Source organism: uncultured Draconibacterium sp. (assembly GCF_913063105.1).
Classification (GTDB): Bacteria; Bacteroidota; Bacteroidia; order Bacteroidales; family Prolixibacteraceae; genus Draconibacterium.
Genome location: NZ_CAJXYQ010000019.1, coordinates 1 through 57,671, shown reverse-complemented (window position 1 = coordinate 57,671; position 57,671 = coordinate 1). Strand labels below are relative to the sequence as shown.

Genomic DNA, 57,671 nt, shown 5'->3' with positions numbered 1-57,671 from the left:
CATTTTTTATTTGTCTACTCCCCCCTCGTTATATCCGGTAATTCCCCGCTTGTTATGCGAAAACGGCCTTACCCGGTCGGAAAAATACTTCAGACGTTTAATTGTTGAAAAGCCTTTTGGCACCGATTTAAACTCGGCAAAAGAATTAAACCAACAACTCTTAAATTATTTTGAAGAAGAACAGATTTACCGCATCGATCATTACCTGGGAAAAGAAACCGTACAAAACATGTTGGTAACCCGTTTTTCGAATGGTATTTTTGAACCTCTTTGGAACCGCAGGTACATTGAGCGGGTGGAAATAACATCGGCGGAAAGCCTTGGCGTTGAAGGCCGGGGTGGTTATTACGACAATTCAGGGGCTATGCGCGATATGCTGCAAAACCATTTGCTTCAGGTGGCAGGTTTTGTAGCCATGGAACCTCCGGTTGTAGTTGAGGCCAATGCCATAAGAAACGAGATTCTCAAAGTTTTTCAATCCTTGCGAACCATTCGCGAGAATGAGGTTTCGAGGTATGTTATTCGTGGCCAGTACACCGCATCGCATATTAACAATCAAAAAATAAACGGATATCGCGAAGAGCCCGGCGTTGCCAAATTTTCGAGAACAGAAACCTTTGTGGCGCTGAAGTTTTTTATCGACAACTGGCGCTGGGCGGGTGTTCCATTCTATATCAGAACGGGCAAAAAACTGCCTACCCGCGTAACTGAAATCGTTATTCATTTCAGAAAAGTCCCTCACCATTTATTTGGAGATACCGGAACAGGCGGAAACAACCAATTGATAATTCGTATTCAACCTGATGAAGGGATACTTTTAAAATTTGGAATGAAAACACCGGGAGCCGGTTTTAAGGTACAAACCGTAAACATGGATTTCCATTATTCTGATTTGGCCGACAAGAAAGTTCCGGCCGCTTACGAACGCCTTTTACTGGATTGTATGCAGGGCGATGCAACACTTTATGCTCGGGGCGATGCTGTTGAGGCCGCCTGGGAATTTGTTCAGCCAATTATAAATGCCTGGGATACCAATCCGGAAATACCCATTTACGGCTATCCTGCCGGAAGTTGGGGACCTGAAGACACGGACAAGCTTATTGTTAATGGCAATTGGCGCTACCCTTGCAAAAATTTAACAAACGATGGTTTGTATTGTGAACTATAATCTGCATATATTTGTGTACAAGCTATAAACAAATAACTATGGAAACCTTTACTGAAGTAAAAATATTTTCGAAAAAGAAAAATGTTTACAAGGCCATTGCTAAAGAGATTATCAAAATGGTTCATAATTCGAATCAGGAAATTTTTGATATTGCTCTTTCGGGAGGAAACTCGCCAAAAGGTCTTTTTAAAAAAATCAGTAAAAAGTATGCCGACCAAATCCCATGGCAACGTATTCATTTGTGGTGGGGCGACGAACGTTGTGTTCCTCCCAACGATGAACAAAGCAATTACAAAATGACGGTGGATTACCTCATCTCTACTATAAATATCCCGAAAAGCAATATTCACCGTATTAAAGGCGAAAATGAACCGGAAGCAGAAGCATTACGCTACTCGGAGGAGCTGGAAACAACGTTAAACTCCAGGGGAGAAGATCCTGTTTTCGATTTAATTATTCTGGGATTAGGCGACGACGGCCATACTGCCTCCATCTTTCCTGATCAGCTGGAACTTTTTGAGCACGAACAGAGCTGTGCAGTTGCCGTTCATCCCATAACAGGACAAAAACGTATTACCATAACCGGCAATGTATTAAACAATGCCAACCGCGTATTTTTTATGGTTACAGGAGCAAACAAAGCACTACGTGTTGCTGAAATTATGAACGACAACGATGCTGCACAATTGCTACCTGCGTACTATATTTCGCCGGCAAACGGAACGCTTACCTGGTTTTTAGATGAAGAAGCAGCTGCTCAAATTTCCTGATAAACTGCACCTGACAGTTCATTAAAGAACCATTGCTAACGGGCTGGGCTAATCCCAAGAATGCCTTCTCCAAAGCGAATTGTTTCGGCAATTACATTTTCAACACTTCCTGAGGTTAATTCGCAGGCAATAACGTGATCTCCGGCCTCCGGAAATGCCTTTTTTACTTTTTTCGCCGGTAGTGTTCCCAGGGCATCAAACATTTTTTGCATCGCATCAACACTAACTGTTTCGTCCTGGTTCTCTGCATCTTTGTAGTAATAGCCTAAAAATACAGGTGCCGTTACCCGGCTAAAGGTTTCTTTTGTCATGGTGGCTTCTACCAGTTGTTGCAAATAAACCAGGGCTTCTACCCGGTATTTACAGTTCCAGTACTGACAAGCTTCCGATTCCGGGTCATCTTCAGAAATCCGGTATTTTCCTTTCATTACTTTTCTTCCGATTTGCAGGCCCCAGGGTTTTGACAACAAGGCCATCGAACTATTCCGGACTTTAATATTCGGGGAATAAAGAATCAGGGCATCAACGTATTCCGGAAAATCAGCCGCCAATTTCAACCCCAGTGTTCCTCCGGTTGAAGTACTCATTATAATAACTTTTTTACCCAAACTACGGGCAACCATTAATGCTTCTTTTGCCGAGGCATAAAGTTCATCGGGGGTCATATTCAGTAACGGATCTTCAGTTATCAAGCCATGGTCGTGTAAACGTGGCACATACAAATTATACCCAAAATAACTGGCAAAACGTTCATGCGCAGGGTAGCCTTCGTACCACGATGCTGAAAATCCATGCAGGTAAAGCACACAAAAACCGGTACGTTCTTTCAGGCTATCGTTTGCCCATATTATTCTCGATTCATTATCCGGCTTAATTGAAAAAGCTGCTTCTTTTCGTTTCACAAATGTTTCGATATTGGCAATACTTGCCGATAGCGATGGCAAATCTTTATTTAACTCGGGTTTTGGTGGTTTGGGCCCCAGCAAATAAGTAATTATAGCCAAAAGAATCAGTAGCAGAAAAAAGCGTTTAATTCGTTTCATAATAAAAATGTGAGTACACCGAAACTGTAAGTCGTACTTTTTTATCGCAGTCGGCCAATTTGCGGTGTTTATTAATTGAAGGGTAAGATACGGGAGTTCGTTGAAATATTGCAAATCAAAACAGAGATTTTAACAAACAGAATCAAAAATCGATGGTAAGTTGAATGCTCCCCTGCTTGTCTTCTTCGTTTGTAAAATTTGACAAGGTTAACCCTAACAATCGGATGCCTTTTATAAAACCACCTTCAACATTAAGCAGTGCACGGCTTTCATCAATAAATTGTTGTTTGGTAACAAAATAAGGCTCCAGAGTAATACTTCTGGTATGTTGTTCAAAATCGGCGTATTTATATTTTAGGGTTAAGGTTTTGGCTTTAACCGTTGCCCGCTGAGCCCTTCCCCACACTTTTTCGCCAATTTGCACCAACTCGTTTTCCAAATCATCCGTTAGAAATAAATCATGGCTGAAGGTATTCTCTGCTCCAATCGATTTTCGTTCGCGCGAGGGTTGCACCTCGCGATTATCTATGCCCCGGCAAATATCGTAATAATAATTACCGGCTTTGCCAAACATACGGCTTAGTTCCAGCCGTTCAATCAATTTTAAATCGCGGCCATACCACACCCCCATTTCGTTCAGTTTTTTTGCGGTAACTTTTCCAATACCAAAAAATTTTCGAATTTCCAGCCTATCAATAAAATCATTTGCCATAGCCGGAGTTACCACAAACATGCCATTTGGCTTATTGATATCGGAAGCCACTTTTGCCAGAAATTTATTATACGACACCCCCGCCGAAGCAGTTAAACCTGTTTCTTCCAGTATTCGTGTCCGTATTTCTTTTGCAATAAGCGTTGCCGAGGGTAATCCTTTTTTGGCATAAGTAACATCAAGGTAAGCCTCATCTAATGACAGTGGTTCTACCAAATCGGTGTATTCCAAAAAAATACTTCTGATTTGAGTAGAGATTTGTTTGTAGCGCTCGAAACGATGTTTTACAAAAATAAGGTCGGGGCATTTGCGTTTTGCCACTTTCGACGACATGGCAGATCGAACTCCGAATTTACGAGCCTCGTAGCTGGCTGCAGCAACCACACCACGGTCGCTTGTTCCGCCAACAGCCACCGGTTTTCCCCGCAACTCCGGATGGTCAAGCTGCTCAACCGATGCAAAAAAAGCATCCATATCAACATGAATTATTTTCCGGTTTTGCCCTGTAATCATTTTTTTTCGAATGTGCAACTTACGAAAATAACTAAGTTCTGCTATTTTTTATTGTACAACTACCGATAAGCAGCATTACTATGCGCAAGCAAATATTTTCTTAATATATTAGCAAAAAATAGGATTACAGAGCAAAATGGAGACCACAGATATTTTAATAAAAATCAGGAAGATTGTTCGTTCTGTAGATATTGAATCTAAAAAAATTCAGAAGGAACACGGAGTAAGCATACCACAGGTGTTATGTTTGAACTATGTACACGATTCGCCCAACTATCAATCCACGCAAGGGGAAATAAGGAAGTTTTTAAACTTGAATCCCAGCACCGTTAGTGGCATAATTAACCGCCTGGAAAAAAAAGGCTACCTGGCACGGCTCCCAAAATCGGGCGATAAACGTGTAGTAAATATTGCCTTAACCTCCGCAGGCGATAAGCTGCTAAGCTCTATTCCCGCACTTTTGCACGAAGAATTATCGAAAAAGCTACTACAGCTTAACGAAAAAGAGCTGGAGACAGTGGAGGCCGGATTAAATACCCTGGTCAGGATTCTTGATATTGAACAGGTTGAAGCCTCTCCCCTAATCACTATTGATTCAGAGCTGGAAACAAATGACGAAACACAACAAACTTTGTAATTTAAATTGAATTAATGAATTGCGTCTAATATCTGTTCATCTTCGGTTGTTTCACCCTTGGCCAGGTTTATAGCCGTTTCAATTAATGCCAAATGCGAGTATGCCTGCGGAAAATTCCCCAGCAAGCGTTTGGTTTTAAAATCGATATCTTCGCTAAACAATCCAACATGGTTACTATAAGAAAGCAGTTGCTCGAACAAGCCAGTGGCTTTTTTGCGTTTGCCGATGGCGTTTAAGGCATTAATGAGCCAAAACGTACAAATAGTAAACGACGAACTTGGCAAGCCAAAATCATCCTTATTTTTATACCTGTACATAAGGCCATCAACACAAAGCTCCTCTTCTGTTGCCTGTACCGTTTTTACATAACGCTTGTCTTTTGCATCAATAAAACCGTAAGGTTCCATTAATAGCGTTGATGCATCAAGATCGGTAGAGCCATAAAACTGGGTGAAAGCCCCAACTGTTTCATTCCAGGCATTTTCAAATATATCTTGTTGTATGGTGTCGGCCAGCGCTTGCCATTCTTCTTTATATTTTTCCTTATGAATAAAATCGGCAATTTTTATAGCTCGGTCGATAGCTACCCAGCACAAAACTTTTGAGAAAGTAAAATGTTTTTCTTCTGTTCTGATTTCCCAAATTCCTTTGTCGGGTTTTGTCCAGTTATTGGCAACCGTTTTAACAATACTGCGAACAATAGTCCACAAGGCCTCACTGTCTTCAAGCGATATTTTAAACTCGGTTAACTGTTGGTAAATAACATCCATCAGTATTCCATAAATATCGTTTTGTTTTTGCAGATAGGCCGCATTCCCAATACGTACCGGATAAGAATTTTGATACCCCGAAAGATGCTCCAGAGTCTCTTCCTCCAATTTCTTTTCACGGTTTATGCCGTACATAATCTGAATTTTCTCATCCTTGTCGGGAATAATATCGATTATAAAACGCATAAATCTTTTAACGGTATTCAGATGCCCTAAACCCGACATCACTTTTATAACCATTGATGCATCGCGTATCCAGCAAAAACGATAATCCCAGTTGCGCTCCTCGCCAATTGTTTCGGGTAAAGATGTAGTTGCCGCAGCCAACACCGCCCCCGATTTATCATAACTCAACAACTTTAAAACCAGCGCACTTCTTACAATCTGGTTATTGTATTTTATAAACGAAGTTAGTTTGTTGGCCCATTCAAGCCAGTATACTTTCGTTTTCTGAAGTTTAAGGTACTGCCTGTCCAGAGTTTGATTCAATAATTTTTGATCGTAGGATACCAGTAAAAAAGCATTTTCTGTTAATTGAATCTCTTCTTCATTTAAAATGGATTGTTTATCCAGATCAGTATAGAGATACAATGAGTCGTAATCGCCTTCTGTAGTGTAGCATTTTATATACTCCTCATCATCCACTAATCTTGTTTTAAAACGTGCATATTCCACCTTGGGGTTGTACCTGATTTTAAATACCGGTTTCCCGTATTTATATTTTATATACCTAATAATTTCGGGTGGTGTAAAATAACCAAACTCGTTGGTTTTGTAGCGTGGCATAAAATCTATCACTTCAAAACACGAGTCGTGGTTTTTAAATAATGTTGAAACAATATTGGTGGTTCTGATATAGGTTTGGCTGATCTTATAGCTATCGTCAACCAAAAACTCCATGCTCCCCCCCTTTATTTCATCCAGTATTTTTGCAAAAACCGACGATGAATTAAAGTCGGGTAAACAACACCAGTCAATCGAGCCCTTTTCAGATACAAGTGCAGCGCTTTTACAATTTCCAATTATTGCGTAGTTCAAATTATCCATAAGCGCAACCTAGCTAAATTTGAATGAGAATAATAAGAAAGCACGAAATCAGTTTAATTTTTAACTATGATTTTACAAGCTCCGATAAAAACGCTCTTACTTCCTTGTAATTATTCAGGTAATATTTTGCTGCTGAATTTTCGGTACCCACCTTTACCGTGTGTGCGTTTTCGGGTAATTCTTTAAACAAAAATTCATCGGTCCAATCATCGCCCATTGCTAAAATAAACTGAGCCGGTTTTTCATGAATAAAATCGCTGGCTGCCATGCCCTTATTTATACCCGAAACCTTTATTTCAATTACTTTTTTCCCTTCTAAAATTTCTAAATCCTGGTTAATAATCAGATTCGAAATATCATGTACCAAATCAAGTGCCCTTAATACACCCAATTCAATATCGGCTTTTCGGTAATGCCAAACCAACGAATAGGTTTTTTCTTCTATTAAACTACCCGGTGTACGATCAACATAAGATTCCAACACGGGCATAATATTATCTTTCCATTCGTTATGTACCGGTTTTCTTTCCATCCAGCCTTTTCCAACCTCACGCAGCCAGGCGCCATGTTCAGCAATCAAAGTATACTTTCTATTTCCAAACCAGCGATTAAAAGTTTCTCTGTCGCGCCCGCTAACCAATACCAGTGTGGTATTTTTTTGGTCTGCAACCTCATCTAAAAGTTGGTACAGTTCCTCGTCGGGCCCTGCCGATTGCGGATTGGCAAAGAAACGTTGAAGTGTTCCGTCGTAATCTAAAAACAACACTTTTGATTGAGCTTTTGCAAACTCATTAACTATTTTGCTTTTTATAGATGCTGTAATTTTTCGTGCGTGGTGTTCCGATTGTTTTTCGATGGTATTATGCAAGGCTGTCATAAACTCTGAAGCCCACTTGTGAATATCGTAACGTTTAATGCGCTTCTGCATCGTGGTTATGGCCTTTTCGCGCTCGGTTTCCGAAATTGTTAAAGCCTTGTAAATAGCATCTCCAGTATCATGAATATTGTTCGGATTTACCGCAATTGCCTCACCGAGTTCTTTTGATGCGCCGGCCATTTCGCTTAAAATTAATACCCCTTTATGGTTTACTTTTGATGCCAAATACTCCTTGGCTACCAGGTTCATTCCGTCGCGTAATGGAGTAAGCAAGGCCACATCTGCCGAGCTGTAAAGTTCGATCAGGTTTTCGAAAGGAACAGAACGATAAAAATAGATTACGGGATTCCAGTTTAATGTACCAAATTCGCCATTAATGTTGCCAACAAGCACATCTACCTCGTTTTTAAGATTCTGGTATTGTTCTACATCGGTTCGAGATGGTACAGTCAGCATTATCAACGATACTTTTTCTCTGTACTCAGGATGTTTTTCAAGAAAATACCTGAAAGCATTCAGACGCTGCGGAATTCCCTTGGTATAATCCAGACGATCAATAGATAAAATCAACTTTCGGTCGGGCATACTTAATAAAAACCGGTCAATATCCTGGTGTTCTTTTGAGCGTTCCTGAACCGGTTTTGTTTGAATTTCGAGCGCATGCGTTTCAAACTTTTTATAATCAATTCCCATCGGAAACACATCAATAAACACCTGCCGTCCATCAAGTTTTATTTGGTTAAAATCAACATCATACCCCAGCAAACGCTTTACGGAACTAATAAAATGGCGTGCATAATCATAGGTATGGAAACCTATCAGATCGGCACCGAGCAGTCCGTTAACTATTTCCTCGCGCCAGGGTAAAATCCGAATTAATTCATATGAAGGAAAAGGAATATGCAGAAAGAAACCGATGGTTAAATCCGGTCGTTTTTCGCGCAAAATATTGGGCAACAATAATAACTGGTAATCGTGCACCCAAACCACATCATTTTCTTCGGCATTGGCAATAATGGCCTCTGCAAAAAGTTCATTTACTTTACAATATGCCTCCCAAAAAGTTTCGTTAAACTCTGCAAACTCGGTAAAGTAATGAAACAATGGCCAAAGGGTTGCATTGCTAAATCCATCGTAATAATTCGTAATCAAATCTTCGTTTAAAAAAACGGGTAAACATTGTTCTGTTTTTAACAAATTACTTACTTCATCGGCTTCTTTTTTATTTTTAGGCATTACACCCGGCCAGCCAATCCATACACTGTCGCTGCCTTTATGATATGATTTTAATCCTGTTGCCAGGCCACCCGCACTGGGTGTTATCGTCATTCCTTCTTCACTTCTGTCAATCATTACCGGCAAGCGGTTTGATGCTATTATTAATCGACTCATATTTTATTTCTATAGAAATTAATTTCAATTTACAAATATATTATTAATAATCTCAAATTGTATTAGCATTATGTAAATTCAATATTAACAATAGATTTAACACAAAGTTGAATTTGCATGCCCACATTTTTTTATACTTTTGTTCGCATAGAAACTATTAGGCATGAAAATAACATTGTTTACAAAACAAGAATTGGCAGAACCGGCAATTACAAGGCTAGAAGAACACCCATTCAAACAGTCATTAAAGACCAGAAGACTAAAACATTACACCCCTCCCCTGAGCTAAAGCAGGCTGACGTACTTTGTAATTCTACCAAACCACGATTTATATAAAAACGCATTTTTTTTGAGGAATTTAATAAATATGATTTACAACAACAGACAACAGACAATTGCACATCAGATTGAAGACGAAGCACGACTATCAAAATGGAAAGACTGGAGATGGCAGCTTAAACATTCAATTAAGAGCATTGAGAAATTCGAAGAACTTTTAGGCGTTAAGTTTGAAGGGGAAGAACGAAAGCAACTAATAACAACATTTGAAAAGTTTCCATTATCAATTACACCGTATTACCTTTCGTTAATTAATAGAAATGATTTTAAAAACGACCCCGTATTTAAACAATGTTTTGGGGGTATTGAAGAATTGGTAACCTTAAAGTCGGAATTGGAAGATCCCCTATCAGAAGACAGTGACAGCCCGGTGGAAGGCATAACTCATCGCTATCCTGACAGAGTGTTGTTTCATGTAAGCAACATTTGCAGCATGTATTGCCGCCATTGTACGCGTAAACGAAAAGTTGGCGACATCGACTATGTGCCGTCAAAAGAGCAACTAAAAAAAGGGATCGATTATATCGCCAACACCCCACAGGTTAGAGACGTACTCTTATCAGGTGGCGACCCCTTAATGTTGCCCGATGATAAAATCGATTGGCTACTGAGTGAGATTACTAAAATCCCTCATGTTGAAATTGTTCGTTTAGGAACAAGAATGCCTGTAGTTTTGCCCTACCGCATTACCGACAAACTTGTTGACATTTTAAGAAAATATCATCCACTTTGGATAAATACCCATTTTAATCATCCCAACGAAATTACTTCCTCTGCAAAAGAAGCACTTTCAAAACTAGCAAATGGAGGTTTCCCTCTGGGCAACCAGTCGGTTCTTTTAGCCGACGTTAACGATTGTCCTAGAATTATGAAATCACTACTTCATAAATTGGTGCAAAACCGTGTGCGTCCATATTACTTATACCAGTGCGACCTTTCGGAAGGCTTATCACATTTTCGTACTCCAATTGGAAAAGGTATTGAAATTATGGAAAGTTTAATAGGCCATACCAGCGGATTTGCACGACCAACCTATGTTATTGACGCCCCCGGGGGCGGAGGTAAAATTCCGGTAATGCCTAACTATATTATTTCCTGGTCGACAAATAAAGTGGTTTTACGCAACTACGAAGGAGTAATAACAACTTACAAGGAACCAGACAGTTACGAAACAAAAATGTGCGACAGAAACTGCGAAGACTGCAATCTGGATCTAAATCTTAAAGAAGTTGATGAAACAGAAGCAATTGGTATTGAAAAACTATTATCAGACTCTGATGATGCAATTTCTTTAATACCCGAAGACAATGAACGAATGACAAGGAGGGAAGAAGATGCAGGATAAAATTGAAACTATTGGAAACGGAAGCATTATACAACACGGACAATTAAACCAACGCGTTTACCTGATGAAACTGGATAAAAAAGATTGTCCCACTATAATTCAGGAAATAAACGATTTGGCGCGAAAAAACGGATATACAAAAATATTTTGCAAAATACCGGCTTATGCTGCACCCCAATTTCTTTCAAACGGATTTTTACCTGAAGCACAAATACCAGCATTTTTCGGGAATAAAGAATCGGCATTTTTTGTTTCGAAATTTTTGAGTTCCGACCGTTTACTAAACATCGAAACAGACCGGCTCAGCGACCTCAGTAAAATGCTTGAAGAAAGTAACACAGCACCTGCTCCTGATAAAATTGAAGTGCCTAATGTTACAGTACGCAGACTGGACAAAGAAGATTCTCAGCGAATTACGGAGATTTACCGCGAAGTTTTTATAACCTACCCATTTCCGATATACAATCCGGGATTTATTTTAAAATCAATAGAAAACGGCACCCAATATTATGGAGCCGTAACCGAGGGACAACTCGTAGCACTAGCTTCGGCAGAAGTTGACGTGCAGGGCAAAAATGCAGAAATGACTGATTTTGCCACCCTTCCACAACACCGTGGCCGTAAATTATCGGTATTACTGCTGAATTCTATTGAAAAGGAAATGAAAAAACAAGGAATAAAAACGCTTTATACGATTGCCCGACTAAACTCAATTGGCATGAATAAAACATTTCTAAAATTGAACTACTGTTATTCGGGCACCCTAATAAAAAACACACACATTGCCGGAAAAATAGAAAGTATGAACGTTTTGTATAAACACATTTGATATGAATCTTGGAAACCGTTGTCACTTTGCAGAAACTTGTCCACTTTATAAAGGCGAGCAAAAGTTTAATGATGTTCCTTTACCCATTTTCAGGAATGTATTCTGTAACCGGGGCTTAAAAGGTTGGAAAAACTGCAACAGATACAACGAATTAACCCATAACAAAAAATAAAATTGGAGAAGAAAACATTTATGAGAGAACAAGAAACAATTGAAATTAAAAAAATTAAAAATCCATTTGAAAAAGCCATACTACTTTTCCTTAAAAGCAATGGAAAATACATTTATGGCGATATTATTAAAGAATTAAAACTGCCAACAGCAAAGGGGCAGGAATCAATTTACTCCTTAATGCAAAAAGGCTTGATAAAACATGTCGATCAATCGTCGTACCTTAAGCTTAATGTCGATATCAAATAATGGGCTGGATTGATCTGTCAATTTTTTGCATCTACTTAACCGCCATGCTTGGTGTTGGAGTTTATTTTCTTCGAAAAAATAAAAATACGGATGATTATTTTGTTGGCGGAAGAAAACTCAGCAGTATTCACATCGGATTATCGGTGGTTGCCACAGACGTTGGAGGTGGCTTTTCAATTGGTCTCGGAGGCCTGGGATTTACAATGGGGCTATCAGGTAGCTGGCTTCTATTTACCGGTTTGCTTGGTGCCTGGCTGAGTGCCGTTTTACTTATTCCAAAGGTTGCTGGCCTGGCCCGGCGCAAGGGCTTTCTGTCGTTCCCGCAATTTCTGGAGTTTATTTTTGATAAACGGGTCGCCTTAATTGCAGGGCTCATATCAGCTATCGGTTACCTCGGATTTACCAGCTCGCAAATACTTGCAGGCGCAAAGCTGGCAGCATCAACGTTTAATGGACTGAGTTTGAATAATGCCCTTTTAATAATGGGCACAATAGCGGTTGTATACACTGTTTTAGGGGGGTTAAAAGCGGTAATCTATACCGATACCATTCAGTGGATTATACTTATGATTGGCCTAATTTTTATTGGGCTACCCTTTGCCTATTACGAAATTGGTGGCTACAATGCCATTGTAAATACGCTCGAGCCCGACTTTTTATCGCTTCGAGCAATTTCGTGGCAGCAAATCGTTAACTGGATGTTTACCATTATTCCGATTTGGTTTATCGGTATGACGCTTTACCAACGAATATATGCATCAAAGAATACACAAACAGCACAACGCGGGTGGTTTATTGCCGGCTTATTTGAATATCCGCTAATGGCTTTTATTGGGGTAATGCTTGGAATGTTTGCTCGTGTTGCTATGGAAAATCAACTTTTGCCCGGTTACAATGCTACCAATCTTGATGCAGAAATGGGACTACCGGTTTTACTAAAAACAGTTCTGCCTGTTGGATTTTTAGGCATTGTTCTTTCGGCCTATTTTTCGGCCATAATGTCTACCGCCGATAGCTGCCTGATGGCCGCTTCCGGTAACTTACTTACCGATGTTTTTCGTATGCATAACAGAACAAACAGTCTTCGGTTGTCGCAGGTACTTACCCTGATAATTGGCACCATTGCTCTGCTGTTGGCATTAAAAATGACAAGCGTTCTTGAACTCATGCTTCACTCCTATTCTTTTATGGTTTCAGGAATGATTATTCCGGTACTGGCAGCTCTTTTTGCAAAGAGACCAAACAAAATTGCCGCACTATTCTCCATGCTAACGGGAGGCTCTGTTACATTACTGCTCATTCTTTTAAGAGTTCCCCTACCGTTAAACCTCGATGCAAATATATTTGGAATTAGTGCATCTTTGATTATTTATCTGCTTGTTGCTTCGCTTTCCAAAACAAAGCAAATTTCTATTTAAACTGTTTTATTACTAAAACTAGGGGGCTTAATCAACTTAGAATGATTTTCTTTGTTAAAATGGAAACTGTTATTGTCAACAGCAACAAGAATAAATGATTAAAGGTCCCGAATGTTAAATGAGAAATCCATAGTTGTTCTGCCTTTTGTTAACATGAGTGCTGATCCTGAGAATGAATATTTCAGCGATGGAATAACCGAAGAGATAATAAATGCACTTACAAAAGTTAACGGGTTAAAGGTGATTGCCCGAACTTCGTCGTTTGCATTTAAAGGTAAAAATACCGATGTGCGCGAAATAGCTTCGCAACTTGGTGTGGCATCGGTTTTAGAAGGCAGTGTACGGCGGGTGAATAAACGCGTTCGTATTACTGCTCAGTTAATAAATGCTCTTGATGGTATTCATTTCTGGTCGCAAAACTTCGATCGTGAAATTGAAGATATTTTTGCCTTACAAGATGAAATAAGCTTGCTTATAGCCAACCAGATTCGCGACAACTTCGGGCATTTTAACATTCAGGAGTCGCTGGTAAAAAAAGCTACAAAAAATACACAAGCCTATGAACTCTTTTTAAAAGGCCATTTCTTGCAGCTTAAGTGGGACGCCCCCTCCATAGCAGAAGCTACAAAATATTATGAAGCAGCCATACAGCTCGACCCGGAATACGCACGGGCTTATTACGGATTGGTACAAAGTTATGGATTACTGGCAGCATGGGGTTATATGCCTGCAGAAAAGGGCTTTGAACTGGCTATTAAAAATTTCATGATTGCCAGCGACCTGGACAAATCGCTTCCCGAATACGGCCTGTCGTTTATTGGGCGTTCGTTTTGGATGGAGTGGGATTTTAGCGCAAGCTACAAACAACTGGCTAACATGCTGAATCAACATCCGACTTATACCGATGGCCTGGAAGCCATGGCCGAACTGCTGCAATCGCATGGTTATTTTGATGAAGCTGAAGCCTATATTCAAAAAGCCATGACAGTTGATCCGCTTTCAGCAAACCATCTTTACACCTTAGCGCACATCAATTATTACCAAAGCAAGTTCGAAAACGCTTTACAACTGGTAGACAGAGCGCTGGTAATAAATCCTGATTTTTTATTGGCTGCCGAGCTTCGTATTTTATGCCTTATCTGGCTAAACAAAGAAGATGAGTTTGAAGCAGCAATAAGCAACACGCCAAACGCCGATGTAAAAAAACTCTATTTTAACATTCGTAACAAAGGAAAGAAAACCCTGCCGGCAAGTACATTAAAAAAATGGCAAACCGTTGCAGAGGATAAACAACAACTGGTTCCGTATGAACTTTTTGCATTGGCAAATACCGATCATCAACAGGAAGCATTGGAGCTTTTGGGCAAATACGTCGAACAAAAGCGCGGACAAATTATCAATTTCAGACAAGACCCCTCTTTTCACCCCTTACACAAATTTGATGCTTTCCATAAATTACATATTTCAAACTTTAAGCTTGATGACGAAATAGAGGTAACGAGAGAAACTAATAATTCGTATGATGACAATTTTACGGAAGAGAATAAACAGTTAGAAGAGTTAATTCAGATAATAAAAACTCAACAGCCGTTTCTGAACCCACAGCTGAATTTGCGCACACTGGCTGAATCTTTTAATGTTCACCCCAACAAACTCTCTTACCTTATCAACGAAAAAACGGGCATGAATTTTAACGAGTTCATCAACCAGTTTCGATTAGATCATTTCAAAAAACTGGCGCTCGATCCTAAAAATTCACACCTCACCCTTTTAGGCCTGGCCTACGAAAGTGGTTTTAATTCAAAAACGGTATTTAATGCTTACTTTAAAAAGGTAGAAAATCAAACACCCGGCAGTTGGCTAAAAACAGTTAAACAATAACTTCTTTCCCTTTTGTGGTACAAGTCCCGGATTTCATAAGAGTACGGAATCTCACCAAATGGTACGGAATTACAATTTCGGACGAATGACTCTTTTTTGTTTCTCATCTTTGTATCGTCAAACGATAACAACAAAACAGAGAACAATAGTTAATTCATTCAAAACAAAAATTAAACATCATGAAAAAGGAAACAAGAACAACAAAAGAGTCAGTATCGACTAAACCGGTATTTTTGCTAATTACTGCCATTTTATTGCTTACTATTGCCACTACAACAAAAGCCCAAAGCCATGAAAACAAAACGACAACAAGTAAAGAAAAATGGATAAGCCCGGCCAAAACAGCTGTTAATGTTTGTCCGGGAGGCGTGGCATTTGGATTTTATTCGGCTAATGTTGAGCACCTGTTTGGCGAGAACCACGGACTGGTTTTACGCGGCGATTTAGAAACCATCCCCAACACTTATTCTGATGCCAATATTGAATCGAGCGGTAAAGCCGTTATACTTAATTACCGCTACCATTTTGGAGGAGGCTTAAACTCGTGGTATGCCGGAGCTTATACGCGCTACCGCAAAATTAAAGGCGATGGAACCCTGGAATCGGGCGAGTTTGATTTTAAACTCCCGGAATGTACCATCGGCCTTAATGTTGGTAAACGCTGGATTTGGAAAAGCGGGTTTACTCTGAATTTCACATTGGGTTATGGTTATGCCTACGATGAAATAAAAATGGCTAACCCAAGCCAGGAAGCCCTGGATGCCATTGATGTTTTTCGCGACGATTATGCGTTTTCGAATGGCTTTCTTGGAGAGTTTTCTATAGGTTATGCTTTTTAAACTGTAAATTGCTGAATCATGTATTTTTCAATAATAGATAAATGTAAATTCTGCCTGCTCGTAATTTTTATTCTTTGTGGCGTTTTAGTTCAATGTACCAGCGAAAAGAAAAGCATGGATGAACAGCAAAAAAAGATTCAACGGCTATTTGAGAAAGAGCTGGCAAAAGAAAATATACATAATGCTTTTCTTGCCGTTTACTCGCCATCTGCTCCGGTTAATATGGAATTTATTGGCGGTACTTTTACAAACGGCGAGGCTGTTTCGGCAGCAAATCCTTTTTATACCGCAAGCATCGGTAAGACTTTTACCGCAACCGCCATTGCCCTTTTGTGCGAGCAAGGAGCTTTGCAATTCTCCGATAAAATAAGCAATTATTTACATTCGGAGATCGTAGCCAGTTTACATGTTTTTATGGGTAACGACTATTCTGAAACAATTACTATTGCCCAGCTTCTGCAACACACCTCGGGCCTACCCGATTATTTTGAAGGAGAAACAATTGACGGCAGTCCAAATGTATTGGAGCTTGTTTTTTCTGCTCCTGATAAAATGTGGATCCCGAAAGAGGTTCTTGATTTTTCTAAATCGAAAATGCAGCCCCTATTTGCCCCCGGAACGGATTACCATTATACTGACACTGAATATATTTTACTTGGATTAATTGTAGAGCAGGTAAGTAAAATGACATTGCATGATTTTTTTAGAGCAAACTTTTTCGAGCCACTGCAAATGCAGCATACCTACATGCATTTACGTTCAGCACCAATTGAAAAAACGGCACGCATGGCTGAAGTTTATGCATCTAAAACAGACGTTTCTGCCAATATCAGCCTGTCGGCCGATTGGGCAGGTGGTGGTATCGTTTCAACCCCCAACGACCTGATAAAATTTCACCACGCACTTATTTCCGGTAGAATTGTTTCAGCAACAACGCTCAAATCCATGCAAAACTGGGTTCCGGAATCGCGAGGAATGGAATATGGTTTTGGCTTGCGAAAAATAGCCTTCAAAAAATTGTTCCCGACCTTGCCCAATTTAACCATCATTGGGCACTCAGGCATCAACGGATCGTTTATGTTTTATTGCCCCGAGCTGGATACATACATCACAGGTTCATTAAACCAAACTGATGAAGTAAAAGCATCCGTGGTTCTTATGGTAAAAGTACTGTCTGAAATCGAAAAGCTAACAGTAGCTGAAGACAAAAACATTCCGCTTCAAAGCAGTATTAGTCTGAATAAAACGAAAACAAAAAAGCCCTTAAACCAGCATTTTATACTTTTATGAAAACACAATTCTACATCCATACCCTATTAGTTGCAACACTCGTATTTCTGAGTGCCTGCACAAGTGACGAGAACGAGTTACCGGATATCGAAAATTACTCTACGGCCTTCAATTTTTTTGAAGCTGCCAGCTTTAATGGTTCGGTATTGATATCGAAAAACGGAGACGATATTTTTCGCGGGAGTTTCGGACTTGCCAATAAAGAAACAGGTATTTTAAACGATTTAGAAACTAAATTCAGAATAGGTTCGGTAAGTAAAACCCTAACCGGCATGGGTATTATTCAGCTAAAACGCGAAGGTTTGATTACCGATTTCAACCAGCCCTTAAGCGATTTTGACACCAATCTCCCTCAAGCAAATCAAATTACTATCAGTCACTTACTAAGTCACCAGTCGGGTATTCCCGATTACCTACCCCTTGTAGAAAAGGAAGCAAAAAGTGGCGAACAAATTTCGGCGGAAGAAATATATGAAGAGATTAAGCTTTATCTTGCCGAAAATGATTTGGATTTTACCCCAGGCAGCTCGATGGCATATTCTAATTCCAATTTTTTAATTGTTGCGTTACTTATCGAAGAATTGTCGGGAGAAAGCTATGAAAACTATATAAAATCGCGAATTCTGAATCCACTAAACATGATGAATACCGAAATGGGCACTGAAACTATTTTGGGCGCCAACTATGCTCAAGGCTACAACCAAAATGTGAATGTATCGCAGTACCCGATGGCAATTACCCTGGGTGCCGGTTGTTGGACCAGCACAGTTAGCGACCTTGAAAAATGGTGTCAGGCTGTAATGGGAAACGATTGGTTCTCGGCTGATGAAAAAGAACTAATATTTGAAGGACAAGTGCCAAATGAAAGCACCATTTTCGGACTAGCCTGGTTTAAGAGTAAAGTTAACGGAAAAACGTTTTGCTGGCATGGTGGCGATATTGACGGCTTCAGTTCTCTTATCGGTTTTCTTCCTGAACAAAATGGAATTATTATTACCTTGGGTAACAAACAAGATAACACCGGCAAACTTCGTAATCGAATAATTGAAACAATCATCAGCAATGAATTTTAAGATGAACAAAAAGAATATTGCCATTGCCGGAGCAACCGGGTACCTCGGAAAATATTTGGTAGAAGAATTAATCGATCAAAAACTAAATGGTAAAGCACTGGCACGCAGTCCTGAAAAACTGAACGAATATTCTGCTGAAAACCTGGAAAAGATTAAAACAGATTTTACCCGCCCCGAAAGCCTTCAAGGGGTTTTAAAAACTGTTGATACCCTAATTTCAACCGTAGGTATTACCCGCCAAAAAGATGGCCTTAGCTATCTTGATGTGGATTACCAGGCAAACATCAATTTACTTGAGGAAGCCCAAAAAGCAGGAGTCAGAAAATTTATATACGTAGCCGTATTAAACGGGCAAAACATGCGCGAGCTGAGAATTTGCGAAGCGAAAGAGCGTTTTGTGGATCGCTTGAAAATTTCCGGATTAGAATACACGATTATTCGCCCAACAGGTTTTTTCTCGGACATGAAAGACTTTTTGGAAATGGCACAACGCGGAAGCGTATACCTGTTTGGCAAAGGAGACAAAAAAATGAATCCGATACACGGAAAAGACCTGGCAAAAGTGTGTTTTAATGCCGTTAACTCTAACCAAACGGAAGTGCTGGTTGGAGGTCCGGAAGTATTTACTCACCGCCAAATTGCAGAAATGGCTTTGAAAGCTGCAGGCAAAAAACCCAAAATTATTCGCCTGCCCGATTTTCTGAGAAAAGCAATCATTGCACTTGCGCGCACCTTTTTTGCCGAAAAAACATTCGGGCCTGTTGAATTCTTTTTAACCGCAATGGCCTTTGATATGGTAGCTCCAAAATTTGGCACGCATAAACTTATCCACTTCTTTGCTGTTTCAGCAAAGAACACGCATCAACATAAAAACAAAAAAAATGAGCTTACCTGACAAAAACGAAATCTTTCCGCTCCCCCATTACAAGCGCCTTTGCTTTTTGAAAAACATTATTAAAAATCCAAACATTATTGTGGGCGACTACACCTATTACGATGATTTTGAAGACGTCTACAATTTTGAGAAAAACGTAAAATATCATTTTGATTTTGTTGGTGACAAACTGATTATTGGCAAATTTTGCATGATTGCGTCTGATGTTACTTTTATAATGAACGGTGCCAACCACATAAGCGAGGCCATTAGCTCGTTCCCATTTGCAATATTTGGCGGCGATTGGCAAGAGGCCATGAAAAATAAAAGTTATCCGAATAAAGGTGATACCATAATTGGAAACGACGTGTGGCTGGGACACAAGGCGACAATTATGCCGGGTGTTAAAATTGGCCATGGCGCAATTATTGCCTCCAAAGCTGTTGTTACTAAAGATGTGGAACCCTACTCTATTGTTGGTGGAAATCCGGCAAAACTTATACGAAAACGATTTAAACCTAATGAAATTGAAAAGCTTTTAGAATTAAAATGGTGGGACTGGGATATACAGAAAATAACAGAAAACCTACACCTACTTACCGATAAAAACCTTCCTGCAAATGATTAAAAAAATGTAATGAATAAATTTCCCTACATCCTTACGCTTATTTTTAGCTTTCTTGTATTATCCATATCCGCCCAAAACAGGCTTTCTGAATGGGAACACGACCTGGAATTTTTTCATCAGGAATTAGAGAAAAAACATATTGACCTTTATAATAAGGTTAGTAAAAATGAATTTGTAACTGAATTACAACTGATTAAAAACTCTATTCAACTTAAATCAGATATGGAAATAGTGCTTGACCTTATGAAGCTGACACGAAAAATTGGCGACGGGCACACAGCTATTTCATTGCAAAATATTGAAAAACACTATTTCCCTTTTGAGATAAAATGGTTTGAAGGAGATTGGCGAATTGTCAAAGCTACACAACAATACAGTCACCTTTTAGGTAAAAAACTGGTAATGGTTGGTGATAGTCCTATTTCGGTAGCCACCAAAAAAATTAGCCAGGTAGCACAATTTGTAGAAAACGAACAATCAGAAATGGTAAGGACCGCCCAATATTTTAAAATCAGTGAAATTCTTTTTCAACTCGGCCTGATAAAACAAAGCAACAAGGCAACCTTTACTTTTGAAACAGACAATGCCCCGATTTTTAGGGAGGAAATAACTGCTCTACGCCCTGAGAATAATACGGAATACATTGAAATGAACATCGTTGTTCCTCAAATAAAAAAACCGCAAACAGCCGCACTTGATTCGTTCTGGTTTGCTCCCGTAGAAAATACCAATGCGCTTTACATTCATTTTGAGAAATACCCGGGCTTCGAAAATATGCAAGTAATTGGCGAAGAACTGGTGACTTATATCTTTGAACATCAGATACGCCAGCTAATTATTGATATGCGCAACAACGGTGGCGGCGATTTGTACACCGGACTGGTTTTGGCCTATGCCTTAAACCTTGCCGATCCGGTGGATTGGAAAAATGGAGTTTATGTGCTCACCGATGGCGTTACTTTTTCTGCCGCAACAAGCAATGCAGCCTTGTTTAAACAACTGCTTAATGCCAAAATTATTGGTGAAGAAACCGGTTCTAATCCTACAGGTTACCAGGACATGGACACTTTTAAACTGCCAAACTCGAACCTTGTGGTGTGTTACTCCAAGCGATTTTTTAAAATACAGGGCATTGCCAACCAGGGCATACAACCTGATGTAAAGATTCATTACAGTTGGGAAAGCTATTCTAAAGGTACCGACAACATGCTTGAATGGGTTATTTCCACTATTTCGCTAAAATAATCTATGTTAAATTCCTCCACAAACGGTATACAGAAGATTAACATAAGCGGAAAAACCGTTACAACAATCATAAAAACAAGCATTTAACAGAAAAAGTTATCAACACTTTTGAGCAAAAAAAAATCTACCGAAAAATTCCGGTAGATTTCTGCGGAGAGAGAGGGATTCGAACCCCCGGTACCTCGCGGTACAACGGTTTTCAAGACCGCCGCATTCGACCACTCTGCCATCTCTCCAGATGCGGTGCAAAAGTAGATTAATTTTTCAAAGTACAAAACACTTTTCGACAAAAATTTCAGAAATTACTTAAAAAAAAAGGGTGCTAGGGTTTGGTTTTTTAAAACATATTTCTGAATTTAGCTAAAACTTAAAAAAGTTCTCTGAAACGCTTGATTTTACTGAATGTTTGAAGACTTTCAACCCTTACAACAATGAAAAAATTCAAAGTATTCTTTATAAAGTACATAGAACTAAGTTATTTATTTTCAATCACTTAATTAATTATTTAAAATTTTGCCTTATGAACAAAGCACAATTACTTGATGCGATGGCCGAAAAAGCAGGCCTTAGTAAAGCTGATGCTAAAAAAGCTCTTGATGCATTTATCGGTGCCACAACTGACGCTTTAAAAGCTGGCGACCGTGTTGCTCTTATTGGTTTTGGTTCTTTCTCTGTTTCAGAGCGTGGTGCCAGAACTGGTAGAAATCCTCAAACAGGAAAAGAAATTACTATTCCAGCTAAAAATGTTGTTAAATTTAAAGCTGGTGCAGAATTAGCTGACGCTGTATCGTAATCAGACGAATAGGTAAAAAACTGACAAGGGAAGCCAAACGCTTCCCTTTTTCTTTTACAATTAATCATCGCAGAACATTTATGAATACAAAACTTCTTGAATACTTATCGGGCTACCTCACTCCCCAGCGCAACGAGCTTTTTGATAAAGTTATGCAAAACAGGACCAAACACATTACGGTTGTTTTAGAAGATATTTACCAATCGCAAAATGCCAGTGCTGTTATTCGAACCTGCGATTGTTTTGGTATTCAGGATGTACATATTATTGAAGACAGAAATGAATTTGTAGTTAACCGCGAGATTGCCATGGGGGCCTCAAAATGGCTTAGCATGCACAAATACAATATTGAAGCAAATAATACAATTGAGATTATTAAAAGCCTGAAAAAACAAGGCTACCGCATTGTTGCAACAACACCACATACCAACGACCAGGAACTTCAGGACTTTGATGTAGCCAAAGGAAAAACAGCCCTGGTTTTTGGATCTGAACTGCCCGGAATAACCGAAACAATTATGCAGGAGGCGGATGAATTTCTAAAAATTCCGATGTATGGTTTTACCGAAAGTTTCAATATTTCGGTATCTGCTGCTATTATTCTGCATCATCTGACAATGAAAATGCGCAATACCAAAGATTTTAACTGGCAGTTAAGCGATGAAGAAAAAGCTGAACTTAAACTGGAATGGATAAGAAAAACCATTAAAAGAAGCGAGCTGCTGGAAAAACGTTTTTTTGAAGAAAACCAAGAATAATTCCAATTACCCTGCCCTTTGCGATTTCTCCCAGTTTACCGATTGCTGTTTGGTAAAATAGCGCCGCATGCCCAACAATGATGCATAATTAATCATTACAAAATAGTAGGGCACGAAAAGCAACTTTAACCTTACTTTTCGGTTTTCGAAGTACCACCCCAAAACAGCAGCTACATAACAAAAGAGCTGAATATAAAGTGCAAGGGTATAAAAACCGGAACTCTCCCAGCTATTATTGATAGCAACCAACAACAGGTTTACCAAAAACAGTAAAAATAAAGCCGGTGGTGCCAATGCCCAACGCAATACCTTGTGCGAAAAATACTGCCACGATAAAATTCCGTTTTTAATCGGATTTAAAAGTCCTTTTAACCGTGCAATAGTTTGAATACCGCCGGCTGCTATTCTTACCTTTCGTTTAAGCTCTTCCTTTACGTTTAACGAAGCGGTTTCTTTTGCGTAAGCATTGGGTGCATAGGCTATTTTAAACCCTTTTTGGGCTATGCGCAACGAAATCATAAAATCGTCGAGTAAGGTATCGGTTTCCACGTCGTCAAACAGCGCGGTACGAATGGCAAATAATTCTCCAACCGCGCCAACGGCAGAGTTTAACTCCCAGTCTTTTTGCTTTATCCACGATTCCATTTTCCAGTACAAGCCCTCACCTGCCCCGGCAGCTGCTTCCTCATCCTGTTGAATTATTCGCTTTTCTCCGGCAACACAGCCCACATTCTGCATACTAAAACACTTTACAATTTCCCGAATCGACTGTTGCCCCAAAATGGTGTTTGAATCTGAAAAAATTACAATTGGGGCCTTTACAAATTTCATCCCCCTGTTCATTGCATGCATTTTCCCTTTACGCTCAGGCTGATGATAAACCTCCAGATTCCCGAACTTTTTCAACATTTCATGACTGCCATCGTCAGAGCCATCAGTAATCCATAAATACTGAATTTTTTCTTTCGGATAGTCGAGTGAAAATGCATTTTCTACCTTTTGTTTTATGTAATCTTTTTCGTTGTAGGCCGTCACAAATAAGCACACATCCGGTTCATAGTCAGCAGAGGTGCTGTGATCCTTTGCATTAACAAACAGCTTTTTTAAGCGAACCAACACCCATAAAACAAGCGCATACCCTGCATAAGTATAAAACAGAATAAAAAGTAGCAACCAAAACAAAACGTCTAAAATCATGTGCTATACTGTTTGTAGAAATCAATAAGTTTTGCCGTCGTTGCTAAGTTATCAAAATTTTCATGGATAAATTCCATTGCATTTTTACCTATTCCATTAAATAATTCACGGTTCTCGACCAGCTTCTCCACTGCATCCACAAATTCGTTTACATTCTGGGCAATAAGCACATTGGTACCGTTGGTAACATTTATTCCTTCGGCACCTATCGGAGTTGAGATAATGCTTTTCCCCAAAGCCATTCCTTCAATAATCTTTATGCGCATTCCGCTTCCCGAAAACAGGGGAACAAGCATAATTGCTTTTGTATTCATAAATTCGTAGGCATCAGCCACCTCTCCTTCAAAAACAACTCCTTTTACCGATAACTTATCGATAAGCCACCCGGGAGCGTTTCTGCCTGCCACATAAAAACGAAGCCTTGGATATTTTTCATGAATAAGAGGCCAGCAATTTTCTATAAACCATAAAATTCCTTCCTGGTTTGGTGCCCACTCCAGCGAGCCCATGTGAAATAATGAAGGAAATTCCAGCTTAGTATTATTCGGAACCAGTTGCTCGGTATCAATTCCTGTTTGCGATATGTGTTTCTCTTTTTTATTGCCCAAACGATCTAAAATTTGTCCGTCGCGCCCGGTTATCGGTACCAATAAATCGTAGGTATTTAGCAAAGCTGTTTCAAAGCGCTTTATCCTTTTTGAGAGGTTGTTCAGGTAAAATCGTTTCCATCCTCGTTCGAGCTGCGCAGCCCGTTCCCAAATTTCAAACTCGATATTGTGTGCACGATAAACCACCCTGGCATTCGAATACTTTTTTATTAGTGGAATGTACGGACAAACATAAAGTCCTTCAAGTTGAATAATATCGTAAACATTGATTTGCAACAATTCAACCAGTTTTCTACTAAAATTTTTATCAATAAAACGAACAGCATTGTAAGGCTTCCGGGAAAAGACGAAGTTTACCAGGGCATCGAATTTATTTATGCTGGCAGGCACATCAACCAACTCGAAATTTGCCAGTTTTTTAATTGAATCAGGAATTTCGCCAAGGCTCACATTATGCTTTAAGGTATTCATTGCCAAAACAGTAACCTCACACCCATGCTGTTTAAACCCGCGTGTTAGGTTCATACAAGCTATAGCCCCACCGTCCTTGGTTGGAAAAGGAACTTTATTTGTAATCTGCAAAATTCTCATCGGTAATTATTGGTCCGTTTTCTTTTTTGCAAAAAACCTGGCGAGCCCCAGTCTGGCGAACAATTTAGAATAGGTTTCGGCCGACATTATGGCCGAGTCGGTGGCTGCTTTATAGGTTAACCATACGCCAACAGGTAAGAAAATATACGACGAAAACCACATCCCGTTAAACATATTCCAAACGTCTTCGCGCGCAGTTTTTTCGCCACTCATTGATACAATGTAATACAAAATAAATAGAAAAATAGAGACTACAACGGGCATTCCGAGCCCTCCTTTCCGAATGATAGCCCCCAAAGGCGCCCCAATAAAAAAGAAGATTAAAACGGCAATGGACAGGGTAAATTTTCGGTGTCGTTCCATCCGGTATTTATTGAGCATTTTCTTTTTATTGTACAGTTGCCCCTGAAACATATTTACCTGTTGCATGTTGCCCCGTGCCTTATCAAGTGCGGTTTTGGCTATTTCAGCCTGCACCCATTTGTCTATTCCGGCGTAATACTGGTCAAAACTAAAAATCGAATCAGCTTTCGGATCATTTCTCTCGCGCTTTAACGAATCATGTCGAGCAGTTAAATTAAACATCTTTCGGGAGAGTGAAGGGTTTATATTAATCTGCATCATATAATTCCTTACTTTATTGTAATAGTCAAGACTTAAACTATCATCGGCCTGTTTAAGCTGATCGATGGTAAGCATGCGATACTGATTCCGGAAAATGCTTTCGTCGCGTCGGTTAAATTCAAAATCGCGCACTTTAACACGAATAGTTTGTTCTTTAAAACTATTTCGTTGGTACGGATATGTTTCTTTTTTAGCCCTGTTTTGTGCCTTTTGCTCCTGGTATGTTACTCCATCAAACAAATTAAGCACCATGTATTTTTTATCTTCAGTTATTCGCAGTAATCCTGAATCGGCAACGGTTACACTTTCATTTGGTTTATTTTTAGTATGATCATAAATTAGTAAATCATAAAGCATTTTTGTGCTGTTGTCGCGCTTGCCCACCTTAATGCTGTACCCATCCATTTCGTTGGTAAATACCCCTTCCTGCAACACCAATTCCGGACGTTGCTTTTTTACACTGTATAATAGTGTAGAGAATTTGAGGTTTGTTTTAGGCAAAATATTGTTGGAAAAATAAAACGCGGTTCCGGTAATAAGAATGGCAATAATAATCAGGGGGCGCATTATTCTGAATAAAGAAATACCGGAAGCTTTCATGGCCACGAGCTCATAATTCTCGCCAAGAGCTCCGAAGGTCATTATTGAGGCTAAAAGCATTGCCAGCGGGAAGGCCAAAGGCAGCAATGCAAAGGAGGCATAAAACATCATCTCTGCCAACACTTTAAAATCGAGACCTTTCCCCACCAAATCATCCACGTATTTCCATAAGAACTGCATGAGCAGCACAAATACAACGATAAAGAAGGTCATAAAGAATGGCCCCAGAAATGATTTGACAACAAAAATATGTAAACGCTTCATGTAATTTTTCTTCAATCAGGAAACGCTTACAAAACTAAGTTATTTTAGGAATTAGTAAAGTAAAAATGGTTAAGAAACGTTATCAAACTACAACATTCAACCCGTTACAAAAGAAGTTTGCTTATGAACCCAGCACATGTTTTAAATCAGAGACCTGGGTATTCCACAAATCGCGTGTTTCATCCTGTTCATCTTCCTCAGCAAAATCGGTAATAATCAACGATACATCGCCGGTAAGTTCGTCGCGTGTTATTTTAAATTCAAAATAAGTGTCCTCATCATCCAGCCAGGTATACCTCACTAAGCGATTTTCTTTGTGCAAAGTCATCTCGGCTGTTTGTTCCGAGCCATCCCAAATAAAGGTGTATTGTTTTCCCCGAACACGAACATCATCGGCAAACCACTCGGTTAATCCGGATGCCGTACTAAGTCTGTTATAGAGAACTTTAGGGGAACAGTTTATAATAAATTCCAGGTTGATTTTTACTTTACCAGTCATAAGTTTGATTTTCGGCAATATAATTAAACTGTTTGGAACTTACAACTGCTAAAAATCGAAGAAAGAAAGATATTTTCAAAAATTACAGAAATGATTACGTGAAATAAAAATAAATACTATATTTGCACCGCATTTTTGAAAAACAAACGGCGAGGTAGCTCAGCTGGTTAGAGCGCATGATTCATAATCATGAGGTCGGCGGTTCAAGCCCGCCTCTCGCTACTGAAAGAACAAATTAAAAACCTGGTATTGATACAAATACCAGGTTTTTTAGCTTTTAAAGGGTACACATTCCTAATTCTTATAGATCGTACGGATTATCGGGAGATTACTCTTACTAGTGATAGTATTCTTGAAGCAATAAAAAATACATTGATTTATTAGTCACTAATCACATGAATCCCCTGATCATTATTCTTTATTCGAATAACTATGTAACATTGTGCCTCATTAAGCAGCCTTTTTTTAGGTGCTGCTATTTTTAATGCGATTTATTATTTGGGCTGAAAATGAATGGCTACCCCTCCACTATCAATTAGGTTAAAGTTTATCTTTTTCGTGGAGTCAACATTTTCCGTTCTAATATTAACATTCGTACGACTGTTCAAGCCCTCATCATCGTAATATAAGGTAGCCTTATAATCTTTACCAGGCTCCAAAAAAGAACATGAAATTTCAAGCGTCCGACGCTCAGTATTCGTAATGGCCCCCACAAACCACTCTTCATCCGAGCGACGTGCTACTGTAATGTATTTTCCAATTTCTCCGTTTAGTACTTTTGTATCGTCCCAAACTGTTTTAACCTTATCGAAAAAAGCGATTTCTTTTTCTCCTCGATACAACGAAGGCTTATCGTACCAATACAAAAACTGAATTGGGCTGTAATAAACCACTGAAAGCGCTAATTGATGTGCGTGCGTTGTTTTAATGCGGTTGTTGTAATAACAAATGGTATAGTCGCCGGCACCTGCCAAAAAGCGGGTGAAAGGCAAAATAGTGTTGTGTGTGGCATCAGGCATTTCTTCGTTTCCGCGAATTCCTTCCTGTGTCATCAGGTTCGGATAGGTACGACTAAATCCGGTTGGACGATATTCGTCATGAATATCTACCAGAAGCTGGTACTCTGCTGCCTTCTTAATGGCCTTATGCAACCATACCGACCAGCGGTTGGAACCAATCTGAACAAAGCCAAACTTAACTCCTTTTATGCCCCATTTACGACATTGCCCAAATACCTCATCCAGATTATCATACAAGGCCCGCTGATTGATATAAACAAAAACTCCAATTCCTTTTTTTGCAGCATAGTTCACCACCTCCTGTAAATCCAAATCTCGGTTAGGAGAAACGGTGGTAGCATTGCTGGAAATCTTCATTTCCGGACCATACCAACCGGCATCAAGGTGAACATATTGCAGGTTCCTCTCGGCAGCAAAATCAACACATTCTTTTGCATCTAAGGTGGTAAGATTTGAACGAATTACCTTGCCTGGTTTTATCCACGACACATTTTCCAATTTATTAGGAGTGTTCAGGTTTAACACAATGTCGTTATTTTCTAGAAGTTCACCCGGATTTTCAGCTACCATAATCACACGCCAGGGAGTTGAATAAGGTGTAATTACATCTACCTTGTCGTACATTGTGAGATCAATTGTATTGGCTTTTTCTTCACTCAGTTTGAATTTACCACGACTGTAGTCTAACATTTGTGCTTCAAGCAATGCAACAGTCAAGCTATTTTGCAAATTCAGCGTTAATGGACGTTCACACTCATCCGGCCAGTCTTTAAGCGGTAGGTAGCTGTATGGTCCCTGCGCCCAACGTTCATAGTAAGCCATCGTTCCTTGGGGCAGCGTGTAACTGGTCTGCTCTCCGGTAATATGAAGAAACAATCCGTTTGACGTTTCCGGGAAATGATACCTAAAAGCCACTCCCTCGTTATAAACCCTTACAATTAAATCCATTTGGTAACTGCGGCGTTTATCGTAACTGGTTCCGGCATGTCCATGGTGTACGTTCTCCGGCTCATCAAACTTTGAGAAATGAAGAATCATTTCATTGTAATTATTTCGAACCACACAGCGCTCGCCGTAAACAGGTTTCCAGGTTTCGTCAACAGTAGTTGTGTCAAACGATTTAAGGTCCAGGTTTTCGCACCACATGGTACTTGGGTCGTTTTCAATCCCCAATGCCGATTCAAACAGCTGATTCTCTATGAGAACACCCAATTCTGATTCCAATACCACAGGTTCATCCTTAAAGCTTACCGTGTAGTACATTTGCGTTTTTGCTTCAGCGGTGGTTTTTTGATAAAACTGAAAGACCGTTTTTTTATCAGGCGATTTAATTTCGTGACGCGAGTTCTTAACAATGTGTTGCTTTTGGGCAGTTGTACTAAATGTGAAAATAGTAAGTAGTAGTATCAATAAATTTCTCATATTAATCAAGCTTTATTTTTATCAGTTTTAAGTCAGAATTGTATTTGCCCTTTACATGCTTGTTGTTTACAAGAACCACAGAAGCAGAAGACCTGGAATACACCTGAAAATCAATATTTTGTTGCCCTTGAAAATGCAATTCTGGCTGATTGCCAAAATCTTTTACATGCGCTGTGTATTTTGAAAGCGCATGAACCAACACCTGCCCATCACGACGAATATAGCTTCCATGCGTAACAAATAAATCAGCTATATTTTTAACATCACTTCGGTCTGTTCCTTCCTTAAAAGTAAGAGCCATCAGGTAAGCATCCGTATCCCAGCCATTCATGTTAATAATACTGTTGCGATGTTTTAAACGTCCATCGGCCAACAGGTTGAAATAAACTTCAGTAGTTTCATTGTTTTGAGTAATACGTACCCCCAGAAAATCTTTCCCTTCAAACCTTTCCACTAGTGGCAGGTCATCTTTATTTTTATCGTTTTTAAGAACAATTGCGGTTACAAATTTAGTACGAAGCGTTTCTTCGAAATGGCTTACCGACCAATACGGCACTTTGTTTTCAGGATGATGATCTTCCCATCCCCAACGCTCTTCAAGTGTCATTTGTTCCGGGAAGTCATGCGGTAATCCTCCATCAGGAAAAGTTTCAGGAAAAAGTGGTTTTACAATTACTTCTGCATCGCCATCTTTTATTGAAAGATTTTGACCACGACGCTTTGATTCGCCGTTGTAATGAAGTAACCACTCAAATATGCCGGGTTCATAAGCCAACAAATCATCAATTACCAAAATCACATCTCCCACCCATAAAAAACTACGGTAGTTGCGCGAAAGATTTTTGGAATAAGGCCCGGTGGCATTCGCCAATAAGTATTTCAACTTACCGGCATCTAAAAGATTGTGTAACGAACCATGATTGACCGAGCCAAAATAAGGTGCATTTTGCTCTTCTCCTTTTCCATTCCAAAGTACAACATTGTGCGCTTCGCTTTGGCAATAATACTTTGTATAAAGTGGATTTCCATAAGAAGCATTTCCAGAATCGATAATCAGATATTTTCCCTTATGAAAGAGAATATATGAACCGGCATCGGCATGCGCATGATTCCAGGCCAGCCCTGATTTTACAGCTAAAAATGAGGCATTATCATTCCATGAATTACGCATCATAGCCCAGCCCATATCAGGCTGCAGCTGCGAGGTTGCTAATTCTGGAGTTTCAATTTTTTCGGGCAGAACAGGATTTAAAATTAATCCCAGTGCCGATTCGTTTGTCATCATTTCATGATTACCTGCATGATTGGTTTTATGCAGGTACCAATGCACCTTTTCATTTTGGTAGCCCAAATTCCAAAGCAGTTTGGCACAAGCATGTCCGTTGCGCAAATAATAACCGTCGCCAAAATTTACCGACATGGTTAACGAATCAGTGTAATAAGTGGTGTGGATAAAAAAATCAATTAATGTTTCCATTTGTGGCATTTCCGGAAGCTTTTGTTTTGGATGCACATTTTTGTGTGCCAAACGAAACATTAAGTATTGTGAAACGCCAAAATTGGCATAGTTAATGCTTTCCCAAAATCCACCATTCCGATCGAAAGTGGGTATTTTATTTTGAAGCACACTTCCGGCATAATTCAACCACTCTACCGAAGCATTTGAGATGGTTTCTACCCAACTCTGAGCCTCCGGTACTTCGTTACGAACTGCAAGTGCAGCAATCCCACCAATATCTACTACACCACCCCACCAGTTATGCCCCATAGTATCGAAAGTGTGGATATTGGTAGTTGGATTAATCCAATCGCCTAATATTCTGTTAATTCCCAAACGAACAATTCCATCGGCGATTTTTTTTCGTTCATCATCAGTTAGGCAATCATAAATACAATCGAATCCCAGAGCCGCATTAAAAGTTGCATGAGCCGTACGTAATCCGGCATTCCAGGCAGGGTCTCGCTGTAACAACCCCCATTCTTCCCAGGTATCTCTTTGTATTTCACGCAACAAGGTTACTTTAATACGGTTCGCATATTTTTTTTCACCTGTCATGCGGTAAACCAATCCCAATACTCGTGCATCAAACAACGAGTTTCTGTCTTTTTGCATCAACTGACTTGCCTTTTCCAACTGTATATTCCAGGCGTTCCGAACCTCCTCACTCTTCTCTATTTCTCTTTTTAAGCGCTTTACATTATTTTCTGTAACAAGAAAATAATTGCGTTTTTGCGCATAAGCCGTCAAACTAAAGATGGTTATAAATAGTATAAGAGATATCCTTTTCATTCGTCAATAATTATTTGTTTTTATGGTGACTCATGTAACGCGCACGACAGTCATTCTCATGTGTGATAAAAATTTACCATGCTCGTTTCATCATTATCTAATTTTCAATATTTTGCCTAATATATAAACTTTGCTCAACCGGTTTTGCCGTTTGAAATAAGGGAGCAACATTGCTTCCCAATTGCCAGGCTACTACTGTAATTTTTACCGGATACTGGCTGCGTGGAGGAATCGGTGTAAATAGTAAATCCCGGTTTTGAACTTGTGCATGACCTTCTTTCACATAAAAATAAACCGGCAACCCCGAACTCGACTCAGCCTCTAATTTTAGCGAATGAATTCCAGCCTCCTGGTCATCTATTTGATGGAGTTTAATACGTTGTGTTTTCCCCTCTGTTAAACACAGAGGAACCTGAAGATTAAACTGTTGTACGGCGCTTTTATATTTCTCGTTACCCGGATGTTGGGCCAGCAGCCAAATATCGCCTGAACGTTTTGTGTTATTCATTCCTGTTCGTTCAAAACGAATAGCAAATGTGCTGTCGGTTAGCTTTTCAACCGGTCCGCATATTTTTGTAATTGAAGGTGCGTCATCCAATTGCACACCCGATTTCTCCATTCGGGTAGAATCAACAAATACGGCTTTTAAACGAAATGAAAGATCATCGGTACTAACGCCTTTCACTAAATATTGAGCATGGTGCTTTCCGTTAAAAGGTAACCACTCACCATTATACTCGTACCCAACATATTGCATCTTTCTATTTCTTTTGCCTTTGTAATGTGCTTCTGTTGCCTTTGCTGTCTCTTCATCGAAATACCAAAAGGCATCGTGTTTATTTCCTTTGTATTTATTAAACCGAGCAGGCTTTTGCCGTTTCTTCTTATTCACTTGCCATCTCTCGGCAAGCCAACCATCTTCAGGATTAAGTTTCACCAAATACGCAGGTTCATTTAGTGATTGATTTTTTGGCAAACGATATTTGGCAGCTTTTTGCAGAAACAAGCATAAGTAATCCACCACTTCATTCGAAGCATCAAAATGCCCATGCCCAGCGTCGTACAGAAATGAAATACAACTCTGTGGGTACATCATTCGAAATGCCAGTGCCGGATTTAGCCGTGCTTCCCACCATTCATATTCGCCCATTACCATTAAACCGGGTATTCCATCTATGTTGCGTGTGCGCCCCCACTCCAGGTTTTCCCGTCCGTACCCGCATAAGTTTGTACGGGGCGCATCTCCTTTAAAAGAAACAATAGCCAATGTTTTATCCGGATTCCAGGCTGCAAAATTCCATGGAAAAGTCGCCATTGCTGAATGCCCTATGGGAACAAGCGGAACGTGTTTTAATTCGGTGTAGCCGCTTACCACAGCTAACTCGGTCATAACATCATCGAAAGCTTTCTGACAACCTGTTTTTACGTCCCACTGTTGATTGATTCCGGGGGTAATCCAAACAATTGCGAACCCAAGTTCGCTCATCGCTTTGCGAAACTTCGGGTGGTTAAAAATGGTTTCCTCGCACATGTTTTGCTGACTAAAAACCACGGCTTTTACTTGTTCGCAATTTTCAGGAATCCATAAAAACGCTTCAGGGGGTTCATTGGTTTCTTCCGAAATAAATGATTCAATTGGTAAACTCCATTGATAAACTGCGGTATATCCTTTAGCAGCAAACAGAAGCATCAAGGTATAAATTAAAACCATTTTCATTCCCGCTATTCTGGAAATAATCTTTTTTTCAATCTGATACTCCTTTTTATGAGGCAAATCAGTAATGAGGTACATTTAATTATAACTTACTTTTTTTCTGAAATAACATTTTCACTTTAATGAAGTAGTAAATCAAGGTTAAAACAACGCCACAAAGTAAACCAACAATTAAACTAACTAAAGCAGCATCATTTTCTGCAGCATATACGCCAAAAAACAATAAAACAAAAAAAAGGATGACCAACAATAATAAATCAATAATTGCCCCTTGCGTAACGTGAGTTCTTTTCTTTGTGCCGTTCATTACTGTATTAATTTTTCAGTTTCCAATAGACTATATAGCGCTCACGATGCAAGTCGTAAAGCGGAATAAAAGTATAATCTGTTCCCGTAATATCTTTTTCTGTTTTAAAAGTAAGCGGTTTCCCTTCAACGGGCTTTAGCCATTCTTGTAGCGAAACACCTTTTATATCCAACTCATTCAAAACATTTTCAGGAACATTATAATCAAAAGTATAATAATCGTTATGAAGATCGGGATTAGAAAAGGGTGCAGGTTTTTTCATGCCTTCGGTTCCCATTTGGGCTGCCAAAACCAAAGGTCCATAACTAATCGATACGATGTCGGGATTATCAGATGGATTCAATTTTAACTCCATCGGAAATTCGATTTCCACCTTATCGTTGTTCTTCCATTTGCGGCTAATGGCAATATAACTTCCGGGCTCTTGTTTTACTTTAATCTTTTTCCCATTTACCTTAATTCTGGCTCCGGCAGTTGCCCACGAAGGGTAGCGAATTTGAAAACTTAGCCTTTTTGTTTCTTCAGTTTTAACTGTAAGGGTAGTTTTTCCTTCCTTGGGAAAGTGGCTTTGTTGGCTAATTTGAACGCCCTGTTCTTCCCAATTTAATTCGGAAGGAATAAACAGGTTTACAAACAGCTCATCGTTATTGTGGTAATAAATGGCTTCGCCATATTTTGCCTGGTTTTCGAAACCGGTACCCACACAGCACCAAAACGAGCTATCGGCTGTACTGTAAACTTTATGTGCCCCCGGAAACATTGGTAAAAAATAAGATATCATGCCCGACTCGGGATCTTGCTGCCCTAAAATATGATTGTACAAAGCTGTTTCGTAATAATCAGCCAGTTTCGGATCGGTTTCGAGGCAGAATAAATGGCGTGTTAACTTCAACATGTTGTACACATTGCACGACTCGCCGGTATAACCCGTAAGGTAATGCGACTGGTGATTGGGTTTAAAGAACTTCTCTTTGTGGCTGTTGCTGCCCGTGCAGAACGTGTGGTGATCAACCACCGTATGCCAGAAAAAATCAGCAATATCTCTGTATGTTTCCGACTCTCCAAACTCGTAAGCGCGAACAACACCAATGAGTTTTGGTATAAAGGTATTGGCGTGCTTTTTCTCCAGGTTGTCTTCTCCTGATTTTAGAGGATCTAGCACATCCTCGTGATAAAAGAATTCGCCCAACCATTTGTATTTTTCATCGCCCGTAATTTGGTAAAGCGTGTAAAACGAATCATTCACCCCGCCAAATTCATTGCGAATCATCACTTTTCGTTGTTCCGGACTAACAGCTTGCAGTTTATGGTATGCCCAGTTTCCCATTTTTTTAACTATATCCAGCGCTTGTTCATTGTCGCAATACAAATATTGGTCTATCAATCCTGAATAGATTTTATGCAAGGTGTACCAGGGCGCCCAAACCCGCTGACCTGCGATGTTCCGGTTAATCAGGTTTTCAGGATAAGCACTTAAATATCCTTCATCTCCTAATGCTGCCTGTACTTCTGCTAAACCTTCTACCAGACTGTCTGCTTTAAGTTTATATTTTTCGTAACCGGTGCTAGCGTACAACATTGCAAGTCCAGAGAGAATGTGCCCCGTGGTATGTCCGCGCAGTTCGCAATCGAGCGACTCCCAACCTGCTAATTTTTCTACTGAATCATAACCGCCTTCCAGTCCGGCATATACTCCGGCATTGGTTCTAAAACTATGTAGCAAACGATCAACGCCTAATGACATTATCCATGCACTTTCACGTTCCATATTCTCGGTAAAACGCGAGTCGGTAAGTTTTACATCTGCCATATCAAAAGCATAAGCTTTAATAGGTGCGGTTTCTTTAATTGTAAGTTTATCGGCATGTTGACCGGGATAATGTGATTGAGCTGTAAGCATTTCTGCACTGCAGAAGAATACAAACAGCAACACTATATTTTGTAATTTAATCATCGTTATATTTTTTTATTTACTTATTCTAAACCAATCAAAATCGGCATATCCTCCAATACGGTACCCGGGCTCGGAAGTGCAAAAAATACCAATTTTCGCGCTACTCCACAATACACGTGTAGCCTTAAATTCTTTACCAATAGGAAAAAAGTGTTCTCCATCTTCGCTGTAACTATAACTGCATTTGGCTTCGGGTCCTTCAACTACTACACGTAAAAATGCAGTATTGGTTTTAATTCGTTTCTTTTCAACACTTTGTTCCAACTCCTCATTGTTGGCGCCAATATTTTGTATTTGTTCCAGGTAAAATCCTTCTGCATCTTTACGAATAGCCAGATAAGAGTAATCATTCCCGAACATAATTAATCCGGCCTGTTTACCCTGCCATACATCCCATTCAATATTCAGGCTCACTTTTGTTGTTGCAGTAAAATTTTCGGCTGGTAAACGTTGTGACAGGATATTGGGAACATTCCAAAGCGAAACTTTCGCATCTGGTTTTGGCACTGCTAACAACCGAAGAACACCAGTATCGGGCATATTTACACTCCAGCTTACTTTTTCGTTAGCATTCCAACTCCATTGCATGCCGGGTTTTGCAGCATTAAATTCGTCTGACTCTGCTGGGTGAACAAGGGGCCAACTTTTTCCCACATCAGGTTTCCGATTGGTTCGAACAGGTTCGCCACAACCATCGCCATCGTCATCTGTTCCAATTACCGGCCAGTTATCTTTCCAGCTTATCGGATTAAGATGCAGAATACGGCCATATACCCCATTATCCTGAAAATGAACAAACCAAGGCTCGCCCGTTTGAGTTTCAACATAAGCGCCCTGATGCGGTCCATTAATATCTGTTGTTCCCTGTGCCATTACAGTTTTTACTTCATAATGACCAAAAACATTTTTTGAACGTAAAGCCAGTTGCCATCCTTGTTCTACTCCACCTGCCGGTGCAAGGATAAAATAGTATCCTTTCATTTTGTAGAATTTAGGCCCCTCGATGGTGTGGTTATAGTCGTGTCCGGAGTAGATGTTAAACCCATTATCTAAAATTTCTGTTCCATCGGGTGCCATTCGCCAAACTGTAAGTAGGCTGTTTACACCGGCTCTTGATCCGGCCCAGGCCGAAACTAAATAGGCATTTCCATCATCGTCCCAAAGTGGGCTTGGATCAATCATTCCTTTGCCCTCTTTAAGTAGAACAGGCTTTTCCCACTCCGAAAGGGGATTGGAGGTCTTCACCATGTAAATTCCAAAATCAGGATCTCCCCAAAAAATATAAAATTCGTTATTGTGGTATCGAATACAAGGAGCCCAAACTCCTTTGCTGTATTGAGGAGCGTCGAAAATTTTTTCAGGTAAAACCGGCAAGGCATAGTTAACAATCTGCCAGTTTACCAAATCTTTTGAATGTAGAATGGGTAAACCGGGTGAACTGTTAAAACTGGAAACGGTCATATAGAAATCGTCACCTACCCGAACCACATCCGGATCGGAATAATCGGCCTGTAGAATAGGATTGGTATACGTTCCATCGCCGTTATCTGATATGTAAACGGATGATACGTAGCCAGAATGAGTGCTGGAAAGGTCCTTGTTTTTATCTTGTTCCGTTGCAACTTTACAAGAAACGAACAGGCTGACAAACGAAATAACCAGGATTACTTTATTGTGCATAAAATTCTACAGTTTAATTAGTATGTCTCTCTTCTATGGACTGAATTTTATTCCATCCACGTGTTCTCCCACAAAAATACGGGCCATGTCGGAAGTTTTATACCATGGCGGCTTTCCTTCCATTTTATCATGAATAAGCCTACCGTTTATTTTTAGCTTCTCAAAAACCAGGTTCTTAATTTTCTTTTCGTTATTATACCCCGCTATTATTGATAAATTGGCATTTTCCCCATTATATTCAACATTCCGAAATGTAACATTCTCGATACCCAAACCCGGTGCAGTACAATACTTTTCGTTGTAAAATATTCTGAGATTTATGAGCTGGCCTTCGCGAAAATCTTCTACCCGGATATCTTCAAAAAGTACATTTCTAACCAGGTTGTTGTCTCCGGCATTTATGGTCAAACATCCCTGGTAATCAATTTGCATTTCTTTATGATCCAGAATATCAATGTTTCGGTACGTTAAATCTTGAATGGTATCGGGATTTTCGCTATTGCCGTGAATCCCAATCATTATTGGGTGCGCCACATCGGCCCAAAGCGTTGAGTTTTGCATAGTGATATTTTTACAGCCACCGGCAAAACCTTTTCTGGTGGCATAAACGGTTGTGCAGTCATCTGAGTTTCTACAGAAAACCCTATCATACAGCACATTGTTACTGGCAAACACATTCATGCCATCGCCCCAACCGTAATAACTTATACTTTTTACATTTCGAATGGTAACAGAATCAGAACCACCAATGGCGCATTGGGTACAAAAAATTCCGTCCACCAACACATTTTTTGAGTTGGCAATGTGAACACCCATTTTTACGGTATGCTCAACCATACCGTTACCGATTATTTTTACATTTTGTGCATCGTGCACCAACAGCTGTCCGCGCAAAACCGCACCTCCATCAATGTAAACTGTTTTACCTGAAGCTACCTCTAACTTTTCATTTTCAAATTCATGAATGCCGGGTCCGAACCAAATTACATCGGGATTATTTTTGTTTGGTACACTTTTCAACAATGGGTTTGCAAAAAGATGTAGATTATGAAAAATATCGTTGTTCAGCTCAACCGACAAATTTCGAGGCTGATAAAGTTTAAAGCGAAGCGTGCGCTCGTTTATCTGAGGTTTAATTTCGTAGGATAATGGGCGAACTTTAGCCAATTCAATCGGCCCATTATTAGAAGTAATCTGAACTTCCACCTCGCCTGAAAAATCGAAGAAGCTCATTGAAGCGTTCTCTACATGGTGTTTGCTTCCTCTTACTTCATCTACTTTTATGAGGTAGGTTGGTATTTCTTGCCAATTTCCACCTGGTATTCTTACCTGTACTTTAAATACATCGTTAAGCAATGCTCCATCAGGCGCAGGATATGTTTTCAAAAAATTCCGGGCAAAGGCCGATGTTGTTAAAAACAAGCTTAAAACAATTAAGAATAGTTTTATGGCGTTGGCTTTAATCATTTTTTTAATACCCTCTTAAAAATGTTAACAGTAGCTGGTCAACATTTATAATGTACCGTTTTCGTTTATTTTTTTTAATCGGAGTAAAGCTTCAAGATAATAATAATCAGCATAAATAATTGATGCATCAATTTCGGAGCCATTTGGATGATGTCCGGTAGAGTGCAACAAAAAAGCCTGATTTTTATCGTTTGCCAAATACTGGTCGGTTGATAAGATACGGAGCATCTTTACAGCTGCGTTTTTGTATCTGGCCTTAAGTTTTTCGTCAGTAAGCAATGTAGATAATTCTAACATGCCCGATGAAGCTACACATGCTGCTGAAGCATCTTTCGGAGCTTCGGGTATGGCAGGGTCGTCGAAATCCCAGTATGGAATCCCATCTTCGGGTAAGCGTTCCAGAAACTTATCAGCCAGTTTCATGGCTACATCCAAAAAGCGTTTATCGCCTGTTTCTCGGTAAGTCATGGTATAACCATAAATACCCCATCCCTGACCACGAGCCCACATGGAGCTATCTGCATACCCCTGGTGGGTTACACCTTTCATAAAATGGCCATCGATGGTATCAAAAACAGCCACATGATAAGTTGAATAATCGGGTCGAATTAGAGTATTCATGCATGTTTCAGCATGTTTAACTGCAATGTCGTATAAGCGCTGATCGCCACCATTTTTTGCTGCCCAAAACAGCAGCTCAAGATTAATCATATTATCGATTATAGTGTTGTGGGGCCAGTTCATTTGCTCTACCATAACCGGCCACGACAAGATGGTACCAACCTTAGGATTGTAAAGCGTTGCCAGCGAGTCAGCTGTTACTAAAAGGAAATTTTTATACTCCTCATTTTCAATTAATCGGTTACCATTTCCCATACTACAGTACAGCATAAAACCCAGGTCGTGATTATCAACAGGCACATCCAGAATACCTTTTAGTGCTTCGGTATATTCTTTTGCATTCTCCAAAATATCCTGACTGCCAGAAGCTTCGTAAGCATACCATAAAATACCTGGCCAAAATCCACTCGTCCAGTCGTGAATGCCAACCTTATTCCATTCGGTTTGTGTGCTATAAATATTTCTTGGCAAACTATCGGAAACATGTAAGCTGTTCATTGTTGCGCTGGTTTTTGTTACTGCATAATCCAATAACTTACCTGCCTCAAAAGTTTCTGTATTTGCTTTTGGGCTTGTGCACGACACAGCAATTGCCAAGGCAACAATCCCGTATGCTAATTTCTTTATCATCTTTTAACCATTTAAATTCGTTTATATCTTCCTTTAAAGTAGAGATAATACACCTGAGTTTAAAGAGGGCATCCGAAGAAACGGATGCCTCTTTTGATCTAACCAAACTAACTATAATACAGGCTGTTTCTTCAACAAGCCCTATCTATGAAAAACTATCTCTGATCTATTTATTTTACTGTTTTTGTTGTGTGTAATCTGTTTTTCGTTTATTGGAAATTAGTCCAATGAAAAAAGTAATGTTCCAAATCCCAGCGAATCGAACCCGCCACTGTTTGGACCATAGTCTCCGCCGCCTCCTTCGGGGCGATGCAAGCGTGCTGCAATTTCAACATTGGGAGCTGCCAGATTTTTACGTTTTACGTAGTGATTATATAACACCTCCCAAATTGGGCGGCTTCCGCCGCGGCCCACATCGCTGATAACTGAATGATTAACGTTATCGCAATTATTATAAGGCTCAAAATAAACGCTTCCTAAATTGAAGTTATAGCGGGCAGCATATTCTGCTCCTTTTAATACGCGGTTATCGTCAAATCCATACAAGTCGTCGCCCTGCGTCCAGGCCATTTCACAAATCTCTCCTAAAAAACCCACACAAAGTAAAGCATGCCCCTGATCGCGGCCACTTTCCTGCAGCTGGCCCAATCCATCGGTATGAATATAATACACCGTCTTTTTTATTTGCCCGTTACCTTTGGCATCGTTATCATCAACCAGGTAAGCAATTGCTTCGTTGTAAATTGAAGCATCATCTGTTAATACCCCAATTGCCATAAGGTTAGCCAGATTACACAAATCCCAGTTGGCCCAATAATGTGTAATGCACGTATTCCAATGTGTTTCAAGAAATTCTTTACTTACCGGGTAAAATACATCCAGCATCCATTTTTTGTAGGCAAGAAAATCGGCTGCTGTCCATCCGTCATAATCGCGTAAAATTTCAGCAGCATTGGCAAACTGGTATCCATAAATACCTGCCCCAAGTGCTTTATTTGAGTTGCCCGTGATTTCTTTACATGTTGAAGCCCAGGCATTCAATATTTGCACTGCCTTGTCGGCGTAAGCTGTTTCTCCGGATATTTTCCATCGAATTGCCAACTGATAAGCCGCCGCAACGTCGTTCATTGCCCGACTGTAATTATCTGCTTCTGGTTCTTCTCTGGAATTTCCTCCCCTAATTAATTTTGCCGTAGGATTAGGATTATAGTTCAAACTCGCGTGCGAATTTGCAATTAATTTGTTCCACCCATCTATCCAAGGAGCCTCGTTGGCAGCTACCTTTTCTTTAATGCGATTAAGATCTTCTCGCGAATGTAGTAGCCCGGGGTGAATAAAGGTTTTATTTTCATCGATAAAGAATTCCTCCTCTTCCTCCTCGGGCTCTTCCTCTTCAAGAGGCGGATCAATGGGAGAATCGCTCCCTCCGCAACTGTAAAAAACCCCAATTCCAGATAGAAAAGCCAATACCAGTACTACCAGCTTCATTTTATTTTTCTTCATAATAACTTATTTTAGCGAACTCTGGATTGCGTAAGTGGAATTAATTTTCGAGCAATACCAAAACGAAAAAGTGAAAGTTATGCCGGTACTTTTAACCGGCATAACTTGTTATTAATTACAGCCCAATAAACGCTTCAAGTTCTTCCCGGCTTTTAAATGTTCTGTGCCAATCAACCCAATATCCCAGTTCATCGGATAAAACATCTGCGGCTTTTATTTGCCACCATGAACCTTCTTCTTTGATATCGTTATCTCCACCCCAGGTTGAGGCATCAACCCAAAGTACATTGTAGGCCGCATAATCATCGCTAAATTGACCAAGACGATCGTAGAAAATATTGCCTTTAGCTGGTCGTGGACCTCCTAATGAACCATCATTTTGGATCCAATACACTTTAATGGCATAAATCGGGTATTCTTTTGAGTATACCCACGGCTCCTTATCGATTTCACTTCCGGCACCCCACTTGCCTCCAAAAGAATAAACAAAATCGGCTCTGTTTTTATTAACACCATCCGAAGGTGCTGCAAAACTTACTTTACAATATCCGCCTTCAATAGCTGTTGTTGTAGGTCCGGCCCAGCCACTTTGATCGGGTTTTCCAATCCAGTCGTCATAGACATCAAGTGTTACTGCTCTTGGACTATCGTTAAATTCAAACACATATTTTCCAGGAGGAGGCGTAACATATTCTTCAAGTTCCTGTACACTTCCGAACGATTTTACCCAATCCACCTGATAGCCGGTTTCATCGGTTGTAATATCAGCAACTTTCCATTGGAAAGTGGTTAAAGTTGTAGGTTCATCTGTTGATATTGTAGCACCGGAACCAAAGGTATTCCTCAAATCGAAGTAATAAACATCACCTTGTAAAATACCATCCCAGTTATTTGAACCATTTTTGTATTTTCCCAGGTTAGTGTCGAAAATAAAGTTACCACTGTTTGGCTTATTTATCATTCGGATTGCAACAATTGGATATAATCCGGCATGCACACTCGCACCACCTTCATGTCTAAAATCAGCACGACGTTTACTTGCAGTCATATCGTAACTCACATTCATAAATCCTCCTACAACTTCATTTGAAGAATTATGTGAAGTTACCCAGCCTTCATTATCACCATCATTGTTGAATTCGTAGTTTAATCCAATAAACGGATAAGAGAAAACAGGACCTGTAAGAATTTGTTGTCCAATTGCCAATGTTATGGCTCCTCTTACACCGCCATCCGGTACTATTACAACGATTTCATTTTCGTTAATTGATACAATTTCAGCTTCAACATCCCCGCTAAATGTAACTGTAACAGCGGAAGCATCGGTTCCAAAATTCTCGCCCAAAATGTTTAGCTGTGTTCCGGCAGGTGCTTCTTCTGGTGATATGCTGCTAATTTTAGCACCAGGTATAAAGGTAAATTCATCGGTAAATTCTTTTACATGTGTCCAAACTTTAACCGAAATTAACCCGGTACCTGCATCGGCAGGTACACGAACCTTTATTTGCTGATCGGCATAACTTACATAATCGCTTGCAACTACACCATTGAAAGTTATCGTTGCGGCATCGGCATATTCGCCAAAATTTGTACCGCTAATGGTCACTTCTTCACCTGGTCTTCCCGATTTAGGGCTAAAATCACCCACTGTAATTTCCGGGTATTCAACCAGGTTATCTTCGTACTCCTTTTCGAAGTCGGTGCACGAATTATACACCAATCCTCCTACAATAAGGGCAGTAAAAAGTAATATATATTTTATTGATCTTTTCATAATTCCTACGTTTTAGATTTTATGTTGATTAATAACCCGGATTCTGAGTTAAGTTACTATTCAGGTTAATTTGCTCAAGCGGAATAGGCCACAAGTAATGTGTACGCTGGAAGTTGCGGTTTGATGCCGGATCGAGAAGCAATACCCTGCGATCGCCAACTCCTGTTGATTTAACAACTTCTCCATACGGATAGCCGTTGGGGTTGTATAATTCAGCATTGTTTTCGAAATCGGTTCCTTCAATTACATTACCACAAATATCCTGGTTAAGTACTTCTTCGGCAACGCCCCAACGTTTTAAATCGTTAAAACGGCTATTTTCAGCATATAATTCTACTGCACGTTCGCGTTTTATTTCTTCGCCAATATCAAGACCATTTGCACTGGCAAATGCATTCGTAAATGCAGGTAAACCGGCACGTGCTTTAATTTTATTGATTGATGCATTTAACTCGGCGTCAGACAGTGAACCATTTAATTCATAAAGCGCTTCGGCATAAATAAGATAAACCTCGGCCAAACGAATTTGCGGATAGTCAAACGATTCGGTGTTTGCTGCGCGGTAACTTCCGTAATTATACGAACGGAATTTACGACATTCGTAACTTGCACCGCTACCACCACCAGGGCCAATAAGGTTTACAGAACCATCCTCGGGTGTATCCCAGGTTACCGAGCTAGCAAAATAAGAAGTAAGACGGTAATCGCGGTTTTGGTATTCATCGGATAATTTTGTGTACCCTTTAAACAATGGCGATTTATCAACCGGAAGACCATCGGCACACAAGAACATATCCATAAATTTGCGTGTAGCCACAAGCCTGCTGGCAACGGTATGACTAATGTTTGTATTTCCCTGGTATAGATCGTAATCGAACTTCGTATAAAGAATAAACTCTTTGTTGCTTGATTTGGTTAATCCGGCAGGATTTGAGCCTTCATCTTCAAGGTTAAACAGGTACAAATTACTCCAGTTGCTTAACTGGTCGTTGAAGTTCCACAGCTCGTAACCACCATTATCCATTACATCTTTGGCCAGCTCTTTGGCCATGGTTAACATTTCGTTTACTGTAGGATAACCGGCAGGTTTAGCAGAACCGGCTCCAGCCGAAGTTCCATCTCCATCGGTTGATTCACCAACATATTTCTCCCAGGTAGCTTCGTAAAGTAAGAGCTTGGCTTTGAGCGCCTCGGCAGCCCATTTACTAATTTTTCCTTTATCCGAATCCGGAATATTTTGTTCTGCTGGCAGGCCGGCAATCGCCGCATCTAAATCAGCCAGGATTTGCGCCATAACTTCGTAGCGGCTGCTTCGTGGCCCGGTTAACTCAGGTGAATCCAAATCGATTACACTTGTAACAATCGGTACACCTCCAAATCGTTGCAATAAGAAGCCATGATAATAAGCTCTGAAGAATTTTGAAACCGCAACATATTGTGCAATCTCAGCAGGATCGCCATCGTATTCTTCTGCTTTTTCAAGAACAATATTAACTGCTCTTAAATACTCGTATGATTTTGTCCAGTAACTATCTGAATTTGGAGCAACAACAACGCCGCGTCCGTAGTCTTGTGCCAAAGCAGTCAGGTCGGTACCGTAATCCATAATTTCGGTACTAATGTTTCTCCAACCAATCATTTTATTATAAAAATCGTTGGTAGCCGCTTTAAAATGCTCCGGTGATTTAAAATAGGCTGCTTCGGTTGAAGCATCGAGCGGATCGAGCTCAAGGAAATCATCCTGACAGGCTGTAAACAAAGTTAATCCAGCTATAAGTAATATTAATATCTTTTTCATCTTGTTAATCTTTTATGGGTTAGAAAGATACATTTACACCAAACGACCAGGTTCTGCTGAACGGATAAGAATTCTGAGTACTTTCTCCGTACTCCGGATCATAACCATCTTTTAAACTGGTAAATTCAAACAGATCGTTTCCAGAGAAATAAATACGTAGTTTTTCCAGATTGTACTTATCTATTTTCAGGTCGTTAAACGTATATCCAACAATTAATGATTTTAAGCGGATGTAGCGGTTATTTTGCAACATAAAATCGTTGTTATTCCAGTTCCAACGCGCTCTCGTTGTATAATAAGTCATTCTTGGGAACTCAGCTCCGGTATTGTCTTCGGTCCATGTTTTACCTATGTATGCGGCATTTTGGTTGGTCCATACCAGGTGGAAAGGATAAGGAGTCCATCCACTTCTGTGGATTTTCTGGTCGAGTACTCCCTGGAAGAATCCGGAAAGATCGAAGTTTTCATACTTTAATCCGATGTTTAAACCGTAGTTGTAGTGAGGAGCCGCATCGCCCATATATTTCACATCTCCGTTAGCGTCGTCGATATTACCGGTTCCTTCAATTGACCCACTATTATCAAGATCCAGCTTTTTAGTATCACCTTTTCTTAGGGTAGAAGTCAGGTCGCTACTATTTGGCACCTCTCCACCGTTACCAACAGCTGAATAATAAGCTGCAACATCGGCATCACTTGCAAAATAGCCATCGGTTTGATACATAAACCATGAATTTAGCGGATAACCTTGTACAGTGGTATTTTTACCTGCACTATAAGTACTTACACCTTCCATCGAAACCAGTTCGTTTTTTGCATCGCCAATATTAAAGGTAACGTTGTATTCAAAATCGCCAACTTTATTGCGGTATCCTAAAACAGCTTCCCAACCTTTTGTTTCCAACACACCACTGTTTGATTTTGGTGCAGAACCTCCAAGTACGTCAGGATAATTGATACTAATTAACATACCGTCGTTTTTCTTAAAGAAATAGTCGAACGACCCGAATACCTTACCATTCATCAATTGAAAGTCGGTACCTACGGTAAGGTTAGATACCCTTTCCCATGTCCTGGTGTTACTTGTTATTCCTTTAACCGATGAAGCATTTTGCTGGCTTGCATTAGCTGTTCCAAAAATTGCTGTCCCAAAATCCATTGTAGAAACATAATCGTAGTTTGAGATACCCACCTGGTTCCCCATTTCTCCGTAACTGGCTCTTAACTTTAAATAACTTAAAAAGTCATTCTCTTTTAAAAAGCTTTCTTCGGTAACTATCCAACCCAATGAACCGCCTAAAAAGTTTTGCCATTTGTACCCTGAGGCAAATTTCGATGAACCATCTCTACGACCATTCACTTCAACCAGGTATTTATCTTTGTAGTTGTAGTTTAAACGGCCAACATAGCCATACAAGCCCCAGTGGCCTGCACCGCCAACGGCTTCAACTTTTTCTTCCGTTGATCCCATGCTCAGGTCGTAAACTCCTAGGTCCTCGAAACCTTTTCGGTAGCCATACAGGTTTTTGTCCTCACTTAATTCGGCAGTTGCACCCAACATTCCTGAAACCTTGTGGTCTCCGAAATTCTGGTTATAATTAACAAAACCACCATAGGTTTGGTAGAATACCGTGCGGTTGCGTTCGCGAATTGATGACGACGAGTTTACCGACTCGGCAGCCAGTTCGCCAAACCAGGTATATTGGGGTACCGTAATCTGGTACATCTGATAAGCATAAAAATCATTATCGAATGAAGCATTACCCCGTACACTCCAGTTCTCATTTATTTTAATTGTACCGGCAAAATTCAGTTTTAACTGGTTGCGTTTTGTTGTTTCTTTTCCACCGTCAACTGTTGCAGCAACAGAGTTTCGGTTACCTGCAATATTAAAGTTGGCATACCACTGTCCGTAAGGGTTTTTAGCCGGGAAGAATGGTGGATCGTGCGAAATCGACATGGTTCCAAAACCGCTTGATGGATTTTGTACTTCAGTATTGAAATAGGAAACTCCTGTTTCAAGTTTAAACCAATCCGTTACATCATAATCATAGTTTAACCTCAGGTTGTACTGCACTTTTCCGTCGTATGCCGTTTGCAGCATCCCTCGGTTTTCTGCATATCCTCCAGAGATGCGGTATGATGATTTATCAGAAGAACCGGACAAACTAACGTTTTGCTGATTTGAAACTGAAGAGCCATACATTTCATCAAAGCGCGGATAATCGCCAATAAAAATATCTCCCCAATATTGCGTCGGATAAATTCCTTCTTCGCCAGCTTGCATACGCAGTAAATTTTCTTTTGACTGCCATCCCCAATAGTTGGCCTGATCACCATCCTGCTCTGCAGCTTCCAGCCAAACTGTTGCATATTGGCTCATAGTTGGAGTTGGTGGACGGATACCAAGCGTATTTATCATTACCTGGCTATTTACTTCCACGTTCATTTTTCCTTTACCTTTTTTTGTGGTAACCAGGATTACACCATTTGCTGCACGCGAACCATAAATAGCTGCCGAACCGTCTTTCAAAATACTGATTGACTCAATATCATCGGCATTCATGCTATTAAATGCCTCGCTGTTAATTGCTGGCGAACCATCAATTACAATTAAAGGGTCGCCACCATTAACCGAAGTTGCGCCACGAATTTGAAAATCAAAATTTTCTTTCCCCGGACGAGAAGAACTACGTGTAACAACCAGACCAGGAGTTTGTCCCTGAAGTGCCAGTGCCGGGCTGGTTACTGCCCTATCCTCAAACACTTCGGCTTTAACAGTTTCAACTGATCCGGTTAGTGTTGCTTTCTTTTGTGTACCATAACCAATGGCAACAACTTCTTCCAGGCCAATAGCCTCGGTTTCCAATGCAACATCAAAAGTAGTATTGCCGGCAATTGCAACATCCTGGGTTTTCATTCCCACAAACGAGAATTGTAACATTGTTGCATCTGACGGAATTTCCAGGTTAAAATTTCCATCAATATCGGTAACAGTTCCGGTGGTGGTTCCTTTAACTACCACGGTTACACCCGGTAGCGAAACTCCACTATCATCCTTAACTGTACCACTTACGGTTTTTGTCTGTTGAGCAAAAACCGAACTGCTTACCAGCACTAATACCATGGTAATAATACTGATGAGTGAAAACAGACTTTTACCTCTGTCTCCCAAAAAAACATTCGGATTTTTCTTTTTCATAATTTAGATTTTAACAGAATTATTGATTTAATAATCACTCAAAATATTTAAAGTTTCAATCGATTCTTATTGTCAGTTTACTCTGAAAATTTGAACAAAACGCATAAAATTTGTATCGCTCAAATAAACCATATTGCAATGTTAAAAAGTGTTTAATAATTCGACTGTAATTCATAATCCAATCGATGTAAATTATGGGCCACATAAAAAAAAACACCATCAAAAACCTCGCAAAACCACAACAAACAAAACCACCCAAACAACTAACTATCTGCTATTTATATACACCCCGCCAGCCAAAAGCACTTTTTATAACAAGCACCTCTGACCAGGCAATATAACAAATGGTTCAGGCAGTATAACTTATGAACCACAAGTAGTTATTTAAACGACGAATTTTAGCGTAGCTCGCATTATGGCAATAAAAATTGTACAACCATTACATAGTAAAAAATTATCAGATACTTCAGTAGTGGATTAGAAAAAACCTAACTATTGCGTGCTATGTATTCATTGGGAGTTATTTTGAAATGTTCCCTGAATGTTTTACTGAAGTAGGAAGTAGAATTAAATCCAGACATATATGCTACTTCTTTAATTGGAAGTTTTTTGTTTATTAACAAATCAGCTGCGTACTTTAATCTAACCGTTCGAATAAACTGTGTTGGAGAATGGCCGGTGATCGAGGTAATTTTTCGGAAGAAGGTTGTGCGACTAACCGAAAGTTCCTTTAACAGGGCTTCAAGATTAAAGTCAGATTTATCGATATTATCAATAATTACTCTAGTAGCTTTATCAAGAAATGCCTCGTCGGTTGAATTGGTGGTAACTTCTTTCGAAATATACACCCCCCCCGGAGCATTATATTTTTCGCGAAGTTTAAGCCTTGACGCGATTAAATTCTCCAGCCTGATTTTAAGTACGTTCATATTAAATGGCTTGGGAATATAATCATCGGCTCCCGTTATAAAGCCTTCAATTTTGTCCTTATCCAAATTTCTTGCTGTTAGCAGAATTACGGGTATATGGCAGGTATCAAAATTATTCTTTAAGCTCTTACACAACTCAAATCCATCCATTTCAGGCATCATAACATCGCTAACAATAATATCGGGAAAATACCGGAGCGCCTTTTTTAAACCATCTTCGCCATTGAACGATTGAAAAACCCGATATTTTGTTTCCAGCTCCTGTTTTAATTGTGATTGAAGCAATTTATTATCTTCTACAATCAGGATTGTTTTTTCCCGACCATCACTGCTCTCATCTATCGACACAGAGTGAACACTTCCTTCTTCCACACTATCGGTACTTTCAATTTCATATTCAACTGACTGAATAGAAACCTGGTCAAAACTGTATTCTCCCGGCAATAATTTTTTAACTTCTTTAGCACGATGATCCAACAACATGGGAAGCTTAACAACAACCGTTGTTCCTTCACTTTTTCTACTTTCAACATCTATTGATCCACCCAATAAATCTACCAGGCTTTTTGTATAATTTAAACCAATCCCTGTTCCTGTTTTTGTGTTATCTGGTTTATAAAAACGACTAAAAACATTTTTTAGATGATCGGAAGAAAATCCGATTCCATTATCAATAATCATTATTTCCAGCACTTCTTGCATTGGTGTTCGTGAAAACGGATAAGATTTTGACCTTATTTTTGCTGTCTTTTTACTTATCACCAGTTCTACTTTTCCGTTAATACCAGTATATTTCAAGGCATTAGACAACAGGTTTGTCAATATTTTCTCAAGCTTATCAGGGTCGAATTTGCTTGTAAGGCTTTTTACTGCCGGAGAAAAAATATATTGAATATTTTTCTGTTCGGCCATATCCTTAAAGAAATCAAAAACCAGGTTCGAGAAATTGATTACATCTCCCTCAAGCAGGCTTATTTCTGCTTTTCCCATATCTACTTTTCTGAAATCAAGGATCTGATTGACAAGATTTAACAAACGATGCGAACTACGCTGAATTGTTTTTGCCGAATCTTTTACCTCATCAATATTTTCAGATTCGAGAATCTTATCAACAGGGTTTAAAATCAGAGTTAATGGTGTTCTAAACTCATGAGCGACATTAATAAAAAAACGAAGTTTCAGTTGATCCAGTTCATGCTCTTTCTCTTCGTTTACAATTTTTGTATAATATTTTAAAGTAACCCATGTAATTAAAACTGCCAGAATAACATACAAAGTATACGCCCACCATGATTTCCACGGAGGCGGTAAAACCTTAATTTTAATACTTGTTTGCCCTGCATTGTCCCAATGGCTGTAGAGCGATGTTTTTACTTCAAATTCATAATCGCCAGGTAGCAGGCTCGAGTAATTTGCAGTCCGGTTCGAACCTGAAAGAATAAAATCATTATCCAGGTTTTTCATTCGGTAAGCATAGTTAATACGCTCTGGGTTTGCATAATAGAGTGCTACAAAATCGAAAGAAATATGTCTTTCATCATATTTTAACTCAATTAAATCAAGATCTGCCAGAGGTTTTGGTAATAAAACCCTGTTTTTCAGGGTATCTCCTACTCCTACCGGATTATTAAAAAGTCGCAATTGTGTTAATACCGGAAGGATGCTATCGGGTTTATGTATAAAATTCTCCGGATCAAAAATATTCACCCCGTTAATACCGCCAACTATAATTTTACCATCGTTGGTAATATCTATTGATTTACTTTGAAACTCAATTCCTTGAATTCCATCATTGCTGGTATAGTTTACAAATTCGTTTGTTTTAGGGTTAAATTGCGTAAGGCCACCTTTTGATGTAATCCATAAAAATCCATGATCATCTTCCTGAATACCTACAATCAGGTTATTAGGTAAGCCATCTTTATCAGTATACGAACGAATATAATTTAACGAACCATCCAGTTGATGTAAGCCCAAATCGGTACCTAACCAGATATTTCCTTCGTGGTCTTCGTTTATAAAGTTAATCCGGTATCCCTGAATCTTCTCATTTTTTAAAAGTTTAAAGTCAACATTAACAATACCTTTATTGTAGGCTTCATTAAGATTTAAAACATTTAAACCCATTGAGGTACCTATAAACAACCTGTTTTTAGAATCGATATGCAAGGAAAAAACAAAATTACTTTTGATACTGTTTGTATCGGCCGGATTAGTTAAAAAACGAATGAATTGATTTTTTTTGTAGTCAAAATAATTTAAACCTGCTGTTTGCGTACCTATCCACAAACCACCGTTTTTATCTTCTTTTGCACACCAGACCGAATTGTCACCTATGGAGTTCGGATTATTCGGATCGTTAACAAAACGTTTAAATTGATGTGTTGTAGGATTAAATAAGTTAAGCCCGCGGTCCCAGGTGCAAATCCACAAATAGTTATTGCAACTTTTTTCAAGATAAGTTATTTTATTAGAGCTCAGCGAGTTCTCATCTGCTTCATCAGCTAAAAAGTGTTGAAACGTTTCGGTATCCTGATTAAAAAGGTTAAGCCCTCCACCATCTGTTCCAATCCAGATTCTTCCATCGTCATCTTGAATTACCGATTGCGCCCTTTCTGAACTCAAAGAGTTTACTACCCCTGGTTTATGAAAATAATGTTTAAAATTTGATTTAGATAATACTAATTTACATATTCCTTCATTGTAGGTAGACAACCAATAAATTCCTGCCTTATCCTCAAGAGCTGAAGATATCTGGTTATTAGGTATGGAGAACTGATTGTTTTCATCATGTTCCAAATGTTTTAAAATGCCCAGTTTCTTATCGTAAAGAAAGATACCATAACCATCGGTTGTAATCCAAAAAACACCTTTACTGTCGATATAAATATCAAATATTGGGATTGAATTTTCGACAATATTCCGAATTTCAAAAATATTTTCGGATTTATTCCATACAACCATTTTCGAAAGATCGTTTCCAATCCAGAAATCGCCATCAAAATCTTCGATAAAAATTTTAGGTAAATGCCCTAAAATAAAATCACTGCTAACATCAATAAGTATGCGGTTGAATGAGTTTGTTGCCTGGTCATATTTATTTAAACACTTGCCATTGGTGCCCAGCCAAATATTGCCTTTATTGTCTTTAAAAACTGTTGTAACCTCGTTGTGATCCAACGATTTGCCGCTATATGGACTGTGCACATAATATTGTATCGGCAGTTCGTCTATCCTATCCAGATAATCTTCTACAAGACTGATTAAACAGACTCCATTATTGGTTGCAACCCATACTTTATTATTCTGTTCATCAAAAAACACATCGTTAATCACATTGAGGCTATTGTACGCTGCATCCTTTTCGGTTCCTAAAACTATACGATAAAACAGTTCTCTTTCGCGATCAAATACGTTTAATCCATTCCAGGTTCCCACCCAAAGATTTCCCGTTTTATCACCAGTTATTGAAAGTATCCTGTTATTACTTATCGCAAAAGGATCGGTTATAGAAGGCTTATAGGTTTTAAATGTATAACCATCATATTTATTCAAACCATCAATAGTGCCAAACCATAAGAAACCATCACTATCCTGATATATTTCGGTACAGGTACTACTGGACAGACCGGCAGAGGTAGTATATTTCTCAAACTTCAGATTGGAATAGTTTTGCCCGAAAACAACAAAAGCAAACAAAATGAAACAAAATGATAGCAAACTTCTCACACAAATCTATTTTTAATTAGGAAACGAATTTAATTCAAATTAATTAATTTCCGACAGTATAGGTAGTTTCAGGAGTCAAAACGCAACGCGCACAAATAGTCTTTACATCCCCAATATTCTCTTTTGAACACGTCACTCACCTGCTGCTTTATAAATGCGCTTCATGTTGCGATGGTAAGTGTTGGCAAGGCGGGTATGGAAATATGGATATAAAAAATGGTCGCGCAAAACCGACTGGCTTTTAAAATAAGTTCGATGCGTAATTTTTGTATAGCCTTTGCGTGTTTGACTAAAACTCAGCTGTTGTTTTCCGTGTGTTATATTATCAGCTACATAACTGAATTCAATAACTTTATCGTTCGTATCAACAGTAGTTATCTCAAATGCGGTGGCCAGTTTTTTTAGTTTTAAAACATGTAGGTTTAAATAAATTATTTGTCCGGCATCAATACCATCTACATATTCGTTTGGATATACAAGTTGATTACTGTTTTTTGAATACAACAAGCCAAATGAAAAACGCGACGCATTCCAGGCTACCGATGGATTGGTGTGAATATAGTGCGACCAAACCTTTAACAAACTATCCTTTACAATATATTCCCGTTCGTGAAAACGAAAACCATCGATACTTGCTGTAGGCTCAAGCGATGGTTTAACATCCATAAAGGTTGCTGTATTATTATTCATTTGCACCTGCACGTACTGAGCCACTTCCAATTGCCCAACTTTATCAAACTGAACATCTGATAAGTACCCTTGTGCCTTACTAAAATAAGCACACATCAGTACACCTGTAAATAGAAGTAGAAATCTTTTCATCGCCCACAAGCAGTTTAATGCTGCCAACAAATATCTGTTTTTTTAAGTTCTCTTACAACATCCGGCATTTTTTTACTTCATATAACCTCATTGTTATTTCGCCGTATATCAACATATTAAATAGAATAATAAATTCACAAAATGCATACAAAAAATAAAAAGCCCAACAAAAGAGCCCGCATTATTTTGTATTCATTTTTTGCCCTCACCTTACTTTTACTTACCGTTTGGTTTGGCCTACGATTATTGGGGAGTATTTGATTTCTCTGATTAGCCAGTATACAAACAATATCCTTAACTTTAAGCCATCAGTAAATTAAATGAAAAAGAAAATTATACTATTAATCAGCGTTTTCTTCTTATTGTATGGAAACGCCTTTACCCAGGTTAGCAGTACAATCCAGGATGAACAAATTTTCAATCAGCTACTATGCAGTATGGTAGCTCATAAAGATAAAACTACGGCCGAATTGGTAGTTATGTGCAGCAAACTATTGATGAACACACCATACACTGCGCACACACTTGAAATAGAGCCGGAACATTTGGTCGTTAATTTAAGAGAAATGGATTGCACCACCTTTGCCGAAAACTGCCTTGCCATTGCGCAAACTGTAAAAACAAGAAATCCGGACTTTGATACCTTTACTTATCAATTAAAACAAATTCGTTACCGCAATGGACAAATTAAAGGCTACCCCTCTCGCCTGCATTATTTTAGCGATTGGATTTACAATAACGACCAAAAAATGCTTGTCGAATCATTATCAAAGGAGCTCGTAAACACGCCTTACCACAAAACAATAAACTTTATGAGCAAGCACCCAAACAGCTACCCACAATTAAAAAACAATACAGCATACATCCAAGACCTGACAAAAATAGAGCATCAGTTAACACGCAGTAAACTGTTTTATATTCCCACCGAAAAATTAGAAAGTATAAAACACTTGCTTCAAGACGGAGATATTTTTGGAATTACAACCAATATTGAAGGCTTGGATATCATTCATGTTGGAATAATTGTTTTTAAAAATGATGAATTATATTTTATGCATGCTTCTACAAACGCAAAAAAAGTAGTTCTATCCAGCCAAACGTTATACAAGTATCTCAGCGAAAGAAAAACAGCAAATGGAATAATGGTTGCCAGGCCTTTATAAGCCGAAAGCCCGGTTCATTTTGACCGGTTTATTTCAATTTTCAAACTTTTATCTAAATTTTATGTTTCTGAATGAAATAAATTAGCCATTTATTCTGTAAATTAAACTCAAAACATACGAACACAATTTTATTAAATAATAGATTATGAAAAAAACAATGGTAAAAATTATGGTGGTCATGGCCATAATTATCGTAGGCACAATTACATCCAATGCACAAGAATTAGGTGTTCGATTTGGAGATGTTTCGGGAGGTAACGTTGCAATTGACGGTATTTTTAGCACCGGCCAGTTTAGCCGCGTACACGCCGATGTTTCGTTTGGCGATGGTCTGGGAATAGACCTTATCTGGGATTTTCTTTACCGCCCGCTTGCCGGTGAAGCCTTTAACTGGTATGTTGGTGTTGGCCCTTATATTTGGATTGACGACCCATTTTGGCTGGGGGCTGTTGGAGAAATTGGATTAGAATACCGCTTTAACGGAATACCTATCGCACTTGGAGCTGATTGGCGTCCGGCAATAAGTATTGTTGAAGAAACAGATTTTCATGCAAAAGGATTTGGACTAAATATCAGGTATATTTTTGGAAACTAAATACAAAAAAAAGCGTCGACTGACGCTTTTTTTATATCCCTAAGTTTCATTTACTGTCCCTTCATTTTAAAGTAGCGCCTGAGCAGAACTTTTTTTAAATCGCGGGCAATTACCTGGTGTGCAATAATTTCAATATGTGAATAATGAGGCAGATCCTTTTCAGCCTGAACAATTTCGCGATTGGTAATGTCTACCTGGTACAATACCGAAAGCAATAAATCATAGTTACGCTCAACCAGTAAACTTATCTGGTCAATAAGTTGCTGATGAAGCTCCTGATAGGCATTATCGATATCGCCCGAAAATGTTATTTCAACGCCAAACATTCCAAAATCTTTCATAATCTGCTCGGCCGTTTGCTGAACAATCTCTGCCTTATCCATCAACGATTCAAGATTGGTATTATTCACAACTGGTAAATTCATTTTCAATTTTTTATAAAGATAGAGCAACTTTGGCGCTACACAAATCCTTTTCCTGCTTTTAATTTTTTACTTTTATCAGGTACCAAAATAAACTAAAACCTTAGCAATGAAAAAAAGTCTTTTTACCCTGGCTATTCTATGTATTTTTTCGGTCGTTTCCATGGCTCAAAGCGAATTTAGTAAATCAGCCATTAGCATTGGCCTGGTAGTTGAAGATCTGCAAAAATCAATTGATTTCTACACCAATGTTATTGGAATGACAAAAACCGGCGAGTTTTCTGTATCAAAAGAAAAATGTCAGGCGCTTGGTTTAACTGACAGCTACCAGCTTGATGTAAGTGTTTTAAAACTGGAAGACAGCTAGCAAGCCAGCGAATGGAAGCTTATGAGTGTTGGAACAACAGCAAAACATCCGGAACAAAAATTTATGACCGACGATACCGGCATGCAATATATTACCATATTTGTAAAGCACTTAATACCGATAATGGAACGTGCAAAAAAACACCAGGTAAAAATATTAAGCGGCGAACCATCTACCCTTGGCGACAACCGGTATTTTTTGCTCGTGCAAGATCCTGACGGAACTTTTATTGAACTTATTGGTCCTAAATAAACCATGGCAATTCTAAATTTTCCGCAGCACAACACGCCTAAACAGCTGACCTACTAGCGATTAACACTGTCGCTTATTTTGAATTGAATCCTATGGCTAAATCAAATGCTTTTTTTGCGTAAATTCGACTAAATTTAAAATCTATTCGAAAAACAACTACTATGAGAAGGAAAAGTGAAGCAGGATACAGGTCATTATCACTTGGAGAGGAGATTTTTAATAGTATTACCCATGGAATTGGAACATTGCTAAGTATAGCTGCCCTGGTTTTATTGGTGGTTTTTGCGGCTATAAAAGGAAATGTATGGCACGTGGTAAGTTTTAGCATTTTTGGCAGCACCCTGGTATTACTTTACTTATCTTCAACCCTTTACCATAGTTTCACAAAAGAAAAACTTAAAAATTTATTTGTCAGATTCGATCATGCAGCCATTTTTTTACTCATAGCCGGCACCTATACTCCATTTGTACTTACCACAATTCGGGGAGCATTAGGGTGGACCCTTTTTGGAATAATTTGGGCACTGGCTATTACAGGAGTGGTCATTCGGTCGATATATTTAACCCGCTTCAGAAAACTGATGGTAGGCATTTACCTGGCCATGGGCTGGATGTTTTTGATGGCCATTGGCCCGATTGTTAAAAACCTTCCCGGGTCAAGTATTGCCTTTCTTTTTATTGGAGGAGGCTGTTACTCTATTGGCGTAATATTTTATGCATGGAGAAACCTGAAATACGGGCATGGCATTTGGCATTTATTTGTTTTAGCTGGTAGCATTATGCACTTTTTTTCGGTGTTATACAGTCTGAACTAAACCTTATTTCCGATTACCACAGTTTTAAGGGATCAGTTAGAATTTCAGGTGGAGCAACTCATTTAATTAGCTTGCTAATATGAAAGCCGAATCAATTAATAAGCTTAAACCCTCGCCGGGCAGGCCTTCATTTAGCTAAGGCTGATTTCCGC

The 57,671-nt window shown here is 39.3% G+C and carries 42 protein-coding genes, 2 tRNA genes and 1 pseudogene (1 of these 45 running past the window's edge); 21 read left to right on the top strand and 24 right to left on the bottom strand.

The genetic code is table 11. From position 1 onward, the window contains the following. Together zwf and pgl are read left to right on the top strand one after the other, a co-directional pair. Positions 1-1,168 carry the 3' portion of a glucose-6-phosphate dehydrogenase gene (gene zwf / locus QZ574_RS16200; protein WP_297091435.1) on the top strand. Its footprint begins 326 nt before the window's first position, so 1,168 of the gene's 1,494 nt are visible here — the last part of the coding sequence; its start codon lies off the left edge, out of view; it ends in the stop codon at positions 1,166-1,168. Positions 1,169-1,206: 38 nt separating this feature from the next. Continuing rightward, positions 1,207-1,938, top strand: a complete 732-nt coding sequence (gene pgl, locus QZ574_RS16195; RefSeq protein ID WP_297091433.1) for a 6-phosphogluconolactonase — start codon at positions 1,207-1,209, stop codon at positions 1,936-1,938. A gap of 35 nt (positions 1,939-1,973) precedes the next feature. Here pgl and QZ574_RS16190 read toward each other — a convergent pair whose 3' ends face one another. Together QZ574_RS16190 and dinB are read right to left on the bottom strand one after the other, a co-directional pair. Next, entirely contained in the window at positions 1,974-2,981 is a 1,008-nt protein-coding gene (locus QZ574_RS16190; RefSeq protein ID WP_297091431.1) for an alpha/beta hydrolase, read from the bottom strand. Between the two features lie 142 nt (positions 2,982-3,123). Continuing rightward, positions 3,124-4,206: a DNA polymerase IV gene (dinB, locus tag QZ574_RS16185; RefSeq protein ID WP_297091429.1), complete on the bottom strand. Its 1,083-nt coding sequence runs from the start codon at positions 4,204-4,206 to the stop codon at positions 3,124-3,126. Positions 4,207-4,342: 136 nt separating this feature from the next. Here dinB and QZ574_RS16180 point away from each other — a divergent pair, with 136 nt between their 5' ends. Continuing rightward, a complete protein-coding gene (locus tag QZ574_RS16180; protein ID WP_297091427.1) occupies positions 4,343-4,843 on the top strand; it encodes a MarR family transcriptional regulator in 501 nt (166 codons plus the stop codon). A gap of 11 nt (positions 4,844-4,854) precedes the next feature. Here the strand turns inward: QZ574_RS16180 and QZ574_RS16175 are convergent, their stop codons facing one another. Together QZ574_RS16175 and QZ574_RS16170 are read right to left on the bottom strand one after the other, a co-directional pair. Then, positions 4,855-6,660 (bottom strand): glycoside hydrolase family 15 protein, encoded by a 1,806-nt coding sequence (locus QZ574_RS16175; RefSeq protein WP_297091424.1) that lies wholly within the window; start codon positions 6,658-6,660, stop codon positions 4,855-4,857. 64 nt (positions 6,661-6,724) lie between these two features. After that, the gene (locus tag QZ574_RS16170; RefSeq protein ID WP_297091422.1) at positions 6,725-8,929 is read right to left on the bottom strand and encodes a bifunctional alpha,alpha-trehalose-phosphate synthase (UDP-forming)/trehalose-phosphatase; all 2,205 of its coding nucleotides are present in this window, start codon (positions 8,927-8,929) and stop codon (positions 6,725-6,727) included. 349 nt (positions 8,930-9,278) lie between these two features. Between QZ574_RS16170 and ablA the strand changes: the two genes are divergently transcribed. The 11 genes from ablA to QZ574_RS16115 all read left to right on the top strand — a co-directional run bounded on the left by ablA (position 9,279) and on the right by QZ574_RS16115 (position 21,110). Beyond that, positions 9,279-10,613, top strand: a complete 1,335-nt coding sequence (gene ablA / locus QZ574_RS16165; RefSeq protein ID WP_297091420.1) for a lysine 2,3-aminomutase — start codon at positions 9,279-9,281, stop codon at positions 10,611-10,613. Then, the gene (gene ablB, locus QZ574_RS16160; RefSeq protein ID WP_297091418.1) at positions 10,603-11,442 is read left to right on the top strand and encodes a putative beta-lysine N-acetyltransferase; all 840 of its coding nucleotides are present in this window, start codon (positions 10,603-10,605) and stop codon (positions 11,440-11,442) included. Before ablA ends, ablB begins: the two co-directional genes overlap by 11 nt. 192 nt (positions 11,443-11,634) lie before the next feature. Continuing rightward, positions 11,635-11,862, top strand: a complete 228-nt coding sequence (locus QZ574_RS16155) for a hypothetical protein (protein WP_297091416.1) — start codon at positions 11,635-11,637, stop codon at positions 11,860-11,862. Further along, positions 11,862-13,280 carry a sodium:solute symporter family protein gene (locus QZ574_RS16150; protein WP_297091414.1) on the top strand — a complete coding sequence of 473 codons (1,419 nt, stop codon included), beginning with the start codon at positions 11,862-11,864 and terminating at the stop codon, positions 13,278-13,280. Before QZ574_RS16155 ends, QZ574_RS16150 begins: the two co-directional genes overlap by 1 nt. A 111-nt stretch (positions 13,281-13,391) precedes the next feature. Beyond that, complete coding sequence (locus QZ574_RS16145) at positions 13,392-15,161, top strand: helix-turn-helix domain-containing protein (protein WP_297091411.1); 1,770 nt, start codon at positions 13,392-13,394, stop codon at positions 15,159-15,161. A gap of 179 nt (positions 15,162-15,340) precedes the next feature. Then, the gene (locus tag QZ574_RS16140) at positions 15,341-16,000 is read left to right on the top strand and encodes a DUF3575 domain-containing protein (RefSeq protein WP_297091409.1); all 660 of its coding nucleotides are present in this window, start codon (positions 15,341-15,343) and stop codon (positions 15,998-16,000) included. 18 nt (positions 16,001-16,018) lie between these two features. Then, positions 16,019-17,290: a serine hydrolase domain-containing protein gene (locus QZ574_RS16135; RefSeq protein ID WP_297091407.1), complete on the top strand. Its 1,272-nt coding sequence runs from the start codon at positions 16,019-16,021 to the stop codon at positions 17,288-17,290. Then, the gene (locus QZ574_RS16130) at positions 17,287-18,363 is read left to right on the top strand and encodes a serine hydrolase domain-containing protein (RefSeq protein WP_297091405.1); all 1,077 of its coding nucleotides are present in this window, start codon (positions 17,287-17,289) and stop codon (positions 18,361-18,363) included. Before QZ574_RS16135 ends, QZ574_RS16130 begins: the two co-directional genes overlap by 4 nt. A gap of 1 nt (position 18,364) precedes the next feature. Then, positions 18,365-19,258, top strand: a complete 894-nt coding sequence (locus tag QZ574_RS16125) for an SDR family oxidoreductase (protein WP_297091403.1) — start codon at positions 18,365-18,367, stop codon at positions 19,256-19,258. Beyond that, positions 19,245-19,865 (top strand): CatB-related O-acetyltransferase, encoded by a 621-nt coding sequence (locus tag QZ574_RS16120; RefSeq protein ID WP_297091402.1) that lies wholly within the window; start codon positions 19,245-19,247, stop codon positions 19,863-19,865. The genes QZ574_RS16125 and QZ574_RS16120 overlap by 14 nt, the downstream gene beginning before the upstream one ends. 9 nt (positions 19,866-19,874) lie before the next feature. Continuing rightward, positions 19,875-21,110: a S41 family peptidase gene (locus tag QZ574_RS16115; RefSeq protein ID WP_297091399.1), complete on the top strand. Its 1,236-nt coding sequence runs from the start codon at positions 19,875-19,877 to the stop codon at positions 21,108-21,110. A gap of 151 nt (positions 21,111-21,261) precedes the next feature. Here the strand turns inward: QZ574_RS16115 and QZ574_RS16110 are convergent. Beyond that, positions 21,262-21,346 (bottom strand) — tRNA-Ser (locus tag QZ574_RS16110). 284 nt (positions 21,347-21,630) lie between these two features. Between QZ574_RS16110 and QZ574_RS16105 the strand changes: the two genes are divergently transcribed. Together QZ574_RS16105 and QZ574_RS16100 are read left to right on the top strand one after the other, a co-directional pair. Further along, entirely contained in the window at positions 21,631-21,903 is a 273-nt protein-coding gene (locus QZ574_RS16105) for an HU family DNA-binding protein (protein WP_297091396.1), read from the top strand. An 80-nt stretch (positions 21,904-21,983) separates the two neighbouring features. Next, positions 21,984-22,661, top strand: coding sequence for an RNA methyltransferase (locus tag QZ574_RS16100; protein ID WP_297091393.1), 678 nt, complete (start codon positions 21,984-21,986; stop codon positions 22,659-22,661). A gap of 6 nt (positions 22,662-22,667) precedes the next feature. Here the strand turns inward: QZ574_RS16100 and QZ574_RS16095 are convergent, their stop codons facing one another. The 4 genes from QZ574_RS16095 to QZ574_RS16080 form a co-directional block, all read right to left on the bottom strand. Continuing rightward, positions 22,668-23,858 carry a glycosyltransferase family 2 protein gene (locus QZ574_RS16095; RefSeq protein ID WP_297091391.1) on the bottom strand — a complete coding sequence of 397 codons (1,191 nt, stop codon included), beginning with the start codon at positions 23,856-23,858 and terminating at the stop codon, positions 22,668-22,670. Next, positions 23,855-25,057: a glycosyltransferase family 4 protein gene (locus QZ574_RS16090; RefSeq protein ID WP_297091389.1), complete on the bottom strand. Its 1,203-nt coding sequence runs from the start codon at positions 25,055-25,057 to the stop codon at positions 23,855-23,857. The genes QZ574_RS16095 and QZ574_RS16090 overlap by 4 nt, the downstream gene beginning before the upstream one ends. A gap of 6 nt (positions 25,058-25,063) precedes the next feature. Further along, on the bottom strand, positions 25,064-26,545 hold the full coding sequence (locus QZ574_RS16085) for an LptF/LptG family permease (protein WP_297091387.1): 1,482 nt from the start codon (positions 26,543-26,545) through the stop codon (positions 25,064-25,066). A gap of 121 nt (positions 26,546-26,666) precedes the next feature. Then, positions 26,667-27,044: an START-like domain-containing protein gene (locus tag QZ574_RS16080; RefSeq protein WP_297091385.1), complete on the bottom strand. Its 378-nt coding sequence runs from the start codon at positions 27,042-27,044 to the stop codon at positions 26,667-26,669. 148 nt (positions 27,045-27,192) lie between these two features. Here QZ574_RS16080 and QZ574_RS16075 point away from each other — a divergent pair. Continuing rightward, a tRNA-Met gene (locus tag QZ574_RS16075) sits at positions 27,193-27,266 on the top strand. A gap of 272 nt (positions 27,267-27,538) precedes the next feature. Here QZ574_RS16075 and QZ574_RS16070 read toward each other — a convergent pair. From QZ574_RS16070 to QZ574_RS16005, 14 genes are all read right to left on the bottom strand, one after another. Further along, on the bottom strand, positions 27,539-29,485 hold the full coding sequence (locus QZ574_RS16070) for a glycoside hydrolase family 97 protein (protein WP_297091383.1): 1,947 nt from the start codon (positions 29,483-29,485) through the stop codon (positions 27,539-27,541). Position 29,486: 1 nt separating this feature from the next. Next, complete coding sequence (locus QZ574_RS16065) at positions 29,487-31,775, bottom strand: heparinase II/III family protein (RefSeq protein ID WP_297091381.1); 2,289 nt, start codon at positions 31,773-31,775, stop codon at positions 29,487-29,489. A 97-nt stretch (positions 31,776-31,872) separates the two neighbouring features. Then, a complete protein-coding gene (locus QZ574_RS16060; protein WP_297091379.1) occupies positions 31,873-33,567 on the bottom strand; it encodes a hypothetical protein in 1,695 nt (564 codons plus the stop codon). A 4-nt stretch (positions 33,568-33,571) separates the two neighbouring features. After that, a complete protein-coding gene (locus QZ574_RS16055; RefSeq protein WP_297091377.1) occupies positions 33,572-33,796 on the bottom strand; it encodes a hypothetical protein in 225 nt (74 codons plus the stop codon). 7 nt (positions 33,797-33,803) lie between these two features. Further along, positions 33,804-35,750 (bottom strand): glycoside hydrolase family 127 protein, encoded by a 1,947-nt coding sequence (locus QZ574_RS16050; RefSeq protein ID WP_297091374.1) that lies wholly within the window; start codon positions 35,748-35,750, stop codon positions 33,804-33,806. A 12-nt stretch (positions 35,751-35,762) separates the two neighbouring features. After that, positions 35,763-37,430, bottom strand: a complete 1,668-nt coding sequence (locus QZ574_RS16045; protein WP_297091372.1) for a glycoside hydrolase 43 family protein — start codon at positions 37,428-37,430, stop codon at positions 35,763-35,765. A gap of 33 nt (positions 37,431-37,463) precedes the next feature. Next, on the bottom strand, positions 37,464-38,897 hold the full coding sequence (locus tag QZ574_RS16040; protein ID WP_297091370.1) for a glycosyl hydrolase family 28 protein: 1,434 nt from the start codon (positions 38,895-38,897) through the stop codon (positions 37,464-37,466). Between the two features lie 45 nt (positions 38,898-38,942). Further along, positions 38,943-40,148, bottom strand: a complete 1,206-nt coding sequence (locus QZ574_RS16035) for a glycoside hydrolase family 88 protein (RefSeq protein WP_297091368.1) — start codon at positions 40,146-40,148, stop codon at positions 38,943-38,945. A gap of 219 nt (positions 40,149-40,367) precedes the next feature. Next, positions 40,368-41,651, bottom strand: coding sequence for an alginate lyase family protein (locus QZ574_RS16030; RefSeq protein WP_297091366.1), 1,284 nt, complete (start codon positions 41,649-41,651; stop codon positions 40,368-40,370). Between the two features lie 115 nt (positions 41,652-41,766). Beyond that, on the bottom strand, positions 41,767-43,425 hold the full coding sequence (locus tag QZ574_RS16025; protein ID WP_297091364.1) for a DUF4979 domain-containing protein: 1,659 nt from the start codon (positions 43,423-43,425) through the stop codon (positions 41,767-41,769). Positions 43,426-43,453: 28 nt separating this feature from the next. Then, positions 43,454-45,223, bottom strand: coding sequence for a RagB/SusD family nutrient uptake outer membrane protein (locus tag QZ574_RS16020; protein ID WP_297091362.1), 1,770 nt, complete (start codon positions 45,221-45,223; stop codon positions 43,454-43,456). Positions 45,224-45,242: 19 nt separating this feature from the next. After that, entirely contained in the window at positions 45,243-48,425 is a 3,183-nt protein-coding gene (locus QZ574_RS16015; RefSeq protein ID WP_297091360.1) for a TonB-dependent receptor, read from the bottom strand. A gap of 488 nt (positions 48,426-48,913) precedes the next feature. After that, complete coding sequence (locus tag QZ574_RS16010) at positions 48,914-53,083, bottom strand: two-component regulator propeller domain-containing protein (RefSeq protein ID WP_297091358.1); 4,170 nt, start codon at positions 53,081-53,083, stop codon at positions 48,914-48,916. Positions 53,084-53,215: 132 nt separating this feature from the next. After that, positions 53,216-53,905 (bottom strand): hypothetical protein, encoded by a 690-nt coding sequence (locus QZ574_RS16005; protein ID WP_297091356.1) that lies wholly within the window; start codon positions 53,903-53,905, stop codon positions 53,216-53,218. A gap of 320 nt (positions 53,906-54,225) precedes the next feature. Between QZ574_RS16005 and QZ574_RS16000 the strand changes: the two genes are divergently transcribed. Continuing rightward, on the top strand, positions 54,226-55,068 hold the full coding sequence (locus tag QZ574_RS16000; protein ID WP_297091354.1) for an N-acetylmuramoyl-L-alanine amidase-like domain-containing protein: 843 nt from the start codon (positions 54,226-54,228) through the stop codon (positions 55,066-55,068). A 145-nt stretch (positions 55,069-55,213) separates the two neighbouring features. Then, positions 55,214-55,663 (top strand): hypothetical protein, encoded by a 450-nt coding sequence (locus QZ574_RS15995; protein ID WP_297091352.1) that lies wholly within the window; start codon positions 55,214-55,216, stop codon positions 55,661-55,663. A 50-nt stretch (positions 55,664-55,713) separates the two neighbouring features. Here the strand turns inward: QZ574_RS15995 and QZ574_RS15990 are convergent, their stop codons facing one another. Next, complete coding sequence (locus QZ574_RS15990; protein WP_297091350.1) at positions 55,714-56,088, bottom strand: hypothetical protein; 375 nt, start codon at positions 56,086-56,088, stop codon at positions 55,714-55,716. A gap of 106 nt (positions 56,089-56,194) precedes the next feature. On the opposite strand from QZ574_RS15990, the pseudogene QZ574_RS15985 reads away from it, so the two are divergent. Both QZ574_RS15985 and QZ574_RS15980 read left to right on the top strand, forming a co-directional pair. Continuing rightward, a pseudogene (locus QZ574_RS15985) lies at positions 56,195-56,704 on the top strand (VOC family protein). A 161-nt stretch (positions 56,705-56,865) separates the two neighbouring features. Further along, a complete protein-coding gene (locus tag QZ574_RS15980) occupies positions 56,866-57,519 on the top strand; it encodes a hemolysin III family protein (RefSeq protein ID WP_297091346.1) in 654 nt (217 codons plus the stop codon). Positions 57,520-57,671 lie beyond the last annotated feature (152 nt).

Bases quoted from the DNA above. Each gene is read 5' to 3' on its own strand.
- pgl (WP_297091433.1), top strand. From the start codon at position 1,207: ATGGAAACCTTTACTGAAGTAAAAATATTTTCGAAAAAGAAAAATGTT.
- QZ574_RS16190 (WP_297091431.1), bottom strand. From the start codon at position 2,981: ATGAAACGAATTAAACGCTTTTTTCTGCTACTGATTCTTTTGGCTATA.
- dinB (WP_297091429.1), bottom strand. From the start codon at position 4,206: ATGATTACAGGGCAAAACCGGAAAATAATTCATGTTGATATGGATGCT.
- QZ574_RS16180 (WP_297091427.1), top strand. From the start codon at position 4,343: ATGGAGACCACAGATATTTTAATAAAAATCAGGAAGATTGTTCGTTCT.
- QZ574_RS16175 (WP_297091424.1), bottom strand. From the start codon at position 6,660: ATGGATAATTTGAACTACGCAATAATTGGAAATTGTAAAAGCGCTGCA.
- QZ574_RS16170 (WP_297091422.1), bottom strand. From the start codon at position 8,929: ATGAGTCGATTAATAATAGCATCAAACCGCTTGCCGGTAATGATTGAC.
- ablB (WP_297091418.1), top strand. From the start codon at position 10,603: ATGCAGGATAAAATTGAAACTATTGGAAACGGAAGCATTATACAACAC.
- QZ574_RS16155 (WP_297091416.1), top strand. From the start codon at position 11,635: ATGAGAGAACAAGAAACAATTGAAATTAAAAAAATTAAAAATCCATTT.
- QZ574_RS16150 (WP_297091414.1), top strand. From the start codon at position 11,862: ATGGGCTGGATTGATCTGTCAATTTTTTGCATCTACTTAACCGCCATG.
- QZ574_RS16145 (WP_297091411.1), top strand. From the start codon at position 13,392: ATGTTAAATGAGAAATCCATAGTTGTTCTGCCTTTTGTTAACATGAGT.
- QZ574_RS16140 (WP_297091409.1), top strand. From the start codon at position 15,341: ATGAAAAAGGAAACAAGAACAACAAAAGAGTCAGTATCGACTAAACCG.
- QZ574_RS16135 (WP_297091407.1), top strand. From the start codon at position 16,019: ATGTATTTTTCAATAATAGATAAATGTAAATTCTGCCTGCTCGTAATT.
- QZ574_RS16130 (WP_297091405.1), top strand. From the start codon at position 17,287: ATGAAAACACAATTCTACATCCATACCCTATTAGTTGCAACACTCGTA.
- QZ574_RS16125 (WP_297091403.1), top strand. From the start codon at position 18,365: ATGAACAAAAAGAATATTGCCATTGCCGGAGCAACCGGGTACCTCGGA.
- QZ574_RS16120 (WP_297091402.1), top strand. From the start codon at position 19,245: ATGAGCTTACCTGACAAAAACGAAATCTTTCCGCTCCCCCATTACAAG.
- QZ574_RS16115 (WP_297091399.1), top strand. From the start codon at position 19,875: ATGAATAAATTTCCCTACATCCTTACGCTTATTTTTAGCTTTCTTGTA.
- QZ574_RS16105 (WP_297091396.1), top strand. From the start codon at position 21,631: ATGAACAAAGCACAATTACTTGATGCGATGGCCGAAAAAGCAGGCCTT.
- QZ574_RS16100 (WP_297091393.1), top strand. From the start codon at position 21,984: ATGAATACAAAACTTCTTGAATACTTATCGGGCTACCTCACTCCCCAG.
- QZ574_RS16095 (WP_297091391.1), bottom strand. From the start codon at position 23,858: ATGATTTTAGACGTTTTGTTTTGGTTGCTACTTTTTATTCTGTTTTAT.
- QZ574_RS16090 (WP_297091389.1), bottom strand. From the start codon at position 25,057: ATGAGAATTTTGCAGATTACAAATAAAGTTCCTTTTCCAACCAAGGAC.
- QZ574_RS16085 (WP_297091387.1), bottom strand. From the start codon at position 26,545: ATGAAGCGTTTACATATTTTTGTTGTCAAATCATTTCTGGGGCCATTC.
- QZ574_RS16080 (WP_297091385.1), bottom strand. From the start codon at position 27,044: ATGACTGGTAAAGTAAAAATCAACCTGGAATTTATTATAAACTGTTCC.
- QZ574_RS16070 (WP_297091383.1), bottom strand. From the start codon at position 29,485: ATGAGAAATTTATTGATACTACTACTTACTATTTTCACATTTAGTACA.
- QZ574_RS16065 (WP_297091381.1), bottom strand. From the start codon at position 31,775: ATGAAAAGGATATCTCTTATACTATTTATAACCATCTTTAGTTTGACG.
- QZ574_RS16060 (WP_297091379.1), bottom strand. From the start codon at position 33,567: ATGTACCTCATTACTGATTTGCCTCATAAAAAGGAGTATCAGATTGAA.
- QZ574_RS16055 (WP_297091377.1), bottom strand. From the start codon at position 33,796: ATGAACGGCACAAAGAAAAGAACTCACGTTACGCAAGGGGCAATTATT.
- QZ574_RS16050 (WP_297091374.1), bottom strand. From the start codon at position 35,750: ATGATTAAATTACAAAATATAGTGTTGCTGTTTGTATTCTTCTGCAGT.
- QZ574_RS16045 (WP_297091372.1), bottom strand. From the start codon at position 37,430: ATGCACAATAAAGTAATCCTGGTTATTTCGTTTGTCAGCCTGTTCGTT.
- QZ574_RS16040 (WP_297091370.1), bottom strand. From the start codon at position 38,897: ATGATTAAAGCCAACGCCATAAAACTATTCTTAATTGTTTTAAGCTTG.
- QZ574_RS16035 (WP_297091368.1), bottom strand. From the start codon at position 40,148: ATGATAAAGAAATTAGCATACGGGATTGTTGCCTTGGCAATTGCTGTG.
- QZ574_RS16030 (WP_297091366.1), bottom strand. From the start codon at position 41,651: ATGAAGAAAAATAAAATGAAGCTGGTAGTACTGGTATTGGCTTTTCTA.
- QZ574_RS16025 (WP_297091364.1), bottom strand. From the start codon at position 43,425: ATGAAAAGATCAATAAAATATATATTACTTTTTACTGCCCTTATTGTA.
- QZ574_RS16020 (WP_297091362.1), bottom strand. From the start codon at position 45,223: ATGAAAAAGATATTAATATTACTTATAGCTGGATTAACTTTGTTTACA.
- QZ574_RS16015 (WP_297091360.1), bottom strand. From the start codon at position 48,425: ATGAAAAAGAAAAATCCGAATGTTTTTTTGGGAGACAGAGGTAAAAGT.
- QZ574_RS16005 (WP_297091356.1), bottom strand. From the start codon at position 53,905: ATGAAAAGATTTCTACTTCTATTTACAGGTGTACTGATGTGTGCTTAT.
- QZ574_RS16000 (WP_297091354.1), top strand. From the start codon at position 54,226: ATGAAAAAGAAAATTATACTATTAATCAGCGTTTTCTTCTTATTGTAT.
- QZ574_RS15995 (WP_297091352.1), top strand. From the start codon at position 55,214: ATGAAAAAAACAATGGTAAAAATTATGGTGGTCATGGCCATAATTATC.
- QZ574_RS15990 (WP_297091350.1), bottom strand. From the start codon at position 56,088: ATGAATTTACCAGTTGTGAATAATACCAATCTTGAATCGTTGATGGAT.
- QZ574_RS15980 (WP_297091346.1), top strand. From the start codon at position 56,866: ATGAGAAGGAAAAGTGAAGCAGGATACAGGTCATTATCACTTGGAGAG.